The 57,671-nt window shown below is 32.9% G+C and carries 64 protein-coding genes (2 of these 64 running past the window's edge); 4 read left to right on the forward strand and 60 right to left on the reverse strand.

Going from position 1 to position 57,671, the window contains the following annotated elements; translation table 11 throughout:
* The 16 genes from ftsY to LQ675_RS00615 all read right to left on the reverse strand — a co-directional run.
* Positions 1 to 142 carry the 5' portion of a signal recognition particle-docking protein FtsY gene (gene ftsY, locus LQ675_RS00540; RefSeq protein ID WP_048542538.1) on the reverse strand. 1,031 nt of this gene lie to the left of the window's left edge, so 142 of the gene's 1,173 nt are visible here — the first part of the coding sequence; it begins with the start codon at positions 140 to 142; its stop codon lies off the left edge, out of view.
* Positions 139 to 3,705 (reverse strand): chromosome segregation protein SMC, encoded by a 3,567-nt coding sequence (smc, locus tag LQ675_RS00545; RefSeq protein WP_075577856.1) that lies wholly within the window; start codon positions 3,703 to 3,705, stop codon positions 139 to 141. Before smc ends, ftsY begins: the two co-directional genes overlap by 4 nt.
* Positions 3,706 to 3,715: 10 nt before the next feature.
* A complete protein-coding gene (gene rnc, locus LQ675_RS00550) occupies positions 3,716 to 4,435 on the reverse strand; it encodes a ribonuclease III (protein ID WP_048542532.1) in 720 nt (239 codons plus the stop codon).
* Positions 4,436 to 4,602: 167 nt separating this feature from the next.
* Positions 4,603 to 5,226 (reverse strand): CHAP domain-containing protein, encoded by a 624-nt coding sequence (locus tag LQ675_RS00555; protein ID WP_152291676.1) that lies wholly within the window; start codon positions 5,224 to 5,226, stop codon positions 4,603 to 4,605.
* A 228-nt stretch (positions 5,227 to 5,454) separates the two neighbouring features.
* Positions 5,455 to 5,700, reverse strand: coding sequence for a hypothetical protein (locus LQ675_RS00560; RefSeq protein WP_058591372.1), 246 nt, complete (start codon positions 5,698 to 5,700; stop codon positions 5,455 to 5,457).
* Positions 5,701 to 6,018: 318 nt separating this feature from the next.
* Positions 6,019 to 6,252, reverse strand: coding sequence for an acyl carrier protein (locus tag LQ675_RS00565; protein ID WP_017000113.1), 234 nt, complete (start codon positions 6,250 to 6,252; stop codon positions 6,019 to 6,021).
* Between the two features lie 87 nt (positions 6,253 to 6,339).
* Positions 6,340 to 7,077 (reverse strand): 3-oxoacyl-[acyl-carrier-protein] reductase, encoded by a 738-nt coding sequence (gene fabG / locus LQ675_RS00570; protein WP_048542526.1) that lies wholly within the window; start codon positions 7,075 to 7,077, stop codon positions 6,340 to 6,342.
* Positions 7,077 to 7,997, reverse strand: coding sequence for an ACP S-malonyltransferase (fabD, locus tag LQ675_RS00575; RefSeq protein ID WP_048542524.1), 921 nt, complete (start codon positions 7,995 to 7,997; stop codon positions 7,077 to 7,079). The genes fabG and fabD overlap by 1 nt, the downstream gene beginning before the upstream one ends.
* Positions 7,990 to 8,976, reverse strand: a complete 987-nt coding sequence (plsX, locus tag LQ675_RS00580) for a phosphate acyltransferase PlsX (RefSeq protein ID WP_048542522.1) — start codon at positions 8,974 to 8,976, stop codon at positions 7,990 to 7,992. The genes fabD and plsX overlap by 8 nt, the downstream gene beginning before the upstream one ends.
* Positions 8,969 to 9,553, reverse strand: a complete 585-nt coding sequence (fapR, locus tag LQ675_RS00585) for a transcription factor FapR (protein ID WP_228097514.1) — start codon at positions 9,551 to 9,553, stop codon at positions 8,969 to 8,971. The genes plsX and fapR overlap by 8 nt, the downstream gene beginning before the upstream one ends.
* Before the next feature lie 992 nt (positions 9,554 to 10,545).
* Complete coding sequence (locus LQ675_RS00590; protein ID WP_048542520.1) at positions 10,546 to 11,166, reverse strand: class A sortase; 621 nt, start codon at positions 11,164 to 11,166, stop codon at positions 10,546 to 10,548.
* Positions 11,167 to 11,224: 58 nt separating this feature from the next.
* Entirely contained in the window at positions 11,225 to 13,264 is a 2,040-nt protein-coding gene (gene recG / locus LQ675_RS00595) for an ATP-dependent DNA helicase RecG (RefSeq protein ID WP_048542517.1), read from the reverse strand.
* A 143-nt stretch (positions 13,265 to 13,407) separates the two neighbouring features.
* On the reverse strand, positions 13,408 to 14,277 hold the full coding sequence (gene sdaAA / locus LQ675_RS00600; protein WP_058591368.1) for an L-serine ammonia-lyase, iron-sulfur-dependent, subunit alpha: 870 nt from the start codon (positions 14,275 to 14,277) through the stop codon (positions 13,408 to 13,410).
* Between the two features lie 13 nt (positions 14,278 to 14,290).
* A complete protein-coding gene (gene sdaAB / locus LQ675_RS00605; RefSeq protein ID WP_025904553.1) occupies positions 14,291 to 14,956 on the reverse strand; it encodes an L-serine ammonia-lyase, iron-sulfur-dependent subunit beta in 666 nt (221 codons plus the stop codon).
* Positions 14,957 to 15,083: 127 nt separating this feature from the next.
* Positions 15,084 to 16,742 (reverse strand): fatty acid kinase catalytic subunit FakA, encoded by a 1,659-nt coding sequence (gene fakA, locus LQ675_RS00610; RefSeq protein ID WP_048542513.1) that lies wholly within the window; start codon positions 16,740 to 16,742, stop codon positions 15,084 to 15,086.
* 15 nt (positions 16,743 to 16,757) lie between these two features.
* Positions 16,758 to 17,132, reverse strand: coding sequence for an Asp23/Gls24 family envelope stress response protein (locus LQ675_RS00615; RefSeq protein WP_016911554.1), 375 nt, complete (start codon positions 17,130 to 17,132; stop codon positions 16,758 to 16,760).
* Positions 17,133 to 17,443: 311 nt separating this feature from the next.
* Between LQ675_RS00615 and rpmB the strand changes: the two genes are divergently transcribed.
* Complete coding sequence (gene rpmB / locus LQ675_RS00620; RefSeq protein WP_017000124.1) at positions 17,444 to 17,632, forward strand: 50S ribosomal protein L28; 189 nt, start codon at positions 17,444 to 17,446, stop codon at positions 17,630 to 17,632.
* Between the two features lie 54 nt (positions 17,633 to 17,686).
* Here the strand turns inward: rpmB and LQ675_RS00625 are convergent, their stop codons facing one another.
* The 13 genes from LQ675_RS00625 to def all read right to left on the reverse strand — a co-directional run bounded on the left by LQ675_RS00625 (position 17,687) and on the right by def (position 31,338).
* Entirely contained in the window at positions 17,687 to 18,331 is a 645-nt protein-coding gene (locus LQ675_RS00625; RefSeq protein WP_048542510.1) for a thiamine diphosphokinase, read from the reverse strand.
* 2 nt (positions 18,332 to 18,333) lie between these two features.
* Entirely contained in the window at positions 18,334 to 18,981 is a 648-nt protein-coding gene (gene rpe, locus LQ675_RS00630; protein WP_152291677.1) for a ribulose-phosphate 3-epimerase, read from the reverse strand.
* Positions 18,981 to 19,856 (reverse strand): ribosome small subunit-dependent GTPase A, encoded by an 876-nt coding sequence (gene rsgA, locus LQ675_RS00635; RefSeq protein ID WP_152291678.1) that lies wholly within the window; start codon positions 19,854 to 19,856, stop codon positions 18,981 to 18,983. Before rsgA ends, rpe begins: the two co-directional genes overlap by 1 nt.
* A gap of 58 nt (positions 19,857 to 19,914) precedes the next feature.
* Positions 19,915 to 21,300: a sensor histidine kinase gene (locus LQ675_RS00640; RefSeq protein ID WP_239727022.1), complete on the reverse strand. Its 1,386-nt coding sequence runs from the start codon at positions 21,298 to 21,300 to the stop codon at positions 19,915 to 19,917.
* The gene (locus LQ675_RS00645; RefSeq protein ID WP_048542498.1) at positions 21,290 to 21,970 is read right to left on the reverse strand and encodes a response regulator transcription factor; all 681 of its coding nucleotides are present in this window, start codon (positions 21,968 to 21,970) and stop codon (positions 21,290 to 21,292) included. Before LQ675_RS00645 ends, LQ675_RS00640 begins: the two co-directional genes overlap by 11 nt.
* 124 nt (positions 21,971 to 22,094) lie before the next feature.
* On the reverse strand, positions 22,095 to 23,384 hold the full coding sequence (locus tag LQ675_RS00650; protein ID WP_048542496.1) for a cytochrome P450: 1,290 nt from the start codon (positions 23,382 to 23,384) through the stop codon (positions 22,095 to 22,097).
* A 75-nt stretch (positions 23,385 to 23,459) separates the two neighbouring features.
* Entirely contained in the window at positions 23,460 to 24,656 is a 1,197-nt protein-coding gene (locus tag LQ675_RS00655; RefSeq protein ID WP_207593118.1) for a hypothetical protein, read from the reverse strand.
* Positions 24,657 to 24,786: 130 nt separating this feature from the next.
* Positions 24,787 to 26,778: a Stk1 family PASTA domain-containing Ser/Thr kinase gene (gene pknB / locus LQ675_RS00660; RefSeq protein WP_048542492.1), complete on the reverse strand. Its 1,992-nt coding sequence runs from the start codon at positions 26,776 to 26,778 to the stop codon at positions 24,787 to 24,789.
* Positions 26,775 to 27,521 carry a Stp1/IreP family PP2C-type Ser/Thr phosphatase gene (locus LQ675_RS00665; protein WP_107617174.1) on the reverse strand — a complete coding sequence of 249 codons (747 nt, stop codon included), beginning with the start codon at positions 27,519 to 27,521 and terminating at the stop codon, positions 26,775 to 26,777. Before LQ675_RS00665 ends, pknB begins: the two co-directional genes overlap by 4 nt.
* Before the next feature lie 3 nt (positions 27,522 to 27,524).
* Positions 27,525 to 28,616 carry a dual-specificity RNA methyltransferase RlmN gene (gene rlmN, locus LQ675_RS00670; RefSeq protein ID WP_049319422.1) on the reverse strand — a complete coding sequence of 364 codons (1,092 nt, stop codon included), beginning with the start codon at positions 28,614 to 28,616 and terminating at the stop codon, positions 27,525 to 27,527.
* A 1-nt stretch (position 28,617) separates the two neighbouring features.
* A complete protein-coding gene (gene rsmB, locus LQ675_RS00675) occupies positions 28,618 to 29,928 on the reverse strand; it encodes a 16S rRNA (cytosine(967)-C(5))-methyltransferase RsmB (protein ID WP_107617173.1) in 1,311 nt (436 codons plus the stop codon).
* Positions 29,925 to 30,857 carry a methionyl-tRNA formyltransferase gene (gene fmt, locus LQ675_RS00680; protein WP_048542489.1) on the reverse strand — a complete coding sequence of 311 codons (933 nt, stop codon included), beginning with the start codon at positions 30,855 to 30,857 and terminating at the stop codon, positions 29,925 to 29,927. The genes rsmB and fmt overlap by 4 nt, the downstream gene beginning before the upstream one ends.
* A complete protein-coding gene (gene def, locus LQ675_RS00685) occupies positions 30,850 to 31,338 on the reverse strand; it encodes a peptide deformylase (protein WP_078355687.1) in 489 nt (162 codons plus the stop codon). Before def ends, fmt begins: the two co-directional genes overlap by 8 nt.
* 163 nt (positions 31,339 to 31,501) lie before the next feature.
* Here def and LQ675_RS00690 point away from each other — a divergent pair, with 163 nt between their 5' ends.
* The 3 genes from LQ675_RS00690 (at position 31,502) to LQ675_RS00700 (ending at position 33,263) form a co-directional block, all read left to right on the forward strand.
* A complete protein-coding gene (locus LQ675_RS00690) occupies positions 31,502 to 32,389 on the forward strand; it encodes a nuclease-related domain-containing protein (protein ID WP_207593117.1) in 888 nt (295 codons plus the stop codon).
* Between the two features lie 558 nt (positions 32,390 to 32,947).
* Positions 32,948 to 33,109 (forward strand): hypothetical protein, encoded by a 162-nt coding sequence (locus LQ675_RS00695; protein ID WP_239727020.1) that lies wholly within the window; start codon positions 32,948 to 32,950, stop codon positions 33,107 to 33,109.
* Positions 33,078 to 33,263, forward strand: coding sequence for a YolD-like family protein (locus LQ675_RS00700; RefSeq protein ID WP_239727056.1), 186 nt, complete (start codon positions 33,078 to 33,080; stop codon positions 33,261 to 33,263). The genes LQ675_RS00695 and LQ675_RS00700 overlap by 32 nt, the downstream gene beginning before the upstream one ends.
* A 91-nt stretch (positions 33,264 to 33,354) precedes the next feature.
* Here LQ675_RS00700 and LQ675_RS00705 read toward each other — a convergent pair whose 3' ends face one another.
* From LQ675_RS00705 to LQ675_RS00855, 31 genes are all read right to left on the reverse strand, one after another.
* Positions 33,355 to 33,702: a helix-turn-helix domain-containing protein gene (locus LQ675_RS00705; protein ID WP_239727018.1), complete on the reverse strand. Its 348-nt coding sequence runs from the start codon at positions 33,700 to 33,702 to the stop codon at positions 33,355 to 33,357.
* 17 nt (positions 33,703 to 33,719) lie between these two features.
* Positions 33,720 to 34,337, reverse strand: a complete 618-nt coding sequence (locus tag LQ675_RS00710) for a CadD family cadmium resistance transporter (RefSeq protein ID WP_206180750.1) — start codon at positions 34,335 to 34,337, stop codon at positions 33,720 to 33,722.
* Between the two features lie 207 nt (positions 34,338 to 34,544).
* Positions 34,545 to 35,213 (reverse strand): hypothetical protein, encoded by a 669-nt coding sequence (locus LQ675_RS00715; RefSeq protein ID WP_239727015.1) that lies wholly within the window; start codon positions 35,211 to 35,213, stop codon positions 34,545 to 34,547.
* 794 nt (positions 35,214 to 36,007) lie between these two features.
* Positions 36,008 to 37,462, reverse strand: a complete 1,455-nt coding sequence (locus LQ675_RS00720; RefSeq protein WP_239727013.1) for an N-acetylmuramoyl-L-alanine amidase — start codon at positions 37,460 to 37,462, stop codon at positions 36,008 to 36,010.
* Between the two features lie 47 nt (positions 37,463 to 37,509).
* Entirely contained in the window at positions 37,510 to 37,758 is a 249-nt protein-coding gene (locus LQ675_RS00725) for a phage holin (RefSeq protein WP_239727003.1), read from the reverse strand.
* Between the two features lie 18 nt (positions 37,759 to 37,776).
* Positions 37,777 to 38,715, reverse strand: coding sequence for a BppU family phage baseplate upper protein (locus tag LQ675_RS00730; RefSeq protein ID WP_239727000.1), 939 nt, complete (start codon positions 38,713 to 38,715; stop codon positions 37,777 to 37,779).
* Positions 38,716 to 38,726: 11 nt separating this feature from the next.
* A complete protein-coding gene (locus LQ675_RS00735; RefSeq protein WP_239726998.1) occupies positions 38,727 to 39,122 on the reverse strand; it encodes a hypothetical protein in 396 nt (131 codons plus the stop codon).
* Entirely contained in the window at positions 39,106 to 39,522 is a 417-nt protein-coding gene (locus LQ675_RS00740; RefSeq protein WP_239726997.1) for a hypothetical protein, read from the reverse strand. Before LQ675_RS00740 ends, LQ675_RS00735 begins: the two co-directional genes overlap by 17 nt.
* Before the next feature lie 47 nt (positions 39,523 to 39,569).
* Positions 39,570 to 39,710 carry an XkdX family protein gene (locus tag LQ675_RS00745; protein WP_239726995.1) on the reverse strand — a complete coding sequence of 47 codons (141 nt, stop codon included), beginning with the start codon at positions 39,708 to 39,710 and terminating at the stop codon, positions 39,570 to 39,572.
* Entirely contained in the window at positions 39,694 to 40,047 is a 354-nt protein-coding gene (locus LQ675_RS00750; protein WP_239726993.1) for a hypothetical protein, read from the reverse strand. The genes LQ675_RS00745 and LQ675_RS00750 overlap by 17 nt, the downstream gene beginning before the upstream one ends.
* A gap of 5 nt (positions 40,048 to 40,052) precedes the next feature.
* A complete protein-coding gene (locus tag LQ675_RS00755; protein WP_239726991.1) occupies positions 40,053 to 41,525 on the reverse strand; it encodes a BppU family phage baseplate upper protein in 1,473 nt (490 codons plus the stop codon).
* A 7-nt stretch (positions 41,526 to 41,532) separates the two neighbouring features.
* Positions 41,533 to 43,479 (reverse strand): right-handed parallel beta-helix repeat-containing protein, encoded by a 1,947-nt coding sequence (locus LQ675_RS00760; protein WP_239726989.1) that lies wholly within the window; start codon positions 43,477 to 43,479, stop codon positions 41,533 to 41,535.
* The gene (locus LQ675_RS00765; protein WP_239726977.1) at positions 43,479 to 43,763 is read right to left on the reverse strand and encodes a hypothetical protein; all 285 of its coding nucleotides are present in this window, start codon (positions 43,761 to 43,763) and stop codon (positions 43,479 to 43,481) included. The genes LQ675_RS00760 and LQ675_RS00765 overlap by 1 nt, the downstream gene beginning before the upstream one ends.
* Complete coding sequence (locus LQ675_RS00770; RefSeq protein ID WP_239726975.1) at positions 43,756 to 45,315, reverse strand: prophage endopeptidase tail family protein; 1,560 nt, start codon at positions 45,313 to 45,315, stop codon at positions 43,756 to 43,758. The genes LQ675_RS00765 and LQ675_RS00770 overlap by 8 nt, the downstream gene beginning before the upstream one ends.
* Before the next feature lie 8 nt (positions 45,316 to 45,323).
* Entirely contained in the window at positions 45,324 to 46,172 is an 849-nt protein-coding gene (locus LQ675_RS00775) for a phage tail domain-containing protein (protein ID WP_239726964.1), read from the reverse strand.
* On the reverse strand, positions 46,173 to 50,558 hold the full coding sequence (locus LQ675_RS00780; RefSeq protein WP_239726961.1) for a tape measure protein: 4,386 nt from the start codon (positions 50,556 to 50,558) through the stop codon (positions 46,173 to 46,175).
* Between the two features lie 33 nt (positions 50,559 to 50,591).
* Entirely contained in the window at positions 50,592 to 50,909 is a 318-nt protein-coding gene (locus LQ675_RS00785) for a hypothetical protein (protein WP_107590655.1), read from the reverse strand.
* A 20-nt stretch (positions 50,910 to 50,929) separates the two neighbouring features.
* The gene (locus tag LQ675_RS00790; RefSeq protein ID WP_239726959.1) at positions 50,930 to 51,532 is read right to left on the reverse strand and encodes a hypothetical protein; all 603 of its coding nucleotides are present in this window, start codon (positions 51,530 to 51,532) and stop codon (positions 50,930 to 50,932) included.
* A gap of 74 nt (positions 51,533 to 51,606) precedes the next feature.
* A complete protein-coding gene (locus tag LQ675_RS00795) occupies positions 51,607 to 52,083 on the reverse strand; it encodes an Ig-like domain-containing protein (protein WP_119650146.1) in 477 nt (158 codons plus the stop codon).
* A gap of 94 nt (positions 52,084 to 52,177) precedes the next feature.
* On the reverse strand, positions 52,178 to 52,786 hold the full coding sequence (locus LQ675_RS00800) for a hypothetical protein (protein WP_070373229.1): 609 nt from the start codon (positions 52,784 to 52,786) through the stop codon (positions 52,178 to 52,180).
* A gap of 37 nt (positions 52,787 to 52,823) precedes the next feature.
* Entirely contained in the window at positions 52,824 to 53,234 is a 411-nt protein-coding gene (locus LQ675_RS00805) for a hypothetical protein (RefSeq protein ID WP_070373228.1), read from the reverse strand.
* Entirely contained in the window at positions 53,235 to 53,705 is a 471-nt protein-coding gene (locus tag LQ675_RS00810) for an HK97 gp10 family phage protein (RefSeq protein WP_239726957.1), read from the reverse strand.
* A gap of 15 nt (positions 53,706 to 53,720) precedes the next feature.
* Positions 53,721 to 54,059: a hypothetical protein gene (locus tag LQ675_RS00815; RefSeq protein WP_239726955.1), complete on the reverse strand. Its 339-nt coding sequence runs from the start codon at positions 54,057 to 54,059 to the stop codon at positions 53,721 to 53,723.
* Complete coding sequence (locus tag LQ675_RS00820) at positions 54,056 to 54,409, reverse strand: hypothetical protein (RefSeq protein ID WP_058612489.1); 354 nt, start codon at positions 54,407 to 54,409, stop codon at positions 54,056 to 54,058. The genes LQ675_RS00815 and LQ675_RS00820 overlap by 4 nt, the downstream gene beginning before the upstream one ends.
* Before the next feature lie 10 nt (positions 54,410 to 54,419).
* Positions 54,420 to 54,602: a hypothetical protein gene (locus LQ675_RS00825; protein ID WP_037587707.1), complete on the reverse strand. Its 183-nt coding sequence runs from the start codon at positions 54,600 to 54,602 to the stop codon at positions 54,420 to 54,422.
* Between the two features lie 36 nt (positions 54,603 to 54,638).
* Positions 54,639 to 55,676: a major capsid protein gene (locus LQ675_RS00830; protein ID WP_239726952.1), complete on the reverse strand. Its 1,038-nt coding sequence runs from the start codon at positions 55,674 to 55,676 to the stop codon at positions 54,639 to 54,641.
* 39 nt (positions 55,677 to 55,715) lie between these two features.
* On the reverse strand, positions 55,716 to 56,087 hold the full coding sequence (locus tag LQ675_RS00835) for a hypothetical protein (protein ID WP_239726940.1): 372 nt from the start codon (positions 56,085 to 56,087) through the stop codon (positions 55,716 to 55,718).
* A gap of 3 nt (positions 56,088 to 56,090) precedes the next feature.
* A complete protein-coding gene (locus tag LQ675_RS00840) occupies positions 56,091 to 56,699 on the reverse strand; it encodes a phage scaffolding protein (protein ID WP_239726938.1) in 609 nt (202 codons plus the stop codon).
* Between the two features lie 202 nt (positions 56,700 to 56,901).
* Complete coding sequence (locus LQ675_RS00845; RefSeq protein WP_167811853.1) at positions 56,902 to 57,156, reverse strand: hypothetical protein; 255 nt, start codon at positions 57,154 to 57,156, stop codon at positions 56,902 to 56,904.
* A 5-nt stretch (positions 57,157 to 57,161) separates the two neighbouring features.
* Positions 57,162 to 57,323, reverse strand: a complete 162-nt coding sequence (locus LQ675_RS00850) for a hypothetical protein (protein WP_239726936.1) — start codon at positions 57,321 to 57,323, stop codon at positions 57,162 to 57,164.
* Between the two features lie 5 nt (positions 57,324 to 57,328).
* Positions 57,329 to 57,671: the final stretch of a phage minor capsid protein gene (locus LQ675_RS00855; protein WP_239726934.1), read on the reverse strand. 707 nt of this gene lie beyond the right edge of the window; the window shows 343 of its 1,050 coding nt (coding positions 708-1,050); its start codon lies beyond the right edge, outside the window — the gene reads right to left on this strand; the stop codon is at positions 57,329 to 57,331.

The following is a 57,671-nucleotide window of genomic DNA, read 5'->3' on the forward strand; positions in this document are numbered from 1 at the left end:
CAAACTGAACCGCTTCAGGATTTTCTTTTTCATTAGACTCAGGTTCTAAGTCTTGGACTGGTTGTTCTTCTTGGTTTTCAATTTCTTTGTTTTTTTCTTCACTAGGAGAGAATTTATCCTTTAATCGTTTAAAAAAACTCATGATTGTAATGCCTCCAATTCTTCTTCTTTAATTGATTTTAAGTTAACACTCACAAGTTTAGAAATGCCTGCTTCTTGCATTGTAACACCATATAAGCTATCCGCGTATGACATTGTGCCTTTTCTATGTGTAATGACGATAAATTGAGTTTCTGATTTAAGTTGATCTAAATATTCTGCATATCTTATCACATTTTGTTCATCTAATGCAGCTTCAACTTCATCTAGTATTACAAAAGGCGCTGTACGTGCTTTTAATATTGCAAAGAGTAAACTGATTGCAGATAGCGCACGTTCTCCACCACTAAGTAGCGATAAGTATTGTCGATTCTTACCTGGAGGTTGTACGACAATTTCAACACCAGCATCTAAAATATCTTTATCTGTAAGTTGTAACTCAGCACGTCCACCATTGAAGAGTGATTTAAACACATTTCCAAAATGATGATTCACTTCATCAAAGGTTTCTTTAAATCTAGTAGATACTTCGCCATCCATTTCTAATATGACTTGTTCTAATGTTTCTTTTGCTTCTAATAAATCTGTTCTTTGGTCACTTAAGAATGTATATCTTTCATTAACTTCTTTAAATTGTTCAATCGCATTTAAATTTACATGTCCAAGTTCATCTATAGACATTTTCGTTAATTTAACTGTTTTTCTTGCTTCTGAAATATCTTCTGGCATTTCATACAATGATTGTGCTTTTTCAAAAGTTAATTGATACGTTTCATTTAAGTGTGTCAATTGATGCTCAATCATAATATCTATTTTAGAGTGCTTACTCACCATATCTTGTAAGCCTGTTTCTAAACCAGAAATGCTTTGATGCATAGATTGCGTATCGCGCTCAATTTGCTCAATTTCTTCTTGAATAGATTTATATTTATTTTGATTATCCATCATTTTCGTTTCTATTTCTTGCTTTTTATCTGTAAACAGTTGAATTTGACTTTCGACTTTTTCAAATTGACCACTACCCATATAATCATCGGAATTGATTAATTCAATTTGGTCATTAATCTTAGTTAACGTATGTTCATATTCGTTTAAATCTTCTTTAAGTCGTTTCTTATCTTGTTCTTTCAAACGATTTCGTTCTTTTTCAACTGCAAGATTTGAACGCTTTTCATTTAATGTATTTTGAATTGTTTTTTCACTATCTTTACTATGTGAAAGAGATGCATTTAATTGATTAATTTCGTTATCAATTTTCTCTATATCTTGTTTAATATTTACAAGTTTATTTTGCTTTTCTTGTAATGTTTCTTGACCTTTCACAAAGTTATAGCCATCATTCTTCTCAAATTCAAACGTTTCATTTTCGTCTTTTAATCGTTTTTCTTTAGCTAATACTGCATCTAATTGTAACGTTACTTCATGCTCTTTAGCTCTTAATTCAGTACCTTTTTCTTGTGTTTCAGTTAAGGACTGTTCAATATTTTGAACTTCTTGTTTTAATGCTTTGACATTCTCTTCGATTTGAGTTGTTTGTTGCATAAAGTTCTGATACTTATCTTCAGTCGTTTTCAGTTCATCTTTTTGTGATAACAAACTTGCTTTCTTTTCTTTGCCACCACCGGTCATAGCACCACCAGGCGTAATCACATCACCTTCAAGTGTCACAATTCTATGCTTGAACTGAATTAACCTCGCAAGTTGATTGGCAGTTTCTAAATCTTTAGCAATAATTGTACTACCTAACAAATGCTCTACAATATTTCGATATTTCTCGTCATATTTAACGCCTTCAGAAGCTACTGTAATGAAACCTTGTTGATCATTAATTTGCTCGATAACAGATTGTGGTATAAATCGTTTTTTAACCACATTCATTGGTAAGAATGTAGCACGGCCTAGCTTTTTATCTTTTAAATATTTAATCGCTAATCGTGCATCTTTTTCTTCTTTTACAATAATATGTTGTAAAGAAGCACCTAGCGCTATTTCTATTGCTGTTGTTAATTTAGAGGGTGTATCGATAATTTCTGCAACTGCACCTTCTATACCATTGAGTGACTTTTCTTTCAGCACATGCTTCACACCAGAATAAAATCCAGAGTATTCATCTTGCATACTCTTTAACGTATTAATACGCGTCTTCATTTGTTCTGTATAACGGTACGCTTGATACAGTTTTGACTCCGTATCTTTATATGCTTGTTCTTTACTTTTCAACAACTTATGATCAGATTTGTATTTTTCAGTTGTTTCTTGAAGTTCTTTTTCAACAGATTGTAGCTTTTCGGTATAAGTCGATTTATCTTCCCAAACACGTTGAAGTTCTTCGTATACTTCTTTTTGTCTGCCATCTAACCTTGATTGTTTTTCTTGATGTGTTGCTAATTTGTCTTCTAAAAATCTAATATCATTATTAATGTCTGATTGTTCTGTCATGAGTTGATAATAACGATCTTTCAATTGTTCAATTTTCTCTTCAAATGTACCTTCTTTATTCGATAATTGACCTTCAAGTCCATTAATTTCTTGCACTAATGCTTGATATCTATCTTTAAATTCTTTCAATTCCACATCTATTTCTTTAATTTGTTCCGTAATTTTGTTAATTCTCATTTGAGAAGCTTGCTTTTCTTCTTCTAGTCTTTCATTTGTCGCATCACTATTTTTTTGACGTTCTTTTAAGACTTCTAATTGACCAGTAAATCTTTCTAATGATTCAGTCGCATCAACTAATGCCTTGTTATCATTTTGAATTTGATTAGAAATCTGATCTCTCGATTTTTTCTTTTCATTTAATTCAAATGTCATAGCGTCTAATTCATTTGTTTTTTGTTCTTTTTGATATTGAAAATGCTCGATCTCTTGTTCAAGCTTTTTAAAATCTTTATTTAAACTTTCAATATCATATACCGTTACAGTAATATCACTCTTTTTCATTTCTTCTTTTAAAGCAATATACTCTTCAGCAATCGCAGCTTCTTCTCTTAGAGGCTCAACTCTTGCCTCTAAATCGAATACAATGTCTTCAACACGATTTAAATTTTGTTCTGTTTCGTCTAATTTTTGTGTCGCTTCTTTTTTACGTTTTTTATATTTTAATACGCCAGCTGCTTCTTCTATGAGATATCTTCTATCACTAGGTTTAGCATTTAATACTTCATCAACTTTACCTTGAGAAATAATACTAAAAGCTTCTTTACCAAGACCTGAATCTAAAAATAGATCTAGGACTGATTTTAAGCGTGTTCGTTCTTTATTTAAATAATATTCACTGTCACCATTTCTATATAAGCGGCGTTCAACTGTTATTGTATCTTCATCTATATTTAATTTTCTTGAATGATTATCCAATGTTAATTTTACTTCTGCATATTGGCACTTTTTACGTTCTTTCGACCCATTAAAGATGACATCTTCCATCTTAGATCCACGTAAACTTTTTGCTGATTGCTCACCGAGAACCCATTTTATAGCATCCGTAATATTACTTTTACCACTACCATTTGGGCCTACAATAGCTGTCACACCATTATCAAAGTCTACATGTGTATGTTCAGCAAAAGATTTAAATCCATATGCATCTATTGATTTTAAATAAACCATAAACTACCCCTTATTGACCATTATTCAACGCTTTTTTAGCAGCATTTTGTTCTGATTCTTTTTTCGTTCTACCTTTTCCTGTTTCTAAAGGTTTGCCATTTAATAGTACTTCAGAAGTAAACATCTTGTGATGTGCTGGACCACTTTCATCTAATAAATGATACGTAATATTACCTTTATTATGACGATGCATATATTCCTGCAATTCTGTTTTATAATCACGATTTGCAGTATAATTTTCATCAACGACATGTGGAAATACAACTTTTTCTAAAAATTGCTCTACAATTTCAAGTCCTTTATCTAAATACAAAGCACCAATAAATGATTCGAATGCATCGGCGATTAATGATGGACGTTCACGACCACCTGTTTTTTCTTCACCTTTACCAAGTAAAAGTAATTCGTTCATATTTAAACTCATTGCAAATGTTACAAGTGATGGTTCACATACAATTGATGCGCGCAGTTTAGTGAGCTTACCTTCTGGAAGTAATGGAAATTTCTTAAATAAAAACTGTGACACCGTCAATTCTAACACCGCGTCTCCTAAGAATTCTAAACGTTCATTATGACTTAATTTATCTAATTTAAAGTCATTAATAAAACTTGAATGCGAGAATGCTTGAACATAAATATCATATTGTTCAAATTCGATATCTATTTCTTTCATAAACGCATCGAATTGAGCTTTAAATTGTGCTATGATTTGTGCTTTATTTTTAACCATGCCTGTCCTCCCTAATATTATGTTTCCTATCTATTTTACGTTATATTTCATAAAAAAAAAAGAATATTATCATAAACGACAATATCCATTGACACAATATATAAAACGTCTGAACAAATTGCATTGTTCAGACGTCTATTTCACTTTATGTAATCATCATTGATTGCTTAATTTGGTCTTATAAACCACATTTCAGTTTCATAATCATGCGTGATACGTTGTGCAACTTCTGTCTTGTCAGCGCCGCCACCATACCAGTTTTGATCTAAACTTGTAAATTGCATCACGTTGCCGTCCGCATTACCGTTTAACACAATCGCTGTATGTCCGGCACCTGATCCGAAATCTTCATTAAATACAACAACGTCTCCAGGTTGTGCTACAAATGATGGTGTATTTTTGTACACTGTTGCTTCACCACTAAAATTATTAGCAGTTGGAATATCTTTTGCATAATCACCGTGTAAACCGTGACCATATAAATAATTCCAATAATAATTCACTAAATCAAAACATTGCCAACCGTAGTAGCCATCAAAATCCCAACCCTTGCCTTCCAATGAATAAACATAATTCATTGCAGCCGTTGAAGATTTCGCAACTTCTTTTTGGACCTTGCTCGATTTCTTATCATAATCTCTATGTTCAACCTCTACGTTCTGTATCTTAGGTGTCTTATCTTTAGATGTATCACTACCGCCGCCATCTTTAGCATCAGCATGCAAATTCAAATTCAATGCAGTCAAGCTCGTAAATGTAATAGCTAACAATAATTTGCTTTTAATCTTCATACATCCCCCTAATAAATATGTTTTATATATATTCATAAATAATATATTAAAACATTTTATCATATATAAAGTATACTGGATAGGTTATAAAGATTAAGTATTGATTACAAAAAGACCACTAAAAGTATACAGTGGCCTTTACTATGAACATCATTTATCGAACTAACAAATCCATTTAAATAACTGAGAATTAAATCAGATCCTTTATTGCATATAACTTAAATATCGTCATTTACGCTTATTATTTTTTTCGTTACCACGTTTAAAGTTACCAGTAGCTTTTGCTAATAAAAGTTGAACTTCAAAATCATCATAATCTACATCTTCCATTCTACCAATTAATTGCTCTGCTTTATAATTTTTTAAAATAGTTACTGGCTTACCAAAATAAAAAATTCTTATCGTTTTCTTTTTAGTAATATTAAACGTAAATGGCTGCTCTACTAACTTATTACGATTATCAATATTCTTCATATTTATGCGCTCCTATATCAATCGTTTTTTTATTTTGATTGAGATATAGGCATTATCTTTATTTTCTTAAATCCTCTATATCCCATGTTGATGCGAAATCATTAAAAACTTTCATCAAATCGCCCCCTACTCTTTATTAAAATTCATTATAACACTTGTTGAGAAAACAAAAATGCCCCACCAATTAAGGTCGTAATATTTTTACTTTGCCTTATCATATATAAAATCTCCAATAATTTTAGAAGATTAGCTCTTTTTCATTTTTACATAATAATAAAAAGCCCGTAACCATTAGTATACGGGCTTTTGTAATATGAATTATTTTTCTAATGATTCAATATATTTTACAGCGTCACCAACTGTGTTGATTTTTTCTGCTTCCTCATCAGGGATTTCCATATCAAATTCATCTTCTAATTCCATTACTAATTCAGCGATATCTAAAGAATCAGCACCTAAATCATCTTTAAATGAAGCTTCAGGCGTTACTTTTTCAGCGTCTACACCTAGACGATCTACAATAATGTCTTTAACTTTGTCGAAACTTGCCATTCCATTCACCTCCTTTAAATGATTTAAATCTTATATAATAAGAAATTCAATTTCTCTTACTATCCTATTCTACTATAAAAGTAGCTTTTATTGCATATACATTCCGCCATTAACGTGAATTGTTTGGCCAGTAATATAGCTTGCTTTATCACTTGCAAGAAATGCTACTGTATGTGCAATATCACTATCTTCTCCAAATCGTGCAAGTGGAATTTGTGACTTCATTTGTTCTTTTAATTCATCAGATAATTGATCTGTCATATCTGATACGATAAATCCTGGTGCAACTGCATTACAAGTAATGCCTCTAGATGCTAATTCTCTAGCAAATGTTCTTGTCATACCTTCAACACCTGATTTAGTTGCTACATAGTTCACTTGTCCTGCGTTTCCTAGTGAACCTACAACACTTGATAAGTTAATGATGCGACCAGATTTTTGTTTTAACATAGGTCTAGTTACTGCTTGAACACAGTTAAATACACCTTTTAAGTTTGTATTGATCACGTCATCCCATTCGTCTTGTTTCATACGCATCAATAAATTATCTCTTGTAATACCTGCATTATTGACTAATACATCAATAGTACCAAATTGAGATGTTGTTTCTTTAATCATAGCTTTTACTTCATCTTGCTCACTTACGTTTGCTTGAAATGCAAATGATTCTACACCAAATGATTTAATTTCAGAAACGACTTCTTCTGCTTTTTCTTTATTTCCTGCATAGTTCACAACTACATTGTAACCTTCTTTACCAAGTTCTAATGCAATTTTACGACCAATACCTCTAGAAGCACCTGTAACGATAGCTGTTTTTGTCATTATTCATTCCATCCTTTAATATCATCAATTGTTTGAATTGATGTTATTTTAACATCACGACTAATTTTTTTAACTAACCCAGATAATACTTTGTTAGGACCGACTTCGATAAAGTGATCTACACCTTGATCAATTAAATACTCAACAGATTGACTGAATTCAACTGGTGAGAATAATTGTTTAACCATGTTCGCTTTAATAACTTCATGATCTGTTTCAGGTTTAGCATATACATTTTGTACAATTGGGTGTTCAGCATCTTTCCACTCAAATTGATTAATGTAGTTTTCAAAATCATCTGCTATAGTTTTCATCATTGAAGAATGAAATGGACCTGAAACTTTTAATGGCATAACACGTTTAGCACCAAGTGTTTTACCTTCAGCTGCAAGTTTATCAATGAGTTCTGCATGACCAGATACAACGATTTGACCTGGACAATTGATGTTTGCTGGTTCAATAAGTTTGTCCTCTGTTGATAATTGTTCACAGATTTCTCTCACTTTTTCAATGTCTAAACCTAATACCGCAGCCATAGAACCTACACCTTGTGGAAAAGCTTCAGACATTAATGTACCACGTTTATGTACGATTTGAACGGCATCTTCAAACTTTAATACACCTTCTGATACTAATGCTGAATATTCACCTAAACTATGTCCTAATGCGTAGTCATAATTTAAATCTTTTAAAGCATTCATTAAAGCTGAACTATGCGTTAACAATGCTGGTTGTGTATATTCAGTTAATCCAAGAATTTCTTCTGGATCTTTAAACATAATTTCAAGTAAATCAAATGATAAAGATTCATTTGCTCTTTCTAGAATTGATGTTGCATTAATTTCTTCTTGATATAAATCTTCTGCCATTCCTACTTTTTGTGACCCTTGACCAGGGAACATGATTGCAACTTTACTCATTTATTTCACCTACTGCTTTCTTCATTTTATCTACTATTTTAGTATCTGCAGCTAGCTTAGCTTGTTTAATTGCATTATAGAATGCACGTTGATCTGATGATCCGTGTGCCTTAACAACAACACCATTTAATCCTAATAGGACTGAACCACCGTATTCTGCATAGTCCATTTTATTGCTAATCTTTTTAATATCTTTTTTCAAAGTAAGTGCAGCAAGTTTATTTTTAGTTGAAGCAGTCATCGCTTCTTTTAACATTTTAAATATACCTGTCGCTGTTCCTTCGATTGTTTTTAACACCATGTTACCGTTATAACCATCTGATACAACGACATCACATGCATCTAACAATAAAGATTTTGCTTCAACATTTCCAATAAAGTTATCAAATTGTTCTTCTTTAAGTAATTGATAAGTCTTTTTCGTTAAAGCATTACCTTTTGATTCTTCAGTACCAATATTCAAAAGTGCTAATGAAGGTTTTTCAATACTTCTAATTTGTTTGGCATAAATTTCACCCATTTTAGCATATTGCACAAGATGTTCAGGTTTAGCATCTGAGTTTGCACCAATATCTAAAAATACAAATCCTTTACCTGTCACTGTCGGGAAAGTCGCAACTAATGCGGGTCTTTCAATACCTTTTATTCTGCCGACAATAAATAAACCACTACTCATTAGCGCACCAGTATTACCAGCTGATACACATGCTTCAGCTTTACCTTCTTTAACAGCATTTGCCATTAAAACCATTGAAGCATTTTTCTTTTTCTTAATTGATCTAACAGGTTCGTCATCCATTGTTATCTTTTCATCAGTATGATAAAAGGTGATACGTTCATGTTTGTAATCAAATTGTTTTTCATCACCATATAACAAAATCTCTAAATCTGGAAAATCATTAACTGCTTGTTTAACCGCTTCTATTACGATACCTGGCGCGTCATCTCCGCCCATCATATCTATCGCAATCTTAACCATTATTTTCACCCTCGCTCGAATAATACATTTCAAATTGTCCTTGGAAAACAGTTTCTCCATGAACAGTGCTTGTGACATCTACTTTAGCTATATGTTTCGATTTATGAATCACAGTAGCTTTAGCAATGACTCTTTCATTTAGTTTTACTGATTTTTTGAATTGAACATTACTTTTAGTTGTTAATGCTAATTCATCATTAATCAATGCTACACATAATGAGTTAGCTTGGGCAAATAAATAGTGTCCTCTAGCAATACCGTTACGTGTAAAAACATGTTCTTCCTTAATATCTATAATAGATATTGCTGATTTATCTAGTTCAATATCTATAATTTCCCCAATGACATCTTCAATGGGTAATGATTTAATTTCATCATGATTTTGTGTTGCTACATCTTTGATGCGGCGTCTTAATTCTGGAATACCTAGCTCCATTCTATCCAGTCTAATAGTTTGGATGCTTACTTTAAAATATTCACTTAAAGTTTCGTCAGTTATGAAAGGTTCAGCTTTCAAACGATTTGTTAATTCCCTCTGGCGATCTGCTTTTGATAATTTCATTTCATCCAAATCCATTCTATTATGTACTTATAGCTAAAATTAGCACCTGCTATCATGACCTATCTTACTTATACTAACACGGGTATAACAATATACTCAACAAATTATACAATAAAAAAGAACGAAATTTACAAATTTGGTCATAAGACTTACATAATAAGATGTAAAGACTAGGTGGAATGAGTGAAATTGGGGAGGTTGGGATTGTTTAGGTGTTGGAGTTGGGGGAGATTAGACCTTGGATTCGAGGGGATTGGATTGGAGAAACTCATGGCTTAATGCAGGACTTATGCCATGACTTGGCTTTATTAAGAAGTTAAGCTACGACTCGAACTATCTCTTAGCTTTATTTGGGACTTAAGCCATGACTTGATTAATCTCTTGGCTTTATTAAGAAGTTAAGCTATGACTTGGTCCATCTCTTGGCTTTATTAGGAAGTTAAGCTACGACTTGAACTATCTCTTGGCTTTATTAAGAAGTTAAGCTACAACTTGGTCGATTTCTTGGCTTTATGTAGGACTTAAGCCATGACTTGATTAATCTCTTAGCTTTATTAGGAAGTTAAGCTACGACTTGAACTATCTCTTGGCTTTATTAAGAAGTTAAGCTACGACTTGAACTATCTCTTGGCTTTATTAGGAAGTTAAGCTACGACTTGGTCGATTTCTTGGCTTTATGTAGGACTTAAGCCATGACTTGATTAATCTCTTAGCTTTATTAGGAAGTTAAGCTACGACTTGGTCGATTTTTTATGTAATCAAAAATGTTCATTTCTAAATAATCATTTAACTTTTGATAAGATGTGAGTTTATTACTTCTTTAACTCACATCTTTTAGAATATCTCAAATTCTCCTTTCGCCCTCCACGAATCCATCCAACTATATCTCGAATCCTCCACACCAAAATCTTGAATCCTCCCTCCGACCTCTCATATCCACTTCATCCAACTCATTTCTTCTAACAAAAAAAGAGCAAAATTTCAAATTTTGCTCTTCCCTCTCAAAGTTATGCTGCATTTTCTTCTACTGCTGTAAATATCATGCGCTCTTCGAACAATAATGTATCTGGATTATAATTATCACATGTTATTAACGTTAATTGATTCGGTTTACCTTTATGTTCATCTAATACTTCCACTTGATTTGGTTTAACATTTTTAATGTTTTTAATTTTATATGTTTTTTTACCTTTTAATGTGATGAGTTCTACTTTATCGCCAACTTTTGCGCGATCGAGATAGTTAAATCTTATTCCTGCGCCTTCTACACGATGTCCTGCTATTGCGACATTCTGCTCACTTAACTGTTCATTCTCATCTACTAATGACAAACCATTTTTTAAATTTTGTTCTGTTGCTGGCCCTTTAAATATTGGCTCTGATATATCTGCTGCTGGTACTTTTAAATAACCAACCATATGTTCATTTACTTTTAAGTTATCTGTTTCTGTTTTAGTAATCCATGATTCTATTGGATTTATTTTAACGCTGTCATCATGATTTACATACGACTCGATGACCTTATCATTAACACGGTCTGTAAAATAAGTTCTAATATCATTCCAGAAGAAAATAGATATTGCCGTCATGATTAATAAGATACCTATAATTTTATATAACCATCTCATGTTTCTAACCTACTCTCAAAATATGGTAATTCAAATTTATACAATACGTGTACCAATGTCAATCAAAATTTTGTTCTGACATAGATTCTTGTACTAATAATCTCAATTTATCATATTCAGGTTTGAAAAATTCACCTGATTGAACTAATTCACTCGCTTCATCTCTTGCGACTTCTAACATTCTATAATCCTCTACGATATTTGCAACTCTGAAATCAGGCAAACCACTTTGTTTAACGCCAAAGAAGTCACCAGGTCCTCTCATTTCCAAATCTCGTTCCGATAAATAAAAGCCGTCTGTGGATTCAGTCATAATGTGCATACGTTCTACACCACTCTCAGTTTTGGGTGATGCTACTAAAGTACAGTAACTTTGATGATGACTTCTACCAACACGACCTCTTAATTGATGTAACGTAGATAAACCAAAGCGGTCGGCATCATAAATAATCATAAATGTTGCATTAGGTACGTTCACTCCAACTTCAACTACAGTTGTAGAAACTAATATCGCGATTTCATTATTACTAAATTTATTCATGATTTCATCTTTTTCATCTGCATTCATTTTACCATGTACAAGTCCAACTTTATCAGCACCGAAACGTAACTGTAATTGCTCATAGATTGCGACCACATTTTGAACATCTAACGCTTCACTTTCTTCTATTAATGGACAAATGACATATGCTTGTCGACCTTTTAATATTTCTCCATTTAGCTGATTTAATACATGATCAATTTCTTCATGTTTTGCCCATGACGTCAAAATTTCTTTTCTACCTTTAGGCATTTGTTTAATCGATGTTACATCCATTTCACCGAATGCAGAGATAGACAATGTTCTCGGTATTGGTGTTGCTGTCATAAACAAGACATTTGTATCTGCACCTTTTTCACGCAACTTCTTACGCTGATTTACACCAAATCGATGTTGTTCATCAATGATAACTAATCCAATGTCATTAAATGCCACGTCATCTTGTATAAGTGCATGCGTACCTACAATGACGTCAACTTCTCCTGCTTCTAACTGTTCAAGTAATAATTTTCTTTTTTTACCTTTAACTGAACTTGTTAATAAAGCGACATTCAATTGTCCACCAAATAACTCATCTAAGCTGATCGCATGTTGTTCAGCTAATATAGCTGTCGGAACCATAAGTGCACTTTGCTTACCAGCATTAAACATTGCATAAATCGCGATAGCTGCAACAACCGTTTTACCCGAACCTACATCACCTTGTAATAATCGATGCATTTTAATAGGTGCTTTTAAATCTCTAAAAATTTCATTCACACTATTTTTCTGAGCATCTGTTAATTCAAATGGTAATGTTTCGATAAAAGATTTTATCGCATTGACATCATAATTTAAACCTTCTATTTTATTAGACTCTTTTTCTAATTTGCTTAACCATTTCATCTTTAACTGAAATAAGAATAATTCATTAAATGAAAATGTTCGTCGTGCTAATTTAAGGTGATTAAATTGAAGTGGTTTATGTAAAATTGGAATGACATCTTTTAATGGCATTAATTTGTACTTATCCATTAAACTTGGTGATAACCATTCATCAATTTCAACAAGTTGCAATGCTTGTTCAATGTATTTATTAAGTTGTTTTTGTTTTAAGCCTTCTTTTAATCGATAAATAGGTGTTAACGCATTTCCACCGTCTTCTTTTTCAGCCATTACTTTTTGACCAGCAATAATTTGTTTCTTTTGATCCCATTTACCTTTGATTGTAACTGATTCACCCATTACAAGCCTTTTTTTCAAATAAGGTTGATTAAAGAAAGTGACTTTAACGGCAATTTGATCAATTAGCATGTGACACGTTAATTTAGATTTATTTCTACCAAAAAATGCAACAGTCGGACTAGAATACACTTCTCCAGTAACAGTGACAACATCACCATCAGTTGCTTCATTTAAATTAATGACAGATTCATCTTCGTAACGTGTTGGTAAATACAACACTAAATCTTCTAATGTATAGATATTTAATTCATTTAATAACTGTAAACTTTTTGGTCCAACACCTTTAAGTTCTTGCAAAGTTCGCTCTGTATATATCAGATGTTGCTTATTCATTTTTATCACCTATATTTATTAATACTCTAATTATAGAACAAATATATGATATAAACCAATCGAATTCACCGAAATGAGATTTATACAAAAATATAAAGGCCAGGACAATAAATTATGTCCCAGCCTTTATGTTGATATTTTCGTTAATTTCCAAATATCTCTTGTTTTAATCTTTCACCTGTTGGCGTACCTGCTAGACCACCACGACCTGTTTCACGTAGTGCTGAAGGCATTGTTTGGCCAATTTTATACATAGCTTCTATTACTTCATCAGTAGGAATTCTTGATTTCACACCTGCTAAAGCCATATCAGCTGAAATAATTGCATTTGAAGCACCTGCAGCGTTTCTCTTAACACAAGGTACTTCTACTAAACCTGCAACTGGATCACAAACAAGTCCTAACATATTTTTTAAGCTAATTGCAAATGCTTCTGCAGATTGTTGAGGTGTACCGCCAGCCATTTCTACTGTTGCAGCAGCGCTCATCGCAGCTGCTGAACCAACTTCAGCTTGGCAACCACCAGCCGCACCTGATATAGATGCGTTATTCGCAACAACAAATCCAAATGCACCTGTTGTAAATAAGAAATGTAACATATCTTCTCTAGTTGGATTTAGTCTTTTTTTCAGCGCAAATAACACACCTGGCGCAACCCCTGCGGAACCGGCAGTTGGTGTTGCACATATTTTACCCATTGCTGCATTCACTTCGTTCGTCGCAACAGCTTTACTGACTGCATCAATCATTAAATCACCTGAAAGTGATTGACCACTTTCTAAATAATCTTGTAAAAGTACAGCATCCATTCCAGTTAAACCAGTTGTTGAAGTTACACCATTGATACCACGTTCAATGGCTTTTTCCATTGTATCTAAATTACGTTCCATATTTTGATAAACTTCTTCTTTAGAGAGTTTAGACACGCGCATTTCTTGTTCAATCATGACTTCATATATTTTTTTATTTTCTCTTTCACAAATTTCAATAAGTTCTTTTACACTTTGAAACATGATTACCCTCCTTTTATGATTCCCCCATTAATGTGACTGTTTGTACACCATCAATTTCTTTAATTTTATTTAAGACTTCTTGTGGAATATCATCATCTAATTCACACGTCATTAATGCAAGTTCACCTTTCTCTTTACGGGCCACTTGCATACTACCAACATTAATACGATAATCACCAAAGACATTGGTCACTTTCCCGATCGTGCCAAAAGTATCCTTATGAAAAACAAGTAACGCAGGATAATTCCCACTAATGGCAATTTGAAATCCATTTATCGCAACGATTTCAACTTTACCACCACCAATTGAAATACCTTCTACTGAGATTTCCATTTCTTTATTTCTCATGTTGATAATTGCAGTGTTTGGATGTGATCGCTCTTCAAACATTTCGATAAAGTTTACATCAATCTGTTGTTGCTCAGCATCTTGAAGACTTGTTTTGATTCGATCATCATCTGTATCATAGCCTAAAATACCACCGACTAACGCAACATCTGTACCATGTCCTTTATAAGTTTCCATGAAAGACCCATATAAATATATATCAATATGTTCTGGTTTACCATCAAATAAACCTCTAGCTATTAATCCAATTCTTACTGCACCAGCAGTATGTGATGAAGATGGCCCGACCATTACTGGACCAATAATGTCAAAGACACTTCTATATTTCATCAATAATCACTCGTTTCTCTTTTAATTTCACCATACCATTATAACAACTTTCGTTCGTTTTGTAAGCGTTTTACAACACAAAAGACAACAACGCTTTTGTTTAACATTGTTGTCTTTTATCTTGAGATTATTCTACTGAGAATAAGAATGAGTAAATTGGTTGGTCACCTTGATGTACTTCTACTTCAACTTCATCATAGTTTTCTTCAACATATGATACTAATTGATCGACTTCTTCATCAGTAGCGTCTTCACCTTTAATAATAGTTAAAATTTCACTGTCTTCATCAATCATTTCATCGATAAGCTTTTTACTAGCTGTTATGTGGTCAGCATCACTTACTTTAATGCTGCTTTCATGGATACCCATGAACTCACCTTTTTTAATTGTAATACCATCTATATTTGTATCTCTAACAGCATACGTTACGGAACCTGATTTAACAAAACGCATTGCGTCTTCCATTTGCGCTTTATTCTCTTCGATTGATTGCTCTAAGTTAAGATTTAACATTGCTGACAGACCTTGAGATACTGTTTTTGATGCTACAACAGCTACAGGTATATCAACTAAATGTTCAACTTGTTCAGCTGCCATAATAATATTTTTATTATTTGGTAAGATGATTGCATTTTTACAACCTGATTGTTTTACAACTTTTACGATATCTTCTGTTGAAGGATTCATTGTTTGACCACCACTGATGACATGTGTTGCACCAAGTGATTTAAATAATGTCGTGATTCCGTCACCCATTGAAATTGTAATAACTGCTGTGTCAATTGCTTCTTGTTCTTGTTGCTGTTCTTGTTTTATCTTTTTATCTGCGCTTTTACGAAGTACTTCTCTATGTTGTTCACGCATGTTTTCGATTTTAATTTTAATCAGTTCACCATATTGGCTTCCGTATGATAATACTTCGCCTGGTGTTTCAGAATGAACATGTACTTTTGCAATTTCATCGTCAGAGATTACAAGTAATGAATCACCGAATTGACTCATATCTTCTCTAAATTGTTCTTCATCGAATGCTTTTTTATCTTTTCCAAAGCGAACCATAATTTCTGTACAGTAGCCGTAGACGATATCTTCAGTATTCATAACGCCACCGAAATCGTGGTCATCATTGATAAATTCATCTGTATCTACTTTTTCTTTAGCCGGTTGAATTTTTTCGCCTTTTAATGTTGCTAAGAAGCCTTCATAAACAAACATTAAACCTTGTCCACCACTATCCACTACACCTACTTCTTTAAGTACTGGTAGTTGGTTTGGTGTGTTTTCTAATGCTTTTTGACCTTCTTCAATTACAGCTTCCATAACTGTAATAACATCTTCTGTTGATTCAGCAGCTTTAACCGCCGCTTCTCCAGCTACTCTCGCAACTGTTAAAATCGTTCCTTCAACTGGTTTCATAACAGCTTTATATGCTGTATTTACACCTGATTGGAATGCTTTAGCGAATTGTTGAGCATCAATTTCTTGTTCATTCTCAATCGATTTTGAGAATCCTCTAAATAATTGAGATAAGATAACACCTGAGTTACCTCTTGCTCCCATTAACAATCCTTTAGAAAATATTTTACCAACCTCACCGATATGTGCATTACTATGAGATTTAACCTCTGCTGCACCTGATGACATTGATAAATTCATATTTGTTCCTGTATCCCCGTCTGGTACAGGAAACACATTTAAAGAATCTACAAAATCTGCATTGTTTGATAAACTATCTGATCCTTGAACGATCATATCAGCAAACAATTTGCCGTCAATCTTATTCATACTGTATTTGCCTCCCTATGCTTCCTCATCATCATTAATAACTCTAACACCTTGGATATATATGTTGACTGCGTTGACTTTTAAATTTAATGATTGTTCTAAAGTATATTTAACAGCAGATTGGACATTGTTTGCTATTTCTGAGATTTTCGTACCATAACTCACAATTATATACATATCTACATCAAGAACACCTTCGTTTTGAGATACAATAACACCTTTGGCATAATTATCACGCCCAAGAATTTCTGCAATGCCATCTCTAACTTGATGTTTACTTGCCATACCAACGATACCATAACATTCTACAGCAGCTCCGCCAGCAAGTGTTGCAATAACGTCATTTGAAATATCGATACTTCCATACTCATTTGTAATTTCTAAAGTCATGATTACGTCCCTCCTACACATTTAAATTTTTTCGTTTTATTAACTACTTTTATATGTTCTGTTTAATTATACTTAATATCACATTCACATCGCAAGAATTCATCATTTTAATCACGTTTTTTATACAACGTTTTCACAAGATATTATTATAACAAATAAATTGAACTTTAAAATACTTTTTGCGAAATTTGTTATTATTTTTTCGCTAATTTACAAAAAATCCGTTGAATAAATTATAAGTGCGTGTTATATTATTAAAGTGTGTAAACGTAAATAAATGTGTATTTATATTTCATTAAAGGAGGATATTTATGGCTAAAGAATGTTTCGTAACAGGTCGTAAAGCTAGAACTGGTAACCACCGTTCTCACGCATTAAATGCTAACAAACGTCGTTGGAACGCTAATTTACAAAAAGTTAGAATCTTAGTTGACGGTAAACCTAAACGTGTATGGGTTTCAGCTCGTGCGCTTAAATCAGGTAAAGTTACACGCGTTTAATGAATATAAGTCACATATAATAAAGAGAACCTTTGTGTGGAAGGTTCTCTTTTTTTATTTATCTTTACTTTGTACCATCAATATATTGCCAAGTTCAACTGTCACTAATGGATGTTCATGCCCCTCTTTAAACTCATTACTAATCGTTAACGTTGAGCCTTGTGCCAAAGTTGTAAATGGTAAATCATATTTAAATTCTTCTAATTTTATTCTAATATTCGTACTTAACGGAATAAAGGACACATATTTCATACCTTCTACTTGTGAAATTCGATGATTTCCTGCTTTTAATACTGTAATTTCATTTTGCTTATCTACGAGCGTGATTTGAATATTATCTTCCAGAAATTCTGGTTTCGTTAATATTTGAACAGCACCCATAAAATGATCTAATCTGCCACCTGTCGCACCATATATTCTAATTTCTTCGTATCCGAGTTCAACTGCTAAGTTAACCGCTAATGCAAGGTCGGTATCATCTTTTTCTTTCTTAACCGGATCAATATCGATATGTTCAATGATTTGTTGATACTCTTCATCTGATACCGAATCAAAGTCTCCTATAGCAGCAACAGGCTTAATATCATGTTTAATTAATTCAATTGTGCCTCTATCTACACCTATCCAATCAATGTGCTTTTCATCTTGAAGTATATGTTCATTGATATGACGCATACTACATAATAGATTTACTTTCACGATTAATCACCCTTTAATTTGTGTACAGGTTCTTTGTAGTCTTCATGTTTGAAGTAATAAGATCCTGCAACTAATATGTCTGCGCCTTGTGCTTTACATAACGCACCTGTTTCTTCATTAACACCACCATCAACTTCAATTTCAAAGTTTAAGTCATGTTCATTTCTATATTCGTCTAACCAAGTAATTTTATTTAACGTAGATTCTATGAAGCTTTGACCACCAAATCCTGGATTCACAGTCATAATTAGAACAAAGTCCACGTCTCCTAAAATTTGCGATAATGATTCTACAGGCGTTCCAGGATTGATAACAACACCAGCTAACTTATCATGCGCTTTGATTTGTTGTATCGCTCTATGAATGTGTGGTGTCGCCTCGTAATGAACAGATACCATGTCACTACCCGCTTCACAAAACGCATCAATCATTTGTTCTGGGTTCTCGATCATTAAATGTGTATCAATCGTCATATCTGTTACTTTTCTTAATGATTCTAAAATAGGTAATCCAATCGATATATTTGGTACAAACTGACCATCCATTACATCAAAATGTAAAATGTCTGCGCCAGATTCCTTAGCGCGTGTTACTTCTTGTTTTAATTCTGCAAAATCACAAGCTAAAAGTGAAGGTGCTATTTTTACCATTAATATCTTACCTTTCTATTTTGAATTTCTTCGAATAATGTCAAATAGTGCTTATATCTTAACTGATAAAAATGATTATCTTGAATTAGTTCTTTTACTGCACATTTAGGTTCATTAATGTGCGTACAATTTCTAAATTTACACTGTGATTTAATGGCTTCAAATTCTGGGAATAAATCTGCGAGATCTTCCTTTTCAATATGTGAAAAGTCTAATGCACTAAATCCTGGTGTGTCAGCTAAATAACCACCCTCTAACTCATACAATTCAACATGTCTTGTCGTATGTTTACCACGATTAAGTGCTTTTGAGATTTTGTTCGTTTCTAAATTCAAATCGTCGAACAATCTATTCATAATCGTGGATTTACCAACACCAGATTGTCCACTTAACACGATAATACCGTCAATTAAAGGTTTAATCGCATTTGATACATCATCATCATCACCTATAAATAATGTTTCATATCCAATTGATTGATATTGCGCTAATTTATCTTGTATTTGTTGAATTTCATCATCAGTCGCGAGATCTTTTTTAGTTACACATATTATAGGTGTAATATTGTATGAATGAACGACTACGAGAAATCTATCTAATAATTGTTGACCAAATGCTGGTTCTGATGCACTCATCACGACGATAACTTTATGAATATTTGAAACAGGGGGTCTTAATAATATATTCTCACGTTCATGAATATGTTGAATATAGCCACCCGTTTCATTTTCAACTTGAAAATCAACTATATCTCCGACAACTGGAGATGTCTTCTTCTTTCTGAATAATCCTCGAGCTCTCGTAATATATATACCATCGTCAGCTTGTACTGAATAATCTCCACTTATTGATTTAATAATACGACCAGTTTTCAATATAACACCTACCTCATTTTATTTTAATTATACCAAATCATACTGCTTAAATAATCAATTATTTATGTTGCTTAAACAAAATCGTTACTTCTGTCCCTTTATCGACTTCACTTTCGAAGAAGATTTGAGCATCATGATGTTCAATAATTGAATCAACAATCGATAACCCTAGACCGTTACTATCAACATGTACATTATGAGATTGATCACCTTTATAAAATCGATCTTTAATATGTTTCAGCTGTTTCTCAGTCATACCATAACCTTCATCAATAATCGAAACTTGTACAAATTCATTTTGTTCTTTTAGATCAATTTGTATCATACTATGTTCTGGTGAGTATTTAATAGCATTACTTAATATATTATAAAGTGCTTGATAAAGTAATTTATGATTACCTTTAATAGTTAAATCATCCATATCAAATAGAACTGAGATTTCATTGTCTTCTAATAAGAAATTCAGATTTTGAACGACTTCTTTAACGACTTTTTGAACATGTACTGTTTCATTAAATGATAAATGCTCACTATTATCTAACTCAGATAACAACAATAATTGTTTCGTTAAATTACTCAAACGATATGCCCTAGCATATATATCTTCTATAATTTGTGTTCTTTTATTTTCATCTTGTTCATGTTCAAGTTCTCTTAATAAACTTAAAATAGACTGTAGCGGAGATTTAATTTCATGAGATACATTTTGAACAAAGGATTGTCTCATCATTTCTAGCTGTTTAAGTTCATCTCTCATCTTAATAAATCGGTGTTGTAATATACCTATTTCATCGTCACGTGTTACTTTGATATCGACATCAAAGTCACCTTTTCTTAATGATTCAGTCGTCTTCATAAGTCGTCTAATTGGGTTTGCTAATGAATAACTTGAGAAGAGCACGAGTACTAATGAAATTACGACAAGCAATACAAGCAATATCCCTAAAAATATTCTAAATTCGCCTAACATGGAACCCACACTAGGTCTCAAGAATAACGCATACTCAGCACCTTGATGTTGAATCTTTATACCGACAGTGTTTCTCGTTTCATTATCAAAGAATCCTGTAATAAAAATATTAAACGGTCTATTCTTAATACCATGATACGTTTTACCGTCTAATACATCTTCAACAGCTTGGTTGTCTAAATTATATTTTCTAAAGTTATCACCATAATAAGTCGGTTTCAACTTATCATTATACAATACAGCTTGATAATGTAGCTCGCTTAAGTGATTTAAATAATTATCCAACGACATTTCATTATCATGATCAATATAATCTTGAACATCTTTTAAAGTATTAAACACTTTGTGGTCATTTTTTTCTTTTAAATCTATATGATAATAAATATTTGTAAGAATGAAACCTAAAATAGCACTTACGAGCATCACAACTATTGTATAAATCGTTATTCGTTGAGCTAAAGACTTAAACCTCATGAGCAAGCACCGCCTTGTAACCAACGCCTCTGACGGTTTTAATCAAGACATCACTCTCTAACTTTTCTAATCGCTTTCTAATACGTTTAATATGTACATCAAGCGTTCGTTCGTCTCCTTCGAAATCAATACCCCATACAACTTCAATAATTTTGTCTCGTTGTAATACTTTATCTTTGTTACGCATTAAATAATCTAGTAATGCAAATTCTTTCTTTGGTAAAAGCATTGTTTTCTGATTAATCGTTATTTCCATATCAACACTATTGATATGTGTATTACCTATTTGAAGTTCATTGGATGAATTAATTTTAAACCTGCGTAGAACAGCTTTTATTCTAAATATTAACTCTTTAATTTCAAATGGTTTTGTCACATAATCATCTGTTCCAGCGAGAAATGCATTTTCTTTATCACTCAACTCATCTCTTGCCGTTAACATGATAACTGGAATATCAAAACTATCCTTAAGTATTTGACACAATTCAAAGCCGTCCATACCTGGCATCATAATATCTACAACAGCAATATCAATATATTTATGCTCTACAACTTCTATAGCTTCCTCACCACTGAGACTTGTTATAACATTTATATGTTCACGTTCAATTTCTCGCTTCAAATCATTTAAGATAAATTTATCATCATCTACAACTAAACAAGTTACCATGTCATCACCTCTTTACCTATGATACCAAATATCTTTGAAAATTTTCATATATACATGAATTCAGGCTGAAATTTCGAATGAAATTTCAGCCTGAATAATATTATTATAATGAATCAATTCATGATTAAACTGATTCTACGTTACGGTTTACTAATGCATTTACATTTTCAATGATTGTACCACTTACGACGCGACCTGGTAATTTATTTAAATTAACAGATAGATCTTGGTCTTTTTTCATATCATATGAAATGTTTCTAGCGAAGTATTTCATAGATTCTTCCATGATGATAATTGTCATCCACTCACCAGCACAACGGTGGTTTGTATAATAATCGCCACCACCTTGAGGGATTAAATCAAATGGACTTCCGTCCCAATCGCTGAAGCGGTTTGGATAGAATCTTTCTGGATTCTCCCATAAGCCGTCTCTATGCAATGTTCCGTAAATATCTAATACTAAGAAAGTATCTTTCTCAATCGTATAGCCATCAAATTCGATATCTACTGCTGCTTTACCAGGTAAATAAGGTACGAATGGATAGAATCTTCTAACTTCTTGTACAAATTTATAAGCATAGTCATTTTCATTATTGAAGACTTTTTCTGCTTCTCCTGGATAATCATGTAATGCTTTCACACCGAAACTAATAAAACGATTAATCGCGACTAGAGGACGCACAACGTTCATTAAATCGATCGCACACAATCTAGAATCCATTAAATTACCTTCAAAATCTTCCCAGTGACTAAATTCATGTAATGCTGTACCTTGTGGAGGTGTTAATTTACCTTCACGTACTGCAATAATTTGATTTTCTAGGAATGTTTCCACTCTATCTCTTGCTTTTTTAGCTTCTCTATATCCTTTGAATGCAGTACCGATATTTTTAAATGAATCAATCATTGTATCCATATCTTGGGCACAGCTTTCAATTTCTTCAGGAGATGCGATAACGCCTGCCCATCTAAATCCAACTTTAGTTAATAAGATAATAGATTCTTTATAAACGTTAACTTCGTCCATTCTTTCCATACGTTCAGTATTCATGAACCAAGTACTACGTGTAAGTTCTCTCAAATATTCTAAATTTTCTTCAGTCATTAATGACATAAATAGAGCTTTACGGTCTATGTGTTTTTTACCACCAGTAGTATGTATAGCGCCTTTACCGAATAAAGTATTAACAACACGTTTTGGTAACGTACCTTGTCTTTCAATTAAATCGTTATTATAAAAAAGCTCTGCTGCTTCTTTACCACTGATTACAACTGTTCTTCTTCCGCCTAATGCTCTTAATTCAAAAATATTTGTATCAAATTTCTCAAGTCTATTTGGTACATATTTATAGCCTTCTTTCAAAACTTTAAATGTACTGTCTAGACCTCTATCTTTTGGTATTTGCTTACCCATAAAGTTAATGCCCCCTAGAATTTTTGTAAATTTCATATACTTACATATTATTTCATTTTCTGTGAAAATAATCAATCAACTACTATTATCAATTGAAAATTTTATATCTTTGTCAACTAATGCATGTCTTTTTGACCACTCAATTAGCGTATCTGGATAAACGACATCATCTTGAATCGATTGATTTAGATTTTCAACTGGAAAACTGAGTATAAATCGTTGATCAATAATTTCATCAACAATATTAAAAAACGCTAGATTTCCACTCGTTGGTCTTCCGACAAGATTGACTATTCCCGATCTTACTACTTTATAAACGAGCCATTCAGCTGCATAAGATGTATCTTTATCAATCAAGATCACAATTTCTTCAAATCGACTTAATCCGATAAAATCAATTTTATCATCATCAAAGAATTTCCAATCACCAACAGGTTGATCTAAAATATTTTGATAAAAAGCTTGTTCATTCATTTCACTGCATGCTTTATACAAACGTTCTAATTTTTGCTTAAATAACGACTTATGACGCTCTCGCTCAACCTTTACTTGTGTGTCTTTCGTTAATATTGTTTCTTGATTGCCAATCTCATAAAAATAAGGCATAAGAAACTCTGCGATACTCAAATTTTTAAATTGTGCATTTCTAAAATCAAAAATGACTTTTTTAGATGATTCTTGAATTTTGGATAATTTGTATAACGCTTCAACAGCTTGTTCAAAACGAATATCACCGTTAAATTCTAATATTGGTACATCATCCTTAACCGTCACATCAATCGTATGTTCTGTACTCACCGGATAATGTCTCAATTCAAAGTGATAAGTTTGATTCGCTCTTTTTACTTCTACTTCATTTTGGAAAGTTAAAATATGTCCCCATTCTTCTCTATGGTATGGTTCATCTTTTAATAAACGATGATATCTCATTCTACAATATTCAATAGAATCCCCTGATAACTGTGTAATTTCATCACCAACAACAAAGCGTATATCATCCAGCACTTTCGTAACAACTAAAGCATCTTTAGTAGCTCTTACCTTAATTCCAACTTGTTTGTCAGGAATTTTCAATGCCTTAATAGACGTACTCAACAAGCCTATATCATAAAAGAAATTATTCATAACTTCTATAAAGACTTGATCAGACAGATGAGATGAGGTCACAATATTTTTATACTCTTCATAAATAGCGTGCTTTTGATCAGCATCTACAATAGCATGTTCTGTTTGACGATATACATATTCATATAAAGACACATAAGGAAGCATATTTTTCACCCCAGACTCATTTTCTAAATTTTACTAAGAACTAAACATTAAATCAATAGTGTATAAAAATAGAGACTGAAACACTGTTTAATGTTTCAGTCCCTCAAATAGCTATATACTTTTCATATATTTAGAAATCATCGTAATCAATTGTGTTACTTTCAACCTCTTTACCATCTACTTCAACGCGATATTCAGCTGATTCGCCTTTTGGAATCGTGAAATTAATGTTTCTTGTTGTATCTTTTTTAATCGTAAAGGAATCTGCAACTTTTTTGATATCATTTGATTTATCTTTAACAAAGATTTCTACTTTCTGACCTTTTTTACTATCAGAACCTGTAAATGGTATATAAACGGATTGTGTATATGTTTTATCTCTTGCGTTATCATCACTGTCATCTTTTTTATCTTTATCGTCTGATTTATCTGAGTTAGAGTCTTTATCTTCACCTTTAGATACATCAAAATAAATCGTTGATTCGACTGGCAATTGTCCATCTTTAAATGATTGTTTAACGATTGTATCTGCTGGTTCATCACTTTCAACTTCAGATTGTTCTACTTTAAATCCAAGCGCTTCAAGTTCAGAAGTTGCTTTACTGATTTCTTCACCTGTATAATCTTTAACGTATTCTTGTTTTACGCCGATTGATTTTGTCAAAATAATCATCGTATCTTTAGGTACAACTTTAGAACCTGGTTCGATATTTTGATTAATCACTGTGCCATTCGCCGCTTTATCATACTGTTCTTTTATACGGACAGATTCAAAGCCTTGTTTTTCTAATTGCTTTTTCGTTTTGTCTGCTGATTTTCCAACATAATCTTCTATGGTAAACGTCTTAACACCTTGAGATATCACTAAATCAACTTTAGTCATTTCTTTAACCTTACTACCCACTTTAGGTGTTACTTTCATAACTTCGCCTTCTTTAAAGCTATTACTATAGGCTTCTGTTATTTTACCTTTACTTAAACCTTTTTCATCTATTAAAGCTAAGGCTTCACCACGTGATTTACCTAATAAGTTAGGCACGTCTACATATTTAGGAGCCGTTAAGGCAAAACCAATTGCACCTACTAACATACATAATAGTAAAATGGGTACAAAAACGATTAACCATTTATTACGCTTACGTTTAGGTTTATTTGTTTCCATATTTTGTTGTTGTGCATTAGCATTTTGTTGCGTCGTTGCAATTGGAACAGTCTTTGTATCACTTTCTTCTTCATCAGCTTTTATAACGGGCATTGTTTTAGTATCTGAATCAGACTCATACCTAGGTAATTCATCTTTACGTTCATCGTCCAATGCTGTTAAAAGGTCATAATACATTTCATTTGTATCACGGTACCTTAGTGATTTTTCTTTACGAGTTGCTTTCATAATGACATTTTCTATACTTTGAGGTATAGATGGTCGTTCTTTTCTAATAGATGGCAACTCTTCTTGAATATGTTTAATGGCTACACTTACAGGCGTTTCCCCATTAAATGGCGGGTGTCCTGTTAATAATTCATACAATACAATACCAATAGAATAAATATCTGATGATTCATCTGTTGATTGACCTTTAGCTTGTTCAGGCGATAAATATTGAACAGAACCCATAACATGATTCGTTTCTGTTAAAGCTGTTTCACTTAATGCCCTTGCGATACCAAAGTCTAATATTTTTAAAGTCCCATTTTTAGTCATGAGAATGTTTTGCGGTTTAATATCTCGATGAATAATTCGATGATGATGAGCATGTGCGATACCTTTTAAGATTTGAAGCGTCATTTCAACCGCTTCATCTGCAGATAACTTACCTTCTTTACATAGATACTCCTTTAATGTTGGTCCTTCTATATATTCCATAACAAGGTAATAACAATTATCATCTTCTTCTACATCAAGTACATTCACAACGTTACTATGACTTAAAATCGTCGTATTTTGAACTTCTCGTTCGAATCGTTCAACTGCTTTTTCTTTTTCATAAGGCGGTATGTTGATTACTTTCACTGCTACATCACGGTTCAAGATCTTATCTTTCGCTAAATAGACGTTACTCATACCACCGCCACCAAGATACTTCACAAATTCATAGCGACCGGCGATTATGCGACCTATCATATTTTTCCACCTTCAAATGGATATAATATTAACGAGATATTATCTTTACCTTCGACTTCGATTGTTTCTTCGATAAGCGTTTCACCAATATCATCAACCGTACCTTTATGAGACATCACAATTTGTTGAACGTCATCTTCATGTAAGTAATCTGTTAAACCATCTGAATTTAAAAGCAAATAATCATAAAATTTTGTATTGTAGTAAAAAACATCTGGGTTAACACGTTTATCTGTTCCCATAACTTTTGTAATAATGTTTCTTTGAGGATGCGTGAAAGCCTCCTCTTTCGTAATTTCTCCAATCGTAACAAGATGATTAACAAATGTATGATCATTTGTTAATTGCATCATTTCACGACTGTTCATCAAATAAGCACGTGAATCACCTATATTAGCTACAACGATGTCTTTTTCATAGACTAAAGCACAAACACAAGTTGTACCCATTCCTCTATACATCTCATTGTTCATAGACTCGTTATATAATTGTCTGTTTATATCAGCTAAGTTAGATTGTAACCAATCTTCAGCATGATCATACTCAATATAATTTTCATCTTCGAATCTAGCTTTAAGTGAATCATTCACAAATTGGCTTGCAACTTCACCTGCAGCATGTCCACCCATACCATCACAAATCACTAATAAAACTTGACCCGTTTGATTTGTATAGATACCACCTGCATCTTCATTTTGTTCTCGAAATTGACCGACATCTGTAAAAAACCGTGCTTCCATGATTTGTTACCTCGTTTCTTCTTTTCGCTCTTTTGCTCTTAGTTGTCCACATGCAGCATCAATATCTGCACCTTGATTACGTCTTATTGTAGCATTTATCCCGTTTCTTTTTAATTCTTTTTCAAATTTAAAGATATCTTCTTTTGATGTTTTTACATAGTCACGTTCTGGTACGTGGTTAACTGGAATTAAGTTCACGTGACAGTTTAAATGTTTAATTAGTTTTGCCAATGCTTTTGCATGATGAACTTGGTCATTTACACCTCCGAACAAACCATATTCAAAAGTGATTCTTCTATTCGTTTTATTGACATAGTATTCAATAGCTTCCATTAATTTATCTAAATCATAAGCTCTGTTTATAGGCATCAATCTTGAACGTGTTTCATTATCAGCTGCATGTAAACTTAACGCAAAGTTTATTTGTAGGGATTCATCAGCAAAATCGTAAATTTTAGGGATGATACCTGATGTAGAAACTGTTATATGACGTGCTCCGATGTTTAAACCTTTATCATGATTAATGATTTTTAAGAATCCCATCATTTCATCATAGTTCTCAAATGGTTCACCAATACCCATAATTACAACTTGGCTGACACGCTCATCCGTAGCATCTAAAGCTTTTTGAACTGTTAATACTTGTGCAACAATTTCACCCGCTTCAAGGTTACGTTTCAAACCACCGATTGATGAGGCACAGAACGTACAACCTATACGACAACCTACTTGAGTTGTCACACAAACTGAATTCCCATATTCATGTCTCATTAATACTGTTTCAATCGTGTATCCATCTTGTAATTCAAAAAGAAACTTGATTGTTCCATCTTTACTTTCTTGTTTAACAGCTACTTCTAACGTTGTAATTTCAAATGATTGTACAAGTTTTTCTCTCAATTCTTTTGAAAGATTTGTCATTTCGCTAAAAGCGTCTACTCTTTTAACATATAACCAATCAAAAATTTGTTTAGCTCTAAACTTTGGTTCTGATTGATCGATCAACCAATCTTCTAATTCTCCTAATTGTAATGAATATATTGAAGGTCTTTCGAAGTTTGGCATAAATTTATTGCGTTTTTTCTGTATCGCTGGCATATTAACTTTCCTTTCTCTTAATTTTAGTAATAAAGAAACCATCTGAATTATAATCTTGAGGTAGTAGCTGTAATGTTTTAGTTTCTTGATTTGTTCTTGGATCTATAAATGGTGCGAATTCAAATTCTGGATTTGCTTTTAAGAATGAATAAACAACATTTTCATTTTCCATTTGTTCGATTGTACAAGTTGAGTACACAAGTTCTCCATTAGGTGCGAGAGATTTACTCGCATTTTCAAGAATTTCTAATTGTAAGTGCCACAATGATTCAACATCCTTTGACGTCTTGTCATACTTAATTTCAGGCTTTCTTCTCATGACACCAAATCCACTACACGGTGCATCTACAAGGATGTAGTCATATGTTTGATCAAAAGGCTGAGTGGCATCATGTACAGCTGCTGTTACATTTTTAAGTCTTAATTTTTTGATATTAAAATCAATTAAATCTATTTTATGTGGGTGAATGTCAAATGCATCAACATGACCAGTTTGATTCATGATTTCAGCGATATGACAAGTCTTACCACCTGGTGCACTACATGTATCTAACACTGTACTATTCGGTTTCGGATTCAAAATTTCTGCTACAAACATTGAACTCTTATCTTGTACAGATAATAAACCATCTTTAAATAATCTATCATTTACAATAGCTTCACCTTTAACATGTAAACATCTTTCTATGTCTTTATCTATTTCGACAGTATAACCATTACTTTGTAATCTTTCAACTGCATCTTCAACAGATATGCGTGTTGTATTCACTCTTACTGTTGTATCTGGCGGTGTTAAACTGAGTAAACACATTTCTCTTGTCTTTTCATATCCAAAATGTGTAATCCAATGTTTTGTTAACCATAAAGGTACACTACCCTCAATTGAAAGTTTCTTATCATCATGTTTGATTTCATCTAATGTTCTTAATGGTGTAGACATGAAATTTCTAAGAATTGCATTGATTGCTTTACTATTGTGTAAATCACCGCGTACTTTAGCAATATTGACAGCTTCATTGATAATCGCATGATTTGGAACTTTATCTAAATATACATATTGATATGCACTCATGATTAATAGACGTTTCATCCATCCTTTTAACTTGGTCTTAATAAAAGGCTCAATTAAATAATCTAAAGTGATTTTTCTTTGTAAAGTACCATATACAAGTTCTGTTAATAATCCAACATCTTTTTTAGATACAGCTTCGTTTTTTATCGCTTCATTAAGTTGTAGATTACTATATGCTTCACCTGTCAGTACATCATCTAGAATCGTTAATGCAACGTTTCTTACATTGTTTTTAATCATATTAATTTAGTCCCATCAATTTTTGATTGTAATCCGCTTAAATAATCTCGTGTTTGCACACGTTTTTTACCTGCTAATTGTATTTCAGTTAAAGCAACACCATCTTCACTACCTGTTGCTACTATAATAGCTGATTTAGTTGTTTCAACAATTTCTCCTGGATTACCTTTAACATTCCTTACAATTTCACTGCGCCACAATTTCATATTTTTATCATTCATTGTTGTATAAGCAACTGGCCAAGGTGATAACCCTCTTATATGGTTATGAATTGATTCAGCATCTTGTGTCCAGTCAATTCTTTCATCTTCTCTTGAAATATTAGAAGCAAAACTTACAAGTGATTCATCTTGAGGAATGCTATCATTTGTTCCATTAAAAATAGTAGGTAAAGTTCGTTTCAATAATGCTGTACCGAGTACTGCTAGTTGATCATGAACATCTCCTACTGTGTCGTTCTCTTTAATGTCGATTTCATCTTGGCTAATAATATTACCTGCATCTAATTTTTCTGCCATATACATAATTGTTACGCCTGTCTTTTTCTCACCATTCATAACTGCATAATGAATCGGAGCACCACCGCGATATTTAGGTAGCAATGAAGCATGTACATTAACTGCTTTATATTTTGGCGCATCTAATAATGATTTTGGTAATAGCTGCCCAAATGCTGCAGTAACGATTAAATCAGGTTGTAAATTAATAATCTCTTCTAATTCTGGTGAATGATTTAATTTTTCAGGTTGATATACTGGAATATTATGTTCAACTGCTACTTTTTTAACAGGAGGTGGTGTCAGTACTTTTTTTCTACCTACTGGACGATCAGGTTGAGTAACAACTGCAATCACTTCATGTTCTTCGATTAACATTTCAAGAATGCCTGTAGAAAAATCTGGTGTACCCATAAATACAATTTTACTCATCCTTATACATCTCCTCTAATTCTTCTTCACTAATTTCTCTCGTCATCTTATCCGTGAATAACTCACCATATAAATGATCTACTTCATGTAAAATAATTCGTGCAATATCATCATATGCAGTAAGTTCAACTTGATTACCATTTAAATCATTACTTTTCACGACAATCATTTTACTTCTGTTCACTTCTCCAAAGACACCAGGTACGCTGAGACAACCTTCTACATCAGCTTCAGTTTCTTCAGATTGAGAAACAATCGTTGGATTGATCAGCTGCAAAATACCTTCTTGCTCCATATCAACAATCGCAACTTTAAGATCAACGCCAATTTGAGGTGCAGCTATACCCACCCCATCATTTTCAAACATTGTATCCTCTAAATCAGCAATTAATGCTTTTAAAGACTCATCAAAAGTCACAACATCTTTAACTTCTCTATTTAACATTGGATTTGGTACCGTAACAAGTGGTTTTACAGCCATATCTATCGCTCCTTTTTAAAAACTCATCGTATAATTATAACGTAAATCAATATAAAAAGCGACAGAGAAAATTCATCTACAGTCGCTTACATTGATTTGATAGAAAATTTTGCATAAACGAAGTAAAATCGAATTACCAATAAATAACAGAAAGGAGTCCTATATGAACGTATCCGACTACTATCAATATTTACTCGCACTTGAATCTCGGAAGACTTTAACGAAAGATGAGAGGAATAATCTTCTCACATATTACAACGGCAAAGAAGGAGAACGCTATTTCAAATCGTTTTTAAACACGATACCTAACATCAGCTATATTTACGATTTCGAATTCGGTAATCAACATCATGTCCAAATTGATTATTTAGTCGCAACAGACAATACACTTTTCTTATTTGAAATTAAACATTATAGAGACGAGTGGCATTTCGAACAAGATTACTTAAAAAGTAGTTACGGATTAACTACGAAATCCCCCATTAAACAAACAAAATTTATGAAATTCGAATTAGAAAAATTACTGTATCAAAATGGTATACATATAAATATTCAAACTTATATCATTTTTACAAATCCTCATTTTATCCCAGTTGGAACCTGGCCACATAATCAGAATATTATCTATTTCAATCAATTGAACCAAATCAAAGAAATCTTACAATCCCATTCATCAAAGTTTAACCCCGCACTATTAAACTTTTTATTACAACACAAGAAAATCCACTCGACTTATTATCAAAAAGAAATCACACCATACTTCGATCTCAGTTTAGCAGGTATAAAATGTCCAAGTTGTAGAAAAATGCACACAATCAAAATAATAGAAAATAAAATCTACTCTAACTGCATGTACTGTCACTCTAAGATTAAATGCGAAGAAATCGTCCTGTACAATTTGAAAGAACTCTATTATTTAAAAAGAGACGGCTTTACATTTGAAGAAGCCATCCAGTGGTGTTATCCGGTGAAAGAATATACGATTGGCCGTGTTTGTAACAAGTATTTCAAATCAGAGAAGAAAAGAAATAGAAAGTTTTTCCCTAAGTAAATTAGTAGGGGGCACGTTAATTGCACCTTTAGTCAAAAATGCTTTTAAAAGCATCAGTATTTGCACTTTGGGCTAGAATTGCTAATAACGGTATCAGTATTTGCACCTTTGGCCAGAACTGCTAATAACGGTATCAGTATTTGCACCTTTGGCCAGAACTGCTTTTAAAAGCGTCAGTATTTGAATAACAACCTATAATTTCATCTAGACACATACAAAAAACCCGTGAAGTTTTCACATTTCACGGGTTTCTTTCTATTTACATCATCATCTGCGGATTAATCAAAGAAAATTACTACTATCCGACATAGTCTAAAATGATTGATCATTACAGTATTTATAAAATATTATCGATTAAAATTTTCAATACATTTTCCTGCTGTCTACAAAAATTGCCCTTTTTTTGCCCTTGCCCAAATTTTACATTAACAATCTAGTTTCTACATTATAATGATGTTTTTTATAAACTTTAATATTATTACTATTAATAAACTCACTTTACAAAACAGAATGTTTGTTCGTATAATAAAACTACTAATTATACGTGAGGTGTTTAAATTGAAAATCATTAACCCAGGTATGCCTGAACCATACAAATATGAAACAGATTATCGCAAGATACCAAAGCAATATTTGAATAGTAATATCCCAGAAGGACGAAAGATGATTAAGTGGGCGCCTTTTGCTAGTGTGCCTCAACAATACGAAATTATTTTATGATCCACCAGCTACAATTAAGTATTGGGAGAATGGATATTATAAAACAATTGAATGTGAAATTAATAAATTTGATAGTGAGCATAGCAAGTTAGAGGTACTAGAGAATGGTGAGAAAATGTTATTGAGTATGGATTGTATTGTGGAGATAGAGTAATTTCCAACTAACAAAATGACAGATTCTGCACAAAAAAATATCCTACCTCAATTGGCAGGATATTTTAAATTATGAATAGATATATTTCGTTTTAAATCTCTAGATGGTTTTTCATGAAAAAATCTCTTATTTCAGTATCTTTAATAAAATAATATGCCATCTTTCCATCTTTATAAAAATCAAGTACCTCATTTTTATATAAAAGCCTTAAATGATGTGAAGTTGAAGCAACACTCATTTTCAATATCAAAGAAATATCACAAACACACAACTCATCTTCTTTAATCAAAGATAATATGATTTTCAATTTCTTCTCATCACAAATTTTTTCTAAAATGTTAAGTAATTTCTTAGATTTATCATCTTCTAAAAAACTTAAAGCATTGTTAACTTTATCCTCATGTACACAGATCACATCACAAGCAGTTGCCTTTCCCATATAAACCACACCTTAATTTAAAATATAAAATCAATTATTGTTTGGATTGTATCATTCTCAATAATAATAAATAATCCTAAACCAATATAAATAACAGCCATTATCCAACGACTAAACTTCTCTACAATTTCGCCAATACCTGAAATATTAGCTAATTTTTGTGCTGTATATACCAAAACAAAAATCAATATTAAAAATACAAGAAGAGTAACCAATAACTCAACAATATCTAAAGTCACAAAGTAAGGAACAAAAAGTCCAATATTATCTGCACCACAACTAGCAATTGTAACCAAAGCAACAATACCGACTAATTTTGATAACCCTTTTTCGTCTAATTCTTTTTTAGCTCTTTTCTCTCCTTCACAATCGTCATAAATTGCAACTTTAATACCTAAATAAATTGGAATTAAACCCAATAGACCCAACACCCATTTTTCTGGAACATAATTCAAAACAAAAGCTAGAAATAAACTAACTAATATTAAGATTACAGAGCCTAAGTATTGTCCGATATAAATATCTCGATATTCTTTTCTAGTATTTGCTCTAGCAAAAAATATTAATAGTATTACCAACAAATCTACTGCTGTAGCAACATAAAGAATAGTTGCTGTCAAAATTGTTTGAATCATAACACACCTCATTCAAAAGTATTCTTGAATGTATTATAAACCATATTTCTTACAAATCAAATAATCTTATTTATTTTAATTATAAAAAACCCACCAATTAAGGTGGGTTTTAAATATTTCCGAACTATTAATTCTTCAACTTTAAAATTACGGTCACTAATACAACACAGATAATTGAGTCTACCAATTACCTAATTAACATATTGATTACTCTTTGCTATCAACATATTCTTTTATATCTACAACGAAATTATTCACTAATTCATACACTTCATATAAAAACTCGAATACTTCTCTTTTGTTGTATTCAAAATAAATTGCTTCATCGTAGGAATATCCTTCGTTTCGTGATAAATCTATTTCTTTTCCATCTATAACAACACCTTTAGATTCACCATCATTACGTCGTGTTATAATATTATTCCCTATGTTAATTTTACCAGGCAAAAACAAATTCCCAGTGTTTTCAATTATATAATCCTCATGCTCGTTAATTTGCGCATGTTTCTCATTGTTTTGCATTTTGTTAAATTGATTATAAATTTTTGTCTTAAATAAATTGTCAAATATATCTCTACCTTTTTTATCATCAACTCCAAATCTTTGCTCTAAGAGTTCATAATATCTTTCTATATTTTTAAAGTCTTCTTTATTTAATATATAAGACTTTTCGCTTTTGCTTATGTTGTTATGGCTTCTTAAATATTGTATAGAATACTCCATCGACGATTTAAATACATTTAATAATAAATTAATCATTATCTGATCGTTCATATCTAAAACTTCTTTTTTCTTCAAGTTCTCTATATGAAATAAACAAAATTCTAATTTTTGTACACTTTGTTCATACGAATCTAAATCTTTCAACTTCTTCATATAACTACCTCTTTTTTTAGGTAATTATCTTTAATGGTATGAACTAATATAAAATACCTATCTTCTAGTTCATATATAATTCTATCTTCAAATTCCAATACTCTATTGAATTTATAATTTGATAAAATGCTTGTAATATTTTCTTTGTTTTCACTAACGCATATTACATTGGTTTGCGAATTTTCATAATCCCATATATGTTCAAATAACATGTACATACAAACACCTCTTTTTAGTGTATTATACCATGTTAATAGATAATTTTACGCATAAAAATAACCCCATCACGATTGTGACAGGGCATAGGATAACTTAATTAGATTTGTTTATATTTGGAAGAGAAACAAACCTATAATCATTGTAACATAATAAAAACCCCATCACAAAAAAGTGACAGGGCAAGTTAATGGTTATTTATATATGAAAATCCAGCACTATATAAGTGCTTGTATATAGTAATACTACACTTTAGGTATTAAATCAAATAAATAACACCCCACTTATTAGCGAGGTGCAAAAAGGTATTACCAAATATGAGTTTAAAACTAAAACGGAGATAATAGGTTTAAACTAATTTAATTATATCACTATGGATAATCTAGTCAAAATAATAACCTACTCAATTATATGAGCAGGCTCGCCGTATAGTTGTGTTTAAAATGTCTGTTCAAATGGTAACATATATATTGGTTTAAGTAAAAATAACCCTACCTAGTTCCCGCTAGATAGGGTTTAATAATGTACGGCGGTTCATCGTAACCAAGTAATAGCATATTATATTATAACATATTTACTTATTTAATAATACCCCATAATGGCCCCATTTCACCCGTTTGAGCATTGAATGTTCTAACCGGCATATAAACAGTTATACCTGCGTTAGTGTCCCACGATACCCATACATGACCATCGAACTTTTGCACTTCTGAGTAATTAATTGTTTGACCTCTATACAATTGACCTGCTACTGGGTTTTGTCTACTTGGTCCAACTGAACGTGTATATATGAAATCAACTGTTGGTGTAAATGACGCATGTTCTGATTTATATAAAATACCGTAACTATTTGTTTTCCAGCCACTAGGTGTCTTAGCTGTTGTGTTAGCACTTGGTTTGCTTGCAGTTATCGTAGTACCTGTTGGAATTTTACCGTCATAGTATGATTTGATTTGACTGATAAAGTAGTCCTTCATCTTATTAACCACATCTTGTGGCGCTCTATATGACGATGTGTAGTTGCAATGTAACGCTAGCGATCTGTGAGGACATTGTGTAGCACTAAATTCAGAATGTATACGAACAGTATCACGGTTAACTGGTAACTTCCATTTCTTCAACATACGTGCAGCCTCTTGGAACGCTTGTTGTTCATTCTCTAGGAATTGTTTATCTGTCGCTCTCATAGACTGACATACTTCTATACCATAATAGTTTTTATTACCGTTATTATTAGCTGTATGCCACGCTATACGGCTTTCTGGCAATGCTTGATATACATAACCATTACTGATATAACTGTGCGCTATACCACGTTCTAATGTGCTTAATGGTGCATTTACTAATACGTTACGCCATTGTTCAGCAGTAAGGCTAGAAGCATCATTGTGTATGACAATACCTTTTGGCTTGTAACCACGTTTAGGTAACTTATAACCTGTTACTTCGTCACGATTATATTTAAGTTTAGTTGCCTTTTTCTTAGTAGTAGATGTTGTTTTAGTTGTCGTTTTCTTAGCAGTTTCTTTTTTAACAGTAGATTTTGCGTATGGTACTGCTATAAAATGCGTTAGACCGTAGTAATTATCCCATCTTAACTGTGGCTTTTTGTTAGCCAAACCATTCCAATTTTGCTCTAATATTTGGAATTTAGTTGTGTTACCAGGATTATTTACGATACCGATATGACCATATTGAGCATAACTGCCAATCGTATATACTGCTATCCAACCTGTTTCTGGTATAGTTTCAGGTTCATTTTTAACAACTTTATATCCTTCAGGTAACTTATTGTTAATTGCTTGTTTAGCGTCACCCCACAAGCGTACTTTGTTATCTGTGAGCCATAACATGTAATCAACAATTAGATCCATACACTGTGCGTGGAAGGCTGTATCAGCATCGATTGCGCCTACTTCCATTTTGCCAAATCTAGCATCATAACTATATGGTTTTGTAACTCTGTACGGACTATCCACTGTACCTTTTGCATAGGCTTTTAACCTAGCTTGTATTTGCGCTTTAGTTTTCATCATAACACTCCTTTTATTGTATTAAAAAAGCCGACTGATTAGCCGACTTATTTTGGTTCGTTATACTGTTGTGCTTGTTCACTGTCTTTAATCCCTCTAGTTGTAGGGTCTTGAACCACACCTAGTAATACCAACACACCTAACACGCTGTTCACGATATTAGTGATTTGGTCTGTATACATTGTGATGTCGTAGTCAAACGCCCCAGACACTTGCTGAGCAAACAAAAGGATAGCCGATATAATGGCTACCCAAAATGATTTTTGTTTAATACGAACTTTCCAGTTTATCTTCATTTATACTTCCTCCTAAAATCACAAAAATAATGTTCCAGAAAAACCCAAAAAACTACTTTGAACGTGTGAGGTTGGTGGAAAAACTTTTAAATTCCCTTCTTTATCCAATGTAAATACAACACCTTCTTTTGATGAATTAATATAGCATATAGCAGGCAATTTTATGTTAGGTATCTTACCTATTATAGTAGTAGTGCCAGCTTTAGCATTATTAATAGCCCCAGATAGAAATAAAAATTTTACACTATCAATTTCTACAATTTTATATACCGGTTTGCTCGAAGAACTTCCTGTTATCTCGTTTAATAAAGTAATTTCAATCCAACCCTTATCTACAACACTTGTACCAGTATCACCTTTAATACCTTGTGGTCCTTGTGGTCCTTGTGGTCCAACATCTCCTTTGTCTCCTTTAGGACCTTTGAATAAGTCAGCGTTACTTTCTAAGTGGCTTAATACACTTTCGTTAAGATTATTCTCGAAGTTTTCTCCCAACAATTCCATTGCATCTTCTCTTATTATTTTTCTAATTGTTTCATCAACTAAGTTAATTGTAACCTCTTTACTGACTGCCTCTGTTATACCACTATCCTTAATTGTGAAATTAAAGTTAGCAACGTGAACTGATTGCGTTTCGTTTTTTAGGAATAATTTAGCACTTACTTTGCCAGGATGTTTAATAACCTTGTCACTGATTTTGTACTGTATAATGCCTTGCTCTGGTAACACTAAATTGATTTTTTCATCCATAAAAATAGACCCATCACTGTGGAATAGGTCTAGTTTAGGAGTTAGATTTGTTTTGTTTAAATCAACTGCACGTTTGTTATTTTTTATTGTAATTCTAATTGAACTGGTGCTAATATCTTCTGTATAAAAATTAGTATCAATAAAGCCGACATCGGCGCTTTTTTCATTTACGTTGACCTCTATGTCTTTATTTTTATAAATTGCCATTTAATCACTCCTTAAAAAAATACTTGTGCAAACGCTAAAGCCCCAACAATAACAGTTCCTAATGTACCGATTATTGCGACCCATAACTGTATGTTGCCTTGTTTGCGTTCTGATACTGAATGTTCAATATCATCTACACGTTTAGTAGTCGTTTCAACATTAAACTCTACATTTTTAATACGATCATTATATCCATCCATTTTTTCATCAATTGATTCTAAAATCCGGTTTGTTTTCTTGCTCGTTTCAGTTAACGCTTGTGTACTAATTGACAGGGTGTTTATAGTAAGTTTTAAATCATTGTGCAATTCCATATGTTTGCTATCAACATCTTTAATACGACCAGTTAGCTTGCTGATGTCAGCTATATGGTCAGTTTTTAATACATATCTATTTTCGTCTGGCATAAATCTCAGCACCCCCGAAAAACGCAATCACACCACATATTGCAGATAACGTGGCAAACTGCATAGGTGTTAGCCAATTAATCGCATTGAACAAACTTGCACTGGTCATGAGTAGATACATAAACGAACACATAGTGCCACCTATCAGTAACGTCCAATGAAAAAGTTGATTACGTCTAGGCATCAACCAACTTGAATAAATCAAAAATGAACTTGATATACCCATCAATATACCCCACACCCAAATAGGCATAACTTGATGTAAGGCTTTATAAAAATCTGAATCGTTTAATACAGTTTCTTGTTGAATAGCAAAGAATAAACTACACCATAAGCTAAATACACCTAAGCCAAACAATAAGGTGCTTGAAATCATTTCTGGCAAAGATAACTTATTCATACAACACCCACTCTCTGTAATTTATTTATATAAAAAAGACACTGAAATTAATCAGTGCCTTGTGGGAAATCTTCCCCTGTGATTTCTTTGTATTGTTCTTCAGTTATCCATTTGGCTTTAACACTCTCAGTGATTTTGTTTTTATCAAATAATTTTAAGTCGTATAAACGTTTAAGAGTCGGAAACATCACTCATTCCACCTTTCATTTCTAGTAATTCTGATGTTAAATTAGCAATATCTTGTTGTAATGCTTTTATTCCGTTATTGTGTTCAATGTCATTCGTTATGAGTTGTGCGTTTAAAAAGTCAACGTCACTAGGTTCAGGAGTTGGTGGAGTTTCTGCCAATGCACCATGCCATTTATCCCCATCAAATTTTCGTGGAGGATATAAGTTACTTGGTGGGATAATATCTGTATACTGATAAAGACCTTGTTCCATTAAATCATCACTTAATAATCGACCATCTTCATCTGTTTTTACCAAATAGGCAATACCATTATAATCAAATACTTGTTTATACAATATAATCACCCCACAATATATGTTAGATGACCATATACATAATCATCTATTTTTAAAATGTTTTCGTTGTTTTCCCAAACTTTAAATTCTTTTTTAATCATATCGTAACTACACTTAACTGGGTTTCTACCTATATTCCCATTAGTTCTAGCAAAAAAGCTGAAAGCATATTTAGGTAAGTATTTTTCAGGTATGGCAAATATAGGTGAACCATTACTTAATATATTACTTTTGACTCTTGTGTTAAATATGATTGTGCATATACCATTTTTTATCCTATAAACAGAAGGACCTAAAGAGTCGTCTTGTTGAAAACCACTCAAGAGTGGTAACTCATGCCAACCTGTATCATAAATATTAGCATCTATATACGCTTTCGCTTCAAGTAACGCCTTATCTGCTTTTTCTTGCGAACCAAATATAGATTCCACATTTTCGCTTTTTATAGGTATAGTGAGTTCTTTCCATCCTCTATCTTCGCCCTTATGAATGTTCTTTTTAAACATTCTTCCATCATAACTTGTAGTGGCGATAATTTGTTTGATATTGTCATAAGCTGTAACTACATCAACGTTCCAATATTGACCGTTATTCTCATCTCCATATGGTGCGCTTTTCATATTCCATATTTGATAAAAACCAGTGCTTAGTGTTATTGGGTCTACTTTTGAAATTCTTATTCTATCTCCATTATCGCTCGTTAGTTTACTCTTTTGCCAATTAGACGTGTTTTCATCTTTAACATATCCACCAGAATTAACATCACTGTTGAACTGATTGATCTTATCGTCGATTCCATCACGCACAATAGTTAAGTCTTCAACGTACTCGTTACCTTTAGAATTTATCTCTGCTAACTTATTATTAGCCAATGTAGTTAATTCTTCTATACTATTAGCCCTAAGCACATCAATATCTGAAAGTCCTTTTTCTTTAGCTTGTTCGATTAAATTAACATAATCTTCTGCATTAGACATTGCTTGTTCAATTGCATAAATACGTTGTTTTATTTGTGCTTCTAATTCATCAAACTCAATAATGTAGTTTAGTTTTGTTTCGGCATCAAATTCCCATGCTAGAGATTTTTCAATTTCGAAACTAAATATGCGTTCAGCGACAACTGCGTGTGTTTCTTCTTTTGATTTTCTAGCAACATATACTTGAGATGTAACTTTTCCTGGAGTTTTTAGTATGTCGTTTGGTACTTGATAACTAATCTTACCGTTTAAACCGTCAGTAATAACCATTGGCGCTTTAATTTTCAAACCATTTGAATGTACAAATATAATACTAGATTTAACATTGTCATTTCCTAATAACAATGGTTTGTTATCTTGCGTAACTGTAAATTCGAATACACCTGTTTCTCTATCAGCTGAAGAAAAAGCGACATTTAAGTCACTTCTACTTTGTTTGAACGCTGTTGTTTCAAGTACCAATTTAGCTTTTTTATTTGGTGCAGTATTAAAATTCGTCATTTACACTTCATCCTTTCGTACTAACTTTATTGATATTATTTTCATTAGAAACGTTCCAATATCCAATTATTGCACTATTGTCACCGTCAATATAAACCCCACCAGTGCCACCGTTATTAAAGAAGTTCGTATTTTTGGTATCAACTGTACGTATAGCAAAGTCTTTTTCTGAACCCCATAAGTGATTATTTTCAACTGCACCAGTAGTTGTGTGTGATAGATAAATGCCACCTCTTGGAGTATCATCCTCTGTTTGCAAGCTAGTATTTGTTACTGTGTTGAATCGTACAAAATAGTTTTGAGCATATTGAACAAATATTCCATTTCGACCTGTTGTGTTAATTAAATTATTAGTAATATGCAAATGTCTTACTTGCGAAGGAAGACCAGTAAATGGAGATATCTCATTGAATATTCCTTCCGTCTTTACATTATTTATATAGTTTTTATCAATAAAAACAGTGTTACATCCTGTGTGACGAATACCACGATAACCACTATTTATAGTATTGTCTTTTATGTGGATATTTTGACAAACCCTTAAATTAATTGCTTCGCCTACATCATTATTGTCGCATTCGAATATATTGGCATTAATATTAATGTTTTTAGCATATGCTGTTTTATCATTGTATTGTTGACCATATATCGTAATACCAAACTTAGTATAGTTGCTGAAAAGGTTATTATTTATAAAATACAACGAACCTGCTTGAGGTGTTTCACTTGGGTTTCCATTTATGTCATTAGCACTTTTATCTGATCCACCAACATTAGAGATACGCACGCCTTGTGAACAATTTTCAAATGCGTTATTCTCCACTCTTACATTATTCCATTTGTAAGGTCTAACAGCAGACTCTACAATATTCTGGAATGTATTGTTTGTTATGGTAAAGTTAGATTGGAATATGTTATGGACACTAAAGTGATTACCTACACCAACATGAAAACTGTCTAGAATATCCGATTTTCTAAAAGTATTTCCTGTTATAATTACATCACGACAAGGTGTACCATCATATACACCATTTCCAGCTATACCATCTTTTGTATATTCAGAAATTTGTATAGCCTCTTTCATACTTTCATCAGTAAGATTGATATAACCTTCAAAAATACAATTAGTTACACGTAAGTTTTTTATACCGTTACAGTCTAATGCGTGATAACTAATAACATTTCTAAACCTCACATTGTCGAAAGTAATATTTTCGGCATGTTTAAGGTTAACCATATTCGCAGCTTTAGTTGGATATTTTTCTAATTGTTCAAAGTTACCGTCTAAAGTACCACCAATAAAGTGGATGTTTCCTCTACCGTTATACTCTGTAAATTCATCAGAATAAGGTCCATTCATAAATAATTCATTTGTATTACCACGCAATATCGTAGTGTTATTATCCATACTTATCGTTGTGTTTTCATAAACTAATAAACAGTTATGAATTAAATAATCACCAGCAGGTATAAACAACTTCCCACCTTTAGCGTCTTTGATTCTATCTAAAGCATGTTGTATATGATTTGAAACGTCAGTTTTGCCGGTCTTATCTGGATAATATTCATCCAGGTTGATTTCAACAAATTTGTTTTCAACCCTGTCTATTTCTTTTGTGACATTGTTAAAATCTCTTAATAGACGCTCAGATAACACCTCATGTTTTTCTCCATCCATAGAGACTCGACTATCTGTTACTTCTTTAACTCCATTACCATCTACTCCAACAACCAAGTTACTAATTCTTGAACTCTCGTAATCAATTCTATCGCCAACTGTCATGCCTTTATGGTCTATTTGTTTACTTGTATGTGCCTTCATTTGTGACACTTGATGATTAATAAATTTTTCTTCGATATTGTTAACAGTTCTTTCCATTTCTTTAAAATTACTTATAATCAATCTTCTGAAAAGTTGTCCTAATTCAACAGGAAAATTCAACTTAATTCTCATTATTCGCCCTCCTCTTTTGTAATTATCTGTTCTTGTAGCCCTTGTATATCTAATTTATTTTGTTCTATTTGTTGTTTAGCAGAAATTAAATCTGTTTGTAGCTTTGCGTTTGATGTTTGCAAGCTAGATATTGCAACTCTCATAGAATTAATCAACGACTCTAAATCTTTGATGTCATCGCCATTATCAAATTCTTCTAACCCTAAAATGGCCTTAACATGAGTCATAGGGAAATATCTATCCCCGTCAGTATCTTGAAGATATCTGATATTAATTTCAGCCATCTAATAACACCACCCCTACACTATCGGAATATAAATTAGGCATAACAAAAGTCGAGCCTCCAAGAGTACCCGACTTGATTTGTTTATCTACATTTTTTATACGTTTATTGATTGCTTGTTGCATCTTGATAATGTCTGTTTTCTTATTACTGAAATCTACTTCAACTGGTAAGTTCAGTAATGGATGCGATTCTGTTATCTTGATAACTTTCAACATTGTGTCAAATCCTAATCCAGTATGTTTAAAATAAACGAGATCACGTTCAGTGATTTGTTCGGTATCTAGGTAATTGGTTGATAGTTCAACAACAGGTTCATCATTTAATTCTTGAATAAGTTTCTTGCGTAATTCTGCTTTATCTAAAATATTATCATCATAGATAGTTGCAGCTTGTTTAGGGTTATTCTCATCGTAATATGGTGAGTAATAAGTATCGCTTACGTGATATAAGTCCTCACCCTTCAATACAGCTGTTAAGTTTAGTGTCGTTGATTTTTCTGTACCCACATACATGGTTGGTGCTGTTTTATATTCTTTAACATTTGGGTCAGCACCACGATGTACTGCTTTGAATGTATGCCACCCTTTGGATAAATTACGTGCAATCACAATTTGTTCAGAACGGGCTGTATGACTGTAACAACTATACCTTCCTATCAATTCGTCATCTAAATAGACATCTAACAGTCCTCCACGAGATAGTTTTTTTAGTGACCACGTAAGAGTTTCATTGCCCCATTTACACTCAAATCGTTTCTCATAGCTTGCACCCACGACTTGCGTACGCCAAGTACCCTCTTTAAAGAAAGTACCATTGTACGTTAAATTAGGTGGTTTAAATGGACTGTAATTCTTCGTTTCAGTTTTAGTTTTCTTCTTGCCATAACCTTTTATAACTGTTTTTTGTTCTTGCGTATTTACAGAAACGTTTGCTTCATCAACATTGTAGCCACCAATCAATTCAACATCAGATGTTCTTTCATAACTTTCATCATCATATATATAGATTGTTTTGTTATCAGCATGAAAGATATATCCAAATAGTTCAGCACCTTCTACTAGAAACTCTATACCGTTCTTATCGCCGACTTCATCAATCGCAATACGTTGGTCAAACTTACCGACAATCTTATATGAATAACCTAGCTTATTTCCTTTGAAACCGAAGTCTAAATATTGCTGTAACGTCCATGTTGGCGACGGTAATTCTTCATCACTGTCGTTATTCATTTCTTCTGATTCCAAATCTTTGTCGATGTAATGATTCTGAAATTCATACATAATATGATGTGCCACAATATCATTCGTAAGAGTGACGTTATTACTTTTTGGATCTGTTGTTTTAATCACATACTGTTGACCACGGAATAATAAAATAGCTTCATTTTGAATCAAGTCATATATATCTGGTGCAAAACTTGTCTTGAACGCAGTAAACGAGATAGAACGGCTCGCATTTTGTTCACGCTCATGTTTGAATGAAAATAAATCATAATCAATCAACAACTCTGCGAATGTATTAGCACTATTGGTAATAATTAAATTATCCATTTAACCACCTACCTATAAATAAACGGGAATATAAATTCAGCAGTTGGCTCTGTTATATCCGTTCCGATTATTTCAATGTCATTATAGCCAGGTGCTAATGATAACCATTCATGATTTGTGTCTATACCGACTCGTTTACCATTAATAGTTGGATAAACACCATTAATAATGAGTTGTTGATTTGATTTAATAGCTTTCTTATATTGAAATACGTCACCAGTCGTTCGATTATGCAGTTTAAAGCCATTAGGCGCATTGACATTAAGTTTTATGATTAACTTATGTCGATGTGGAAAAGGTGCAATCGTGTCAGATGAACCATTGAATATTCTAAAGCTAGTTGTATTATGCTTGTACTTAATATCGTCATTCACAAGTAAACCATTGCCGAACTGCCATTTGTCAGAAGTTTTGTCATATTGGTTAGTTTCATATAGTGATTCGGAGTAACCTTTGTTACAAGTAAATGTAATAGTGAAATCACTGTGTCTTATTGTTATTGGACTTTTTTCAACTTTAGGAGTTGGAGCAACAAAATACTTTATTCCAGGCATTTTACTGTGAACTACATAATAAGGTTCTCTACTTTGTATTTCATTTTCTAACTCAAAACAAAACAAATCCATATCCGTACTATCTACACCTGTATATCTAAAATGTAAATTAAGTTCGAATGGTCCAAATGTTGTGGTTCCCATTAAAGCGCCGTCTACTCCACTTATCTCTTGAATAAAAGTATTTCCATTCACTTCATGTTTATCAAATCCAATAAAATCAAAACCGTCTTTCTCCATGAGATTGACGGTTTTATTGTTACTATATATTAATTTAACCCATTTTCCATTATCACAATTCATTTACCCACCTCCTAATACGTATGAATTGTTGTTATACATTGAACCTTGTCGTTTGCTTACTTGTTGAGCAACTATTTTACCGTCCATGTATACATTTATATCCTTATTAGCAATTCTATTTGTATCTCTATTGTTGATTTCTTGTAAGCTATTACCTTCATTGATTGCTGTAAGAATTCCATGAAGTAATTGAGCATCTTCTGAGAACCCAAGCATTTCTCCTGTTCTGTCCCAAATTACTTTACTTCTAGTTTTCATTGAAGGGTCATGACTGATTACAGATTCACTAAAGCCACCTTCTGCCAACCACGCAATTTCTGGAGAGTTGATAATGCCACCACTTGCATAACCATGACCATGACCAATAACATCTAGTATACTGCTTCCATATGTTTTACTTGCATAGTTCATTCCTGCCACTAAGTTGTGTAATGGATTCCAAATGTCACCCATACCTTTACCTTGATTGGCTTTGAAAGTACCAGGTTTAACTTGCACAAGTCCCATTGCGTTTCCGTCAGCTAGTCCGTCGTTACCACCCATTGCTCTAGCATTTCCACTTGATTCTGTTTGAATTTGTTTCATCCAAGCATTGATATATTTCTGTGTAACAGGTAATTTAGCAATTTTCAGTGCAGTTCTAATAGTATTTAACCAACCACCTCCACCAGATTTACCACCTTTGCTATTTAAGAATTTTACTGGATCTTTGGTATTTCTATTAGTTAAAGCATTTGCTGCTGGGTCTTCTATTTGCGTGTGTAAGTGAGCGCCAGTTGTATAGTGACCACTGTTACCTGTTTTCGCGAACGTTTCACCTTGCTTAATTCGTCCGGTCTTCAAAACTTTTTCTAAGTGGAGATAGTATTGAGCAACTTTACCACTTAATATTTGAGCGATTGTACCTCCACCGAAATCACTTTGCGCTCTGACGATACCACCAGTTGGTGCTTGTATCTTTTCATAACTGTGTGGTGTATCAATACCATAATGACGTCCACCATTAATTGATAACGGATAACCTGGTAATGGTTTATTTGGACTGTATCCAAAACTAACACCGTGTTTTAAGATGCTAGAACCGTCAACATTTCCGTAACCACCAGCTTCATCGAACCAGCTCATTACTTTTTTAACTAAACCTTTCTTAAGTCCAGCAAAACCATGTTTCATGAAACTACCATATACGCCTTTTATACTAGAGAAATCCACACCAAATTTATCTAGCGCAATTTGTACTAATTTACCCGGGTTTTCAATGTAGTCCCATACTTCTAAAGCTTTTGATGTGGCTTTGCCTGCAAGTTCTCCACCTTTTTTAGCAACAGTTTTTACAGTAGCATCTGCCGTGGCTTTCGTGATTGCTTTTACATTATCGAAACCTTGTTCAAATGCTGATTTCTTATTATTAGTTTGTTTTTTAGTTGCTGAACCTGCACTAAATCGAGGTATTCCACCAAACATATTTTGCGTATCTCGACCATTGATCACTTCCATACCTTTTCGAAGCGGAAGGATTACATCTCGTCCTCTAGGTGCAAACAATGACCCGTCTTTATCTCTGATTAGTTCTTGATGACCGTTTGGACCTTTTCCGTTACCTAGTCCTTTATCGTTAACCATTGCTAAAGTATTTTCTTGTAACTGACCTTTAGCGTTCGTCTTAACAGATTTACTTCCACCAGTACCAGTAGACAATTTAGCTATTTTATCTTTGATTAACTTTTTATCCATTATCTTTTTAGATAACCAGTTAACACCATCAATCATTTTATTTAGTCCTGAAATTGCACCATTAGCAATTCCTTTACCAACTTTACTAGCAGCTGATTTAAAACCACTTACTGATCCAGATAAGAAGTTTTTAAGTTTATCTATCCATGATTTACCTTTGTCATACATAGCTTTAAAACCATTTACAACATTATCTCTTGCACCATGTGCTAAACTTGTCACCCTGTTTTTAATATTCGTAAAGATATTTTTAGCACTCTCAAACAATCTACCGAATATTTCTCTAGAACTTTTAGACATTCCTGAGAACTTATTACGTACGTTAGTCCAAATATTTTGTGCTAAATTAGTAATGAAGTTTTTCATTCTCGTCCACAAATCACGAGAATATTTAGATAAACCACTAAAAATATTTCTCGTAGATTTACTTAATCCAGTAAACTTATTGCGTATATTATTCCAAATTGACTGACCTAAAGAAGTGATTTTATTCTTTAATGACGTCCATAAATTACTACACCATTTAGATAAATTCGTGAAAATTCCACGTACCGATGTAGATAAACCAGTAAATTTAGTGCGGACAGAATTCCAAATTGATTGTGCAGTTTTACCGATGAAGTTTCTTATGAACGACCAACCTTTTACTACTACACCACGTAATAAACCTAGTCCAACTTTAACGACTTTAAGTATCTTGCCGACAAACCATAATTGAACTAAATTCCACGCTAAAACAACTGCGCCTTTTAGAATTTGAACGATACCCTGCCATACGCCTTTCCAATTACCAGTAAGTAATGAAGAAAATACTTTGATGATACCGAGTATGATATTTGTCGCGCCTTGTATTACGCCTTTTATGTTCTGCCAAACGGATACAATCAGCAATCTTATGGCTGGCCACAAAATTTTCATCAAATTCCAAATTAAAGTCATGATTGGCTTTATCACGTTACCCCAAATGAATTTGAATGTTGTAGAAATAAAACTACCTACATTTCGTAAAGCAGTCATTATTTCAGTACCGTTCTTAGACCAAAATGCACTAATTTGTGTGCCAATAGATCTAGCGAAATTACTTATTGCGTTAACAACTTGATAGAATGTTGTTTTAACTTTTGTAGCAAAATTAGTCAGTCCAACAACTACATTAGGTGGTAGTATCTTACTAAGTGTTATAACACCGTCTTGACCATTTCCTTTAAATAATTGGAAGAAACCTTTGATGATATTACCTATCGTTATAAATGTTTGTTTAACGCCATTAAGCGCAGCATTAACGATATTTCTAAATGTTTCAGACTTCTTATATGCAACGACAAATGCTGTACCTAGTGCTATGACTCCTAAAGTTATCCATCCAACTGGTCCAGTTAACTTCGCTAAAGTCCAACCCAACTTAGGAAATACTTTTGTAATACCTGCAATTGCACCTTCTGAACTTTTAGCAGCAGTACTGAATTTAGCAAAGAATTTTAAGAACTTGCCAAACGGTCCAAATATAGCGCCAATTATTCCAGTTAACTTACTGAAAATCATTAAAACAGGACCAAGACCAATAAGTATCAATGTACTCCATTGCATAATACTTGCTATCAGTTTCTGAGTATTTTTATCTAAACTGTTATACCAATTAACAATACCTTTGATACCGTTAACGACTTTATCAAGCACTTGACCTAGTGTTTCTCCCCACTTAGCGGCAGAACCTTCCATTCCGTCAATAGCAGTAGTTAGATCATTCATTAATGGTTTCATCTTACTGAAGAAACCTCCACCTTTACCACCAGCATCTAAAAAGCTAGCGCCAAGTCGACCGACTGCTGCCCACATATTAGCAAGCGAAGCAGTAAAGGACTTTTGTCCCATTTTCTTTGCTGCACCACCGATATTTGTTTCAATAGCATTTAGGAACATCTTGCTTGAAATTTCTCCGTCACTTGCCATTTTAAATACTTCATCAGCAGTTACGCCTGCTTCTTTAGCAATCCATTGATAGATAGGTATACCACGTTCAGAAAGTTGTTGTAACTCTCCGTTATAAGCTTTGTTCGAAGTTTGGACTTTGTTAATAATAGAACCCATTTCTCCCATGCTTGAACCTGCTATCGCAGCAGCATCGCCTGTTAAACTTAAATATCTAGTAAGTTCTTTACCTGGTTTAATTCCAGCTGCAACTGCACTAGATGCAGTCGTGGCAGCTTCACCTAATCCGAATGACGTTCCTCTAACTGATTCTAAGGCGTTATCCATGATTTTTTGAACACTTTCACTACTATGTCCTAAACCATCTAACTTAGCTTTAGCGTTATCAATCTCAACTAAACGCCCAAAACCTTTACCAATAGTTATACTTGCTAAAGCACCACCAGCAATCATTGCAGGCTTTGTAATTTTATTTGTAAGATTACTCCCTACTTCTTCTGATTTTTTAGATATATTAGTAAAAGTTGAACCAACCTTTTCAAAACCTTCTCCCGTTTTGAATACTCTATTCATGCCACGAGTCATATTCTTTTCGATATTTCTTGCAGCACGATCAGACGCTTTTTCAATATCGTTTAGACGATTAGCAATAGCAGTAAATGCCGAATCCATGCCGCTTTGATTGGCGCTAAATTTGGCTTGCAACTCCTTAATAGTTGCCATAAGACCCCTCCCTTCTTTTATTTATTTTTTAATTTACATATTTTGTTCAGCACGTTTTCTAGCTTCAATTTTCTTTTGGACTCTCTCGTTCCATTGATATTTCTTTTTAGGACTTGAAGATTTTTCAACTTTCTTTTTAGGTTGAATATCTTTCAAGAACTTCTTAACGTTTTTCATATCGTCTTTTGATTGAGGATTACTATTTAACATTGCGATGAAATTCATATAGTAATCAGCTTGCTCTTTTTCTGCTTTGCGTTCTTCATTTTCGAAGTGTGTCATTAAATAAGCTAGTAACTCACTAAAAGGCGTACTAAGAACTTCATCACGCCCTCCGAGTTCTTTACTCAACTTGTAGATGACGACTTCTTCTAATTCGATGTCGCTGGCATTGTTGCTGACATTACTTCGTCCTTCGTTTGTTCCTTCTTCGGAAACAGAACTGCCAACACCATTGAGAAGGAATCTTTTGACTTTTTTAAACGTTCGATTAATTTAGGAATATCATTCACTTCAATAACTGCATCTATAATGTCTAAGAACGTATAAACGTTTTGTTGACCAATTACATCAGCATTGATATTAGATGCTTGTGAAATTAAGTTTTGTAATGAATCTGGTGCGTTCTCTAATACGATTTCAAAAGAACCTAATACATCTTTAAAGAATTGAGCGCCTGCTCGTTTGAACGCCTCTGAACCGTCATATTGAAAAACACTTACTTTATCAATATCACCTTTAGCATTTTCAATTGCTTCTTCATAAAGTCTTCTATTTTCTTCATTGATTTCATTACGTTTCGCAAAGAATGTATCTAACGCACTTTTTAAGTGGTCGTTTGTATTAATATCTTTAACTAATTTATTTAATTCTTTTGATACTCTCTTAATTTGAAAAATATTCATCTCTTTAATCTCAACTTTTTCAGTTACTAACTTGTTACCTTCATATGTTTTGATCTCAACTTGTGCCATTTGTCATTTCTCCTTTTGATATATAAATTAAAAAACAAATAAAAAAGGCAGCGCTTTGTCTGCCTTACTCATTTTTATTCTTCTGTATTTGGTTCATCAACTGTCTTAACTGTTACTGTTGCAGTATCAGTTTTATTGCCGTCTTGTGTTGTAACTGTGATAGTTGCTTCACCTTCTGAAACGCCTGTTACTGTACCATTGCTTGATACTGTAGCGACTGCTTCATCAGAACTTTTATATGATACTGATTTATTTGTTGCCGTTGATGGTGCAACTGTACTTTCTAATTTAGTTGTCCCAGCTACTTCAATACTTGTAGTTTTCGGTGATATTGCCACACCTGTTACTGAGATAGGCTTAGTTTTGAATGAGGGAACGTCAACTTTTTCTGATTCTCCATTTTCGTTTTCAAACGATGCTTTATAAGTTCCTGCAGGATAATCGGTATTTGCCTCCAAGCCATCAATTGTAACTTTTGCTTTACCATCCTCTTGTCGTTCTGCAGTACCGACAACATCAGTACCTTTGTATACTTTTAATGTATCAGCCATTTTACGACCTCCTTATTGATTTTTTAAAAACCCCTATTCTGCAGTAATAGATGCCGATTTAGAGTTAGCATCTACCACTACATTTTGGGGAGTGCTAGGGTGTACTTGGTTCTTCTACTGGTTCTTCTGTCTCTTCTAATTTGTCTGGATCTTCTCCGATATAGAAATAGTTATTTGGTTTGTTTGCATCTGCACAATCTTTAGGGAACATTGCAAATTCCATTTCATAATTACCTTGTTCATTAGCAAATGACTTAGTCATACCACTTGAATTTGCGATTTTATGAATGAAGATATCTTCTGATTTGTCTTCTCCCATTTGTCTTGGGTGTATAGTTAAAGTTCTTGCACCAGCACGTAATGAAGCTCCAATTGGTGCATCTGTGACTGATACGGCCTTACCATTTCTATCAAAAGTAATTGTTCCACTTAATGTTTTACTGATAACATCTAAAGATGATTTAGCAGCAACGACTGTAACTGTACCGTTCCAACCAACAACTACTTGATCGTAGTTTGTATCTCCAAAGTCTGCCATATTAATATCAGTTAATTCAGGCTCTAATTGAACTTCTCCACCTTCTGCTTGTAACAAAGAACCATCTTCACACATTTTCCCATCGAATCTTAATTCTGTCGGTAATCCTTCATCAAAAATAAAGTCCGCCATACCGAATTCATAACTAATTTTTTCAGCTGCCATTTAAATTCCTCCTTAAATTTAGGTATAAAAAAAGCACTCATTTGCAATAAGGCAAAATAAGTGCTAAAAAGTTTATTGTATAAATCATATTGTCATTAATAACGCCAACTCTAATTGGCGGTGATTCTGCATAAATATATTGAGTAAAGTGTTTATCTGTTCTAATTAAACTACCGTCTTCATAGATTGGAACTTTCATAATTTGATTTGTGATACCATGTATAGCATTGTAACTGTCGAACGCTCGGTTCACAGTTTTATCAAAGTCCTTACTTCTAATTTCAACTTGATAATTCATCAAATGTGATTTCATATCGCTTCTATCTGGTGGATAACCACCATCATAATAAACAACACCAAACTCAGATTGAGCAGTATGATAATCAACTGTCCACTCTAAGTCTGGCACTTTGTCCATCAATATTTTTTTAATAGCGCGTTGTATCATCTAACTGCCTCCTTCAAGTAAACGTTCTAACGCTCTTTCCATTGCTGTTTCAAAATGTTGGTCAGTTAAAATGACGGCGTGTTGTAGGAATTTACGACCTGGTTGATATCCTTTAACATTAGGTTTTTGACGGGTACCTGTTCCTCGTCCTCTTATATAATAATTCGGATATTTAACACCACGTTCATATTTATCTCCTACTAATCTAACGTTGTTTAACTCATGAACATACGTTGCGTATTCCATATTTGTACCAACGTAGACGACAAACGACTGTCCTTCAACTGTGGCTTGTGTTGAATGTATACTATTCTCTAAATCTCCACTATCACGTGGCGAAAGTGCTTTAGCATATTCTTCGCAACTCAGACCGATTTTATCCATTTCATCTAGCAATATAAGGTTGAAACGTTTATTCATCGTTTTAAACTCTTGTTGTAATTCTCGAAGTCCTGTCCATTCAATTTTCAAACTAAGTCCTGCCATCTACATATAACCTTTAATAAAATGTGGTTTTCCTGTAATATCTTGCCCGTATTCAAGCTTTTTAACTTGTCCTAATACTTTTGTATCTTTAGGTGTTATATGCTCAATACGTGCGTTTAAATCGATATTTGAAACAGTATCAGATATAGGAATATAAACTTGAGTAACTGATGTGTATTCTTCACAATTAGCATTATAGATATTTTGAATACCATATCTAACGTGTGCTTTAGTTAATACCTTTTCAGTTAATGGTTTACCGTAGTCGTCTTTTATCTGATTACCGTTCGAATCAACCTTTGGAACAATTACGTTAACTTTATCTCTGTATATAATCATATTAATCTCCCAATATGACCTACTGATTTAGTTTGTAATTGTTGATTGATTAGGAAAAGCACATATGGATCAAGTAGATTATCAGACATTGTTACGCTAGCATCATTAATTTTTTGTGTTTCTACACCTTGTCTTTTCAACATAGCGTAACCATTGGACTCTCCTTCGAGTTTGTACAACATTTGTTTAACAATCATCCGTTCTGAGATTATTACTTTTGGATATAAGGAATGAATGTCTTCATAAGAATCAAATATATTTTGTTCTAATTCTTGAGGTCCCATACCTTCTAACAATGGATTAGAAGGTATTTTCTCAATGTATTCAATTACTTTTTCAGTATCTAACATATATCATCACCTACTCGCTAGGTTCTTCAATACGCTCGAAATAAGGACCTGTTCCTTTGAATTTCTTTTGTTTATCAATGTTTGTTTCAATTTCTTGCACACGCTTAACAGTTAGTTCAACTTCTTCGCCTGGTTCGAAACGTTTATTTTCTTTCTTACCATCAACTTGTTTAAGCACTTTAAATTTCGCCATTGATTTAACCTCCTTAATTATTTTAGAAAGTTAAAATTAACCTTCAGGAACTTCTTCTTCGTCAGATGTTTCGTTTGCAGTGATGATAGAAATACCTTTGATATTTTTCAATACAGGCATTGCTACTTCTCCGACAATTGTTTTCTCTCCAACTGGGTCTTGAGAAACAACAGAAACAACATACTTACCGTTTGCGAAGTTGTTATCAGCAGCTGGACCACTTAATGTATTACCTAAGTTTGCAGCATGTAATACGACTACATCATCGTCTAAATGTTTCTTAACAATATCTCCAGTAATACCTTCAATGATTGTTTGAGCATCGTCAATTTCGACTTTAGGTAATCCGATGTCTGTGAATAAAGTATCTAAATCAGATTGACGAACAATTTTGTTTCCAGCTTCTGAACCGTATAAGTCAGTAGCAACATTTGGATTACGTTTAATCTTCGCTAATGTTTTAGAGTTCATAACAACATAAGCAGGCGCTTGGCCATTGTTACGTTCTTTGTATTTTTCAACTTCATTCATCAATACTTCTAAAGGATTAACATCTGCACGAGAGAAATCTCCTGCTGTTGCTTTAGCTTCATCTGGTAAATCTAAATCAAATTGAATTTTCACTTCTGATTTTGGATCTTCATAATCAAACACACCACGGTAAACCATGTTTGCTCTGATTAACTCTTTAGTATCTTCAATACCTTCAGATAAATCAGCGATTGATAATAAAGCGTTTTGAACTAAAGCATCTTGCTCAGCACTGTTACGTGAGTTTTTGTAGCGATACATTTCTTCTTCTGTGTAGTGGTAGGCATGAGCGATTTTAGAAAGCTTAGCCAATACTTGTTGGATATCACCTTTCTTACGTAATGGTGTAGCAGCATCAAATCCAATAATAGAACCTGCTTTGATTCCAGTTGAATCAATAACGTTATATGCTACGTTAATATCGAATACTTGTTCAGTAGGAAAAGCATTTGATAAACGTCTTGAAGATTGAGCAGGTGCATTTTCAATAAATGCTTGTAATGTAGGTGTTTGTAAATTTTCGTGTTCTGTAATTAATGGCATTAATATTTCCTCCTTTTATTTGCAATTAAATAGGACGTATTACACGTCGAATGTAATGCGTCCTTGAGTAGCTTTTTTGAAATTGTTTGTTACGCCTGTTAATAGTTCTTCATAAACAGATGCTTTACGTAACGCTGATACTTGTTCATTAACTTGAACATCATCAATTTTAACTGCATGTCCTGTTAACACTGGTGCAGTCATTGTTTCAGGTGTTGAAGCTTGAACTAATTCAAATAAATCTGATTCAGTGTTTTTAAATACTGCTGTTCCACCTTTGATAACTTGACCTTCTGCTAATTTAGATGAATCTAAAGTGATGTTTCCCACAGTCCACTCAAGATTTTTAGCATCTCTTAAAAATTCTGGTTGTTCATTTTCGAATTGAATTTTCTTTGGTTTTAAACTCATTCTTTATTCCTCCTTTTGTTTTCCAAATAATTCGTTTGCTAAGTCTCTACCACGTTTTGAATAGTCAACCTTTTGCTTACCATTGCCAGTTTGTCCACCAGACTTGTAATTGTTGTTTGGTGGTGGCGTACCTTCTTCGTCTGAACCACCTTCATCTTTTGAAGTGTTAGTTTGATTGAATAAGTAAGCTTTTGTTTCTCGTAATTCATTCATGACCTCATTAAAGTTGGTAATCTCTCCACTTTCTTCATCACGATTGAATTTGTCTTTGTCGATAAATAAAAATACATCGTCTGGATCATGTGCATCTTTAGATACTTCTTTTAAAATCTTCTTATCTAAATCGTTAGATGCTACTTGAACTTTATAGTCTTTGATTTGTTCTTGAAGTTCTTTATTAGTGTCCTCAAGCTTGTCATAATCATTTGCTTTCTTTTCAAGTGTTGTAATCTGTTTAGATAATGTTTCTTTTTCTGATTCTAAAGATTTGATTTCTGTATCTTTATCACTCAATTGCGATTTGATGTCCTGAATATCCTTACCGTTTTCTGCCATTACTTTTTCAATTTGTTCATCGGATAATTCTAAAGCTTTAAGTGTTTCTCTATTCATATTTATTCTCTCCTTACGTTTTGGTAACGATGTCCGACACCGATTGGATTAGTACAATAACGCTTGTACCTGCGACATCGTCTTTTAATGACTTACGAACAGGTCAAACGGAATACCACCGTTATGAGATACGTTTAGATCACTTCCTTACGATTAGATAAACGCACAAAAATAACCGGCAATCTCACGACTGTCGGTTTGTTTATACATTATCTTGTAACTTATGTTTTATATCGTTGTACGTCATATTAATACTTAATTCATGTTGTCTGTATGCTGCTCGGTTATCTAAGCTTCTATCTTTGTCATCTGATTGGACTACATCAACCTCACAAGTATCTAAATGATTATCTTTATTATCTTGATAGAACTCAATAAATGTTTTAATAGCATTAAGAAAATGAACATCTTCTCCCCACTTATCAATGATTATCTTATCTTTAGTTTGTTCAATCATATCTTTCACTCCTTATAAGTGATAATTAATTCTTTATTACCATTCTCTTTTTTAGTAAATTCAATTCTCATAGACTTATTTCCAACTTCTCTAGCATATTCTATAATTTTGTCAGCAATAGTTGGTTCACCTTTTGCTCTTTCAATGTCTACTAATTTGTATTTCATACCTTTCACCCTTTCATTTCTTGTCTAGCAACTCTTAACTTCTGTTTCATCTTTACATAACCAGTACTATTAGAACGTTTCATTCTTCGATAAGCACCTAAAGTCTTAGGAGCATCATCACCTAATATCGCTTTAATACTGTTGTAGCTCTTCATTTCTTGTCTTGCTTTACGCTTTAATTGTTGATCGTGTTCATAACTTTCTCTTTGCTTTTTAGTTCGAGGGTCAAGATTAGGATTAAAGTCCTTACCTTTTGCAATGTATTTTTTTATTTCACTTTCTGATTTGAAGTCAGCTACAAAAGGTCTAACCATACACTTACAGTTAGGATGAACAGGAATAACATCT

The organism is Mammaliicoccus sp. D-M19 (genome assembly GCF_022386695.1).
Lineage (GTDB): Bacteria > Bacillota > Bacilli > Staphylococcales > Staphylococcaceae > Mammaliicoccus > Mammaliicoccus sciuri.

Coding starts and splice junctions, on each gene's coding strand:
- smc (WP_075577856.1), bottom strand. CDS start 3,705: ATGGTTTATTTAAAATCAATAGATGCATATGGATTTAAATCTTTTGCT.
- rnc (WP_048542532.1), bottom strand. CDS start 4,435: ATGGTTAAAAATAAAGCACAAATCATAGCACAATTTAAAGCTCAATTC.
- LQ675_RS00555 (WP_152291676.1), bottom strand. CDS start 5,226: ATGAAGATTAAAAGCAAATTATTGTTAGCTATTACATTTACGAGCTTG.
- LQ675_RS00560 (WP_058591372.1), bottom strand. CDS start 5,700: ATGAAGAATATTGATAATCGTAATAAGTTAGTAGAGCAGCCATTTACG.
- LQ675_RS00565 (WP_017000113.1), bottom strand. CDS start 6,252: ATGGCAAGTTTCGACAAAGTTAAAGACATTATTGTAGATCGTCTAGGT.
- fabG (WP_048542526.1), bottom strand. CDS start 7,077: ATGACAAAAACAGCTATCGTTACAGGTGCTTCTAGAGGTATTGGTCGT.
- fabD (WP_048542524.1), bottom strand. CDS start 7,997: ATGAGTAAAGTTGCAATCATGTTCCCTGGTCAAGGGTCACAAAAAGTA.
- plsX (WP_048542522.1), bottom strand. CDS start 8,976: ATGGTTAAGATTGCGATAGATATGATGGGCGGAGATGACGCGCCAGGT.
- fapR (WP_228097514.1), bottom strand. CDS start 9,553: ATGGATTTGGATGAAATGAAATTATCAAAAGCAGATCGCCAGAGGGAA.
- LQ675_RS00590 (WP_048542520.1), bottom strand. CDS start 11,166: ATGAGATGGTTATATAAAATTATAGGTATCTTATTAATCATGACGGCA.
- recG (WP_048542517.1), bottom strand. CDS start 13,264: ATGAATAAGCAACATCTGATATATACAGAGCGAACTTTGCAAGAACTT.
- sdaAA (WP_058591368.1), bottom strand. CDS start 14,277: ATGTTTCAAAGTGTAAAAGAACTTATTGAAATTTGTGAAAGAGAAAAT.
- sdaAB (WP_025904553.1), bottom strand. CDS start 14,956: ATGAAATATAGAAGTGTCTTTGACATTATTGGTCCAGTAATGGTCGGG.
- fakA (WP_048542513.1), bottom strand. CDS start 16,742: ATGAATAAGATTGACGGCAAATTGTTTGCTGATATGATCGTTCAAGGA.
- LQ675_RS00615 (WP_016911554.1), bottom strand. CDS start 17,132: ATGACTTTAGAAATTACAAATGAGTATGGAAGTATCGATATTTCAAAT.
- rpmB (WP_017000124.1), top strand. CDS start 17,444: ATGGCTAAAGAATGTTTCGTAACAGGTCGTAAAGCTAGAACTGGTAAC.
- rpe (WP_152291677.1), bottom strand. CDS start 18,981: ATGGTAAAAATAGCACCTTCACTTTTAGCTTGTGATTTTGCAGAATTA.
- LQ675_RS00640 (WP_239727022.1), bottom strand. CDS start 21,300: ATGAGGTTTAAGTCTTTAGCTCAACGAATAACGATTTATACAATAGTT.
- LQ675_RS00645 (WP_048542498.1), bottom strand. CDS start 21,970: ATGGTAACTTGTTTAGTTGTAGATGATGATAAATTTATCTTAAATGAT.
- LQ675_RS00650 (WP_048542496.1), bottom strand. CDS start 23,384: ATGGGTAAGCAAATACCAAAAGATAGAGGTCTAGACAGTACATTTAAA.
- LQ675_RS00655 (WP_207593118.1), bottom strand. CDS start 24,656: ATGCTTCCTTATGTGTCTTTATATGAATATGTATATCGTCAAACAGAA.
- pknB (WP_048542492.1), bottom strand. CDS start 26,778: ATGATAGGTCGCATAATCGCCGGTCGCTATGAATTTGTGAAGTATCTT.
- rlmN (WP_049319422.1), bottom strand. CDS start 28,616: ATGCCAGCGATACAGAAAAAACGCAATAAATTTATGCCAAACTTCGAA.
- rsmB (WP_107617173.1), bottom strand. CDS start 29,928: ATGATTAAAAACAATGTAAGAAACGTTGCATTAACGATTCTAGATGAT.
- fmt (WP_048542489.1), bottom strand. CDS start 30,857: ATGAGTAAAATTGTATTTATGGGTACACCAGATTTTTCTACAGGCATT.
- def (WP_078355687.1), bottom strand. CDS start 31,338: ATGGCTGTAAAACCACTTGTTACGGTACCAAATCCAATGTTAAATAGA.
- LQ675_RS00690 (WP_207593117.1), top strand. CDS start 31,502: ATGAACGTATCCGACTACTATCAATATTTACTCGCACTTGAATCTCGG.
- LQ675_RS00705 (WP_239727018.1), bottom strand. CDS start 33,702: ATGGGAAAGGCAACTGCTTGTGATGTGATCTGTGTACATGAGGATAAA.
- LQ675_RS00710 (WP_206180750.1), bottom strand. CDS start 34,337: ATGATTCAAACAATTTTGACAGCAACTATTCTTTATGTTGCTACAGCA.
- LQ675_RS00715 (WP_239727015.1), bottom strand. CDS start 35,213: ATGAAGAAGTTGAAAGATTTAGATTCGTATGAACAAAGTGTACAAAAA.
- LQ675_RS00720 (WP_239727013.1), bottom strand. CDS start 37,462: ATGAAAACTAAAGCGCAAATACAAGCTAGGTTAAAAGCCTATGCAAAA.
- LQ675_RS00725 (WP_239727003.1), bottom strand. CDS start 37,758: ATGAAGATAAACTGGAAAGTTCGTATTAAACAAAAATCATTTTGGGTA.
- LQ675_RS00730 (WP_239727000.1), bottom strand. CDS start 38,715: ATGGCAATTTATAAAAATAAAGACATAGAGGTCAACGTAAATGAAAAA.
- LQ675_RS00735 (WP_239726998.1), bottom strand. CDS start 39,122: ATGCCAGACGAAAATAGATATGTATTAAAAACTGACCATATAGCTGAC.
- LQ675_RS00740 (WP_239726997.1), bottom strand. CDS start 39,522: ATGAATAAGTTATCTTTGCCAGAAATGATTTCAAGCACCTTATTGTTT.
- LQ675_RS00745 (WP_239726995.1), bottom strand. CDS start 39,710: ATGTTTCCGACTCTTAAACGTTTATACGACTTAAAATTATTTGATAAA.
- LQ675_RS00755 (WP_239726991.1), bottom strand. CDS start 41,525: ATGACGAATTTTAATACTGCACCAAATAAAAAAGCTAAATTGGTACTT.
- LQ675_RS00760 (WP_239726989.1), bottom strand. CDS start 43,479: ATGAGAATTAAGTTGAATTTTCCTGTTGAATTAGGACAACTTTTCAGA.
- LQ675_RS00765 (WP_239726977.1), bottom strand. CDS start 43,763: ATGGCTGAAATTAATATCAGATATCTTCAAGATACTGACGGGGATAGA.
- LQ675_RS00770 (WP_239726975.1), bottom strand. CDS start 45,315: ATGGATAATTTAATTATTACCAATAGTGCTAATACATTCGCAGAGTTG.
- LQ675_RS00775 (WP_239726964.1), bottom strand. CDS start 46,172: ATGAATTGTGATAATGGAAAATGGGTTAAATTAATATATAGTAACAAT.
- LQ675_RS00780 (WP_239726961.1), bottom strand. CDS start 50,558: ATGGCAACTATTAAGGAGTTGCAAGCCAAATTTAGCGCCAATCAAAGC.
- LQ675_RS00790 (WP_239726959.1), bottom strand. CDS start 51,532: ATGGCACAAGTTGAGATCAAAACATATGAAGGTAACAAGTTAGTAACT.
- LQ675_RS00795 (WP_119650146.1), bottom strand. CDS start 52,083: ATGGCTGATACATTAAAAGTATACAAAGGTACTGATGTTGTCGGTACT.
- LQ675_RS00800 (WP_070373229.1), bottom strand. CDS start 52,786: ATGGCAGCTGAAAAAATTAGTTATGAATTCGGTATGGCGGACTTTATT.
- LQ675_RS00805 (WP_070373228.1), bottom strand. CDS start 53,234: ATGATACAACGCGCTATTAAAAAAATATTGATGGACAAAGTGCCAGAC.
- LQ675_RS00815 (WP_239726955.1), bottom strand. CDS start 54,059: ATGATTATATACAGAGATAAAGTTAACGTAATTGTTCCAAAGGTTGAT.
- LQ675_RS00820 (WP_058612489.1), bottom strand. CDS start 54,409: ATGTTAGATACTGAAAAAGTAATTGAATACATTGAGAAAATACCTTCT.
- LQ675_RS00825 (WP_037587707.1), bottom strand. CDS start 54,602: ATGGCGAAATTTAAAGTGCTTAAACAAGTTGATGGTAAGAAAGAAAAT.
- LQ675_RS00830 (WP_239726952.1), bottom strand. CDS start 55,676: ATGCCATTAATTACAGAACACGAAAATTTACAAACACCTACATTACAA.
- LQ675_RS00835 (WP_239726940.1), bottom strand. CDS start 56,087: ATGAGTTTAAAACCAAAGAAAATTCAATTCGAAAATGAACAACCAGAA.
- LQ675_RS00840 (WP_239726938.1), bottom strand. CDS start 56,699: ATGAATAGAGAAACACTTAAAGCTTTAGAATTATCCGATGAACAAATT.
- LQ675_RS00845 (WP_167811853.1), bottom strand. CDS start 57,156: ATGATTGAACAAACTAAAGATAAGATAATCATTGATAAGTGGGGAGAA.
- LQ675_RS00850 (WP_239726936.1), bottom strand. CDS start 57,323: ATGAAATACAAATTAGTAGACATTGAAAGAGCAAAAGGTGAACCAACT.